This is a genomic window from Actinosynnema sp. NPDC020468 (assembly GCF_040642015.1).
Lineage (GTDB): Bacteria > Actinomycetota > Actinomycetes > Mycobacteriales > Pseudonocardiaceae > Actinosynnema.
In genome coordinates this window covers 57672-115342 of sequence record NZ_JBFAEO010000020.1, presented here as the reverse complement: position 1 = coordinate 115342, position 57671 = coordinate 57672, and the positions used below count along the sequence as shown (strand labels likewise).

The window sequence follows — 57671 nt, the reverse complement described above, 5'->3', positions numbered from 1 at the left end:
ACGGACGTCCGTGCCCGGCGGATCCCGGTGGACTACGCCTCGCACTCGGCGCACGTGGAGCGGATCCGGGACGACGTGCTGACCGCGCTGGCCCCGATCGCGCCGCGGACGCCCGACGTGCCGTTCTACTCCACTGTGGACGGACGGTGGGCGGACGTGCCGGTGGACGCCGAGTACTGGTACCGGAACCTGCGGCAACCCGTGCGGTGGGAGGAGGCGACCCGCGCGCTGGTCGCGTCGGGGCACCGGTTCTTCGTGGAGCTGAGCGCGCACCCGGTGCTCGCCGCGGCGATCCGGGAGACGGAGCCGGACGCGGTCGTCGTGGGCTCGACGCGCCGCGACGACGGCGGGCTGGACCGGTTCGTCCGGTCGCTCGGCGAGGCGCACGCGGCGGGTGTGCCGGTGGACCTCTCGCCGCTGTTCCCGGCCGGCCGGCGGACGACCCTGCCCACCTACCCGTTCCAGCGCCGGCGGTACTGGCTGGACGAGGTGCCCGAGAACACCCTGGACCACCCGCTGCTCACCGCGTGCGTGCCGACCGCGCGGGACGGTGGCGTGCTGATGACCGGGCGGCTGTCCGCGCGCACCCACCCGTGGCTGCTCGACCACGTGGTGCGGGACGCCGTCCTGCTGCCCGGCACGGCCTTCCTGGACGCGGTCACCCGGGCAGGCGACGAGGTCGGCTGCCCGGTGGTCGAGGAGTTGACGCTGGAGACGTCGCTGGTGCTGCCCGCCCGGGGCGCGATCGCGGTCCAGGTGGCGGTCGGCCCGGCCGACGACGCGGGTCGACGCCCGGTGGAGGTGCACGCGCGGCCCGAGGACGACCCGGTCGCCGGGTGGACCCGGCACGCGAGCGGAACCCTGTCGGCACAACGGGGATCGGCCGAGCCGCTCGGCGCCTGGCCGCCGGTCGGCGCGGAACCGGTGGACCTGTCCGAGGTCTACGAGCGGCTCGCCGAGCGGGGGTACCGGTACGGACCGGCGTTCCAGGGGTTGCGCGCGGTGCGGCGTCGGGGCGCGGAGGTGTTCGCCGAGGTCGAGGTCGGTGACGCCGGCCGGTTCGGGCTGCACCCGGCGCTGCTCGACGCGGCGCTGCACCCGCTGGTGTTCGACACCGAGCTGATGCCGTTCTCGTGGCGGGGTTTCCGGCTGCACGCGGTCGGCGCCACCAGCCTGCGGGTCCGGCTGACCTCGTTGCGGGACCACACCTTCTCGGTCGCGGTGTTCGACGGCGCCGGTGATCCGGTGGCGACGGCGGACGAACTGGCGCTGCGCCCCCTGGCCGACGCACCGACCCGGTCGCTGTACCGGGTCGACTGGACCGAGGTGCCCGTGTCACCCGCCGAGTCGACCGACGTGCTCGTGATCACCGGGACCGACCCGGCCACCGCGGTCAAGAACGCCTTGGCGCACCTGCGGGAGTGGCTCGCCGACGGGTCCGGCACGCTCGCCGTCCGCACCACGTCGATGGTCGACAACCCGGCGGCCGCCGCGGTCTGGGGCCTGGTGCGGACCGCCCAGACCGAGCACCCGGGCCGGTTCGTGCTGGTCGACGCGGAGCCGACGACGCCGGACGCGCTGGTCGCGGCGGCGGTCGGAACCGGGGAGCCCCAGCTGGTGGTGCACGGGGACCGCGTGCACGTGCCGAGGCTGGCCGAGGTCACCGAGCTGGGCGACCCGGTGTTCGGGCCGGCCGACGTCGTGCTGGTCACCGGTGCCACCGGCACGCTCGGGAGCCTGGTCGCCCGCCACCTCGTGACGGCGCACGGTGTCCGCCGCCTGGTGCTGGTCGGCAGGCGCGGACCGGCGGCGCCCGGCGCGGCGGCACTCGTGGCGGACCTGACCGGGCTCGGCGCGGAGGTGGTGCTGCGGGCGTGCGACGTGGCGGACCGGGCCGCGGTGGCGGCGCTGCTGGCCGACCACCCGGTGACCGCGGTCGTGCACGCGGCCGGGGTGCTCCGGGACGCCACGGTGGCGGCGTTGACGCCGGAGGACGTGGACGCGGTGTTCGCGCCGAAGGTCGACGCGGCGCGCGTGCTGCACGAGTTGACCGGCGACCTGACCGCGTTCGTGCTGTTCTCGTCGGTGGCGGGCGTGCTGGGCACACCCGGGCAGGCCGACTACGCGGCGGCCAACGCGGCGCTCGACGCGCTGGCCGAGCGGCGCCGCCGGGCCGGGCTGCCCGCCGTGTCGCTGGCCTGGGGTTGGTGGCAGGACGCGAGCGGCCTGACCGGGCACCTCGGCGACACCGACCGGACGCGGTTGGCGCGCGGCGGGCTGCGGCCGATGTCGACCCGGGAGGCGTTGGCGCTGTTCGACGCCGGGGTGCGCGCGCCGCACGCGGTCGTGGTGCCGGCCGCGTTCACCGGCGCGAACCCGTTGGCCCGCAAGGTGACACGGCGGTCGGCGCGGGAGAACACGACCCTGGCCGGGCGGTTGACCGGGTTGTCCGCCGCCGCGCAGGAGGTGGTGCTGCTGGACGTGGTCCGGACGAGCGCGGCCGCGGTGCTCGGGCACGGTGCCGACGATCGGGTCGGCGCGCGGAAGTCGTTCAAGGACCTGGGTTTCGACTCGCTCACCGCGCTGGAGCTGCGCAACCGGCTGGCCGCGGCGACCGGGTTGCGGCTGCCCGCGACGTTGGTGTTCGACCACCCGAGCCCCGAAGCCCTGGCCGCTCACCTGCGTGATCGGGTGCACGGCCAGGACGGACCGGCGCCGACCGCCCTCACCGGGACCACCGACGAGCCGATCGCGATCGTGGCCATGGGCTGCCGGTTCCCGGGCGGTGTCACCTCGCCGGAGGACCTGTGGCGGCTGGTGGTCGACGGGGTCGACGCCACCGGCGGGTTCCCGACCGACCGGGGCTGGGACCTGGACGCGCTCTACCACCCCGACCCGGACCACCTCGGCACCTCGACCACCCGCCGTGGCGGCTTCCTGCACGACGCGGGCGACTTCGACCCGGACTTCTTCGGCCTGTCGCCGCGCGAGGCGCCGGCCATCGACCCCCAGCACCGGCTCCTGCTGGAAACCGCGTGGGAGGCGTTCGAACGCGCCGGGATCGACCCGAAGGCGTTGCGCGGCAGCGACACCGGCGTGTTCGCGGGCGTCATGTACGGGGACTACGGCTCCCGGCTCCGGCCCGCACCGGACGGGTTCGAGGGGCACCTGGCGGTCGGCACGACGGCGAGCGTGGCTTCGGGCCGGATCGCCTACACGTTCGGCCTGGAAGGTCCGGCGGTCACCGTCGACACCGCGTGCTCGTCGTCGCTGGTCGCCCTGCACCTGGCCGCACAGGCCCTGCGCGCCGGTGAGTGCTCGCTCGCGCTCGCGGGCGGTGTCACGGTCATGGCGACACCGACGATGTTCGTGGAGTTCTCCCGCCGGCGTGGCCTGTCGCCGGACGGTCGGTGCCGGTCGTTCGGCGCGGACGCGGACGGCGCGGCGTGGTCCGAGGGCGCGGGTCTGCTGCTCCTGGAACGTCTGTCCGACGCCCGGAGGCACGGCCACCCGGTGCTCGCGGTGGTGCGCGGCAGCGCGGTCAACCAGGACGGCGCCTCCCACGGCCTGACCGCGCCCAACGGGCCGTCCCAGCAACGCGTGATCACCCGGGCGTTGGCCGCGGCCGGACTGTCCACACAGGACGTCGACGTGGTCGAGGCCCACGGCACCGGAACCACCCTCGGCGACCCCATCGAGGCGCACGCGCTGTTGGCCACCTACGGCCGGGACCGCACCGAACCCCTCTACCTCGGGTCGATCAAGTCCAACCTCGGCCACACCCAAGCCGCCGCCGGCGTCGCCGGAATCATCAAAACCGTGCAGGCACTGCGACACGGCGTCCTGCCCCGCACCCTGCACGCCGACCCGCCCACCCCGCACGTGGACTGGTCGACGGGCGCGGTCGAACTGCTCACGCAGGCACGGCCCTGGCCCGCCACCGGCCGACCCCGCCGAGCCGGGGTGTCGTCGTTCGGGATCAGCGGCACCAACGCACACGTGGTCCTCGAGGGCGTCGAACCGGTTCCCGTCGAGCCGACGCCACCGTGCACGCCGCCGCCGTGGGTGCTGTCGGCGCACTCCCCGACCGCGTTGCGAGCCTGGGCGGGCGTGCTGCACGACCACCTCACGCCGGACCTCTCCCCCGTCGACGTCGCCCGCGCGCTGACCGCCCGGGCCTCCCTGGAGCACCGGGCCGCGATCGTCGGTCCGGACTTCCGGTCCGGCCTCGCGGCGCTGCGCGACGGGCGCCCCGCGCCGAACCTGTTCTCCGGCAAGGGGTCCACCGGCGGGCTCGGCTACCTGTTCCCCGGCCAGGGCGGTCAGCGGGTGGGCATGGGCGAGGAGTTGGCGGCGGCGCACCCCCGGTTCGCCGACGCGCTCGACGCGGTGTGCGCGGAGCTGGACCGGCACGTGGACCGGCCGGTGCGGGACGTGCTGCGGACCGGGCCGCTCGACCACACCGGGTACGCCCAGCCCGCGCTGTTCGCGCTCGGGGTGGCGCTGTACCGGTGGCTCGACCACCCGCCGGACTTCCTGGCCGGGCACTCGGTCGGCGAGCTGACCGCCGCGCACGTCGCGGGGGTGCTGTCGCTCGCGGACGCCGCGACCCTGGTCGCCGCGCGCGGACGGTTGATGCGGGCGCTGCCCGAGGGCGGCGTGATGGTGGCGGTGCGGGCGACCGAGGACGAGGTGCGACCGTTGCTGGCCGGGTTGGACCGGGTCGGGATCGCGGCGGTGAACGGGCCGACGTCGGTGGTGCTGTCCGGTGACGAGGACGCGGTGTCCGGTGTCGCGCTGCACTTCGAGGCCCTGGGGCGGCGCACGCGCCGGCTGCGGGTCGACCGCGCGTTCCACTCGCCGCGCGTGGATCCCGTGCTGGCCGAGTTCCGCGCGGTCGCCGAGTCCCTGACCTACGCGCCGCCGTCGGTGCCGATCGTGTCGACGCTCACCGGCGCCGTGGCGACCGCCGAGCAGCTGTGCTCGCCGGAGCACTGGGTCCGGCACGCGCGGGAGTCGGTGCGGTTCCTGGACGCGGTGCGGGTGCTCGCGGCCGAAGGCGTGACGACGGTCGCCGAACTCGGCCCGGACGCGGTGCTGACCGCGCTGACCGAGGACTGCGTGTCCGGCGTGGTGGCGGTGCCGCTGCTGCGCGCGGACCGACCCGAACCGGAATCGGCCGCGGCCGCCGTGGCGCGGCTGCGGGTGGCGGGCGCGCCGGTGGTCGCCGAGCTGCCGCCCGGTCCGCCGCTCGAGCTGCCCACCTACCCGTTCCAGCGCCGGCGGTACTGGCTGGACGCGTCGACCGGGCCGGGTCACCCGCTGCTGGGCGAGGTGGTGCCGGTGGCGGGCGAGGACCGGTTCCTGTTCCACGGTCGGCTGGGCGGGCAGCCGTGGACGGCGGACCACACCGTGCTGGGCGAGGTGCTGCTGCCGGGGGCGGCACTCGTGGAGGCGGTGCTGCACGCGGGCCGGCAGGTGGGCGCCGACCTGCTGGTCGAGCTGACCCTGGAGGCGCCGCTGGTGGTGCGCGGCGACCTGCGGATCCAGGTGGCGGTCGACGCGGCCGACGAGCACGGGCGGCGGGCGGTGCGGGTGCACTCCGGCGCGGACGAGTGGACCCGGCACGCCACGGGTGTGCTCGCACCCGACTGCGGCCGACCGGACGGGTTCCCCTGGCGCGAGGGCGACCCGATCGACGTGGCCGACGCCTACGACGTGCTGGCGGACCGGGGTGTGGCCTACGGGCCGGCGTTCCGCGGGCTGCGGTCGGCGTTCCGGGTCGGCGACGAGCTGTTCGCCGAGGTCGCGCTGCCCGGCACCGGTTTCCCGGTGCACCCGGCGTTGGTGGACAGCGCGTTGCACGTGCTCGCGCTGACCACCGACGCCGGCGCGCTGCCGTTCTCCTGGTCCGGCGTGCGGCTGGCCGGGTCGGCGGACGCGCTGCGGGTGCGGATCACCCCGGTGGGCCCGGACTCGGTGCGGGTGCTCGCGACCGACCGGGCCGGTGTGCCGGTGCTGTCCGTGGACGAGCTGGTGATCCGGCCGGCGGGCGCGCCGCTGTTCCGGGTCGAGTGGGTCGACCTGCCCGCACCCGTGCCGCGCCCGTGCACCGTGGTGGAGCCGGTCGCGGGCGACGACCCGACCGCCGTGCACGCCGCCACCGCCGAGGTGCTGGCCCGGCTCCGCGCCGCGGGTCCCGACGACCGGGTCGCGGTACTGGCCACGGGGTTGTCCGGCGCGGCCGTGGCGGGTCTGGTGCGCGGCGCGCAGGCCGAGCGACCGGGTCGGTTCGTGGTGGTGGAGGCCGACGACCCGGCGGTGGCGGCCGCCGCGTCCGGCACCGGCGAACCGCACATCCGAGTCCACAATGGACGTTTTACCGCGCCGCGACTGGTGCGCACCACCACGTCCGGTGACCGCGCGCTCGACCCGGACGGCATGGTGCTGATCACCGGCGCGACCGGGGCCCTCGGTGCGCTCGTCGCCCGGCACCTCGTCGCGCGGCACGGGGTTCGGCACCTGGTGCTGGTGAGCCGGTCCGGCCCGGACGCCGACCGCGCGGGCGAGCTGCTGGCCCTGCCGGCGGAGGTGACGCTGGTCGCGGCCGACGTCGCCGACCCGACCCGGCTGGCCGAGCTGATCGCGGCGGTCCGCCGACCGCTGACCGCCGTGGTGCACGCGGCGGGCGTGCTGGACGACGGTGTGGTGACCGAGCTGACCGACGCGCGGCTGCACCGCGTGCTGCGGCCGAAGGTGGACGGGGCGTGGCACCTGCACCGGTTGACCGCCGACCTCGACCTGAGCCACTTCGTGCTGTTCTCCTCGGTGGCGGGCGTGCTGGGCACACCCGGGCAGGCCAACTACGCGGCGGCCAACGCCTACCTGGACGCGCTCGCCGAGCACCGGCACGCGCTCGGCCTGCCCGCGACCTCGCTCGCGTGGGGCCGGTGGGAGCACGGCCTGGCCGCCGGGATGAGCACCGGGGACCGCGACCGCCTGACCCGCGCCGGCGTGCTGCCGATCGACACCGCGACCGCGTTGCGCTGGTTCGACGCGGCGCTGGCCGACGACCGCCCGACCCTCGTGCCGGCGCGCCTCGACCCGGCGGCGCTGGACGACCGGCCGCTGGTCGACCGGATCCGCCGCCGTTCCCGGCCCGCGCCACCCCGTCGACCCGCGACGCCGACCGACGTGCCGGCGCTGGTCCGCGCCGAGGTGGCGGCCGTGCTGGCGCGCCACGACGACCTCGACCCCGAACGCGGCTTCCTGGACCTGGGTTTCGACTCGCTGACCGCCGTGGAACTGCGCAACCGGCTGGCGGCGGCGACCGGGTTGACCCTGCCGACGACGGTGACGTTCGACCACCCGACCCCCGCCGCCCTGGCGGCCCACCTGGCCGGACTGCTGGCTCCCGACCGGGCACCGACGCTGACCGACCTGGAGGCCGCGCTTCCCGCGGGCGAGGACGACCGACGCCGGCTCGCCGCACGGCTCGCGGAGTTGCTGGACCGGTTGCGGGACCACGACTCCACCGACGCGCTCGGGTCGACCGACGACGAGATCTTCGACTTCATCGACAACGAGCTGGGCATCGGATGAGCGCACCGGGCCGCACCGCGCGAAGAGGGTTGACATGGTGAACGAGGACAAGCTCCGGGACTACCTCAGACGCGTCACCACCGACCTGCACCGGACCCGCCTGCGACTGCGGGAGGTCGAGTCGCGGTCCACCGAGCCGATCGCGGTCGTGGGCATGGCGTGCCGGTTCCCGGGCGGGGTGCGGTCGCCCGACGACCTGTGGCGGCTGGTGTCCGACGGCGTGGACGCGATCTCCGGGTTCCCGACCGACCGGGGGTGGGACCTCGACGGCCTGTACGACCCGGATCCCGAGGCGGTGGGCCGCAGTTACGCGCGGGAAGGCGGTTTCCTCGCCGACGCGGCCGGGTTCGACCCGGAGTTCTTCGGCATCAGCCCGCGCGAGGCGCTCACGGTCGACCCGCAGCAGCGGCTGCTGCTGGAAACCGCCTGGGAGGCGGTGGAAAGCGCCGGCATCGACCCGATCTCGTTGCGGCACAGCCGAACCGGCGTGTTCGCGGGCGTCATGTACGGCGACTACGGCGCGCGCCTGCAACCCGACCCGCCCGAGGGTACCGAGGGTCACGTGGGCACCGGCAGCGCGGGCAGCGTCGCCTCCGGCCGCGTCGCCTACACGTTCGGCTTCGAGGGACCGGCCGTCACCGTCGACACCGCGTGCTCGTCCTCCCTGGTGGCACTGCACCTGGCCGCCCAGTCGCTGCGCACCGGCGAGTCCTCGCTCGCGCTCGCGGGCGGTGTCACGGTGCTCGCCACGCCGACCCTCTTCGTGGAGTTCTCGCGGCAGCGCGGCCTGGCGCCCGACGGCCGCTGCAAGGCGTTCTCCGACCACGCCGACGGCACCGGCTGGAGCGAGGGCGTCGGCCTGCTGCTGCTGGAAAAGCTCTCCGACGCCCACCGCAACGACCACCCCGTGCTCGCGGTCCTGAAGGGCAGCGCCGTCAACCAGGACGGCGCCAGCAGCCGACTGTCCGCGCCCAACGGGTCCGCCCAGCAGCGGGTGATCCGGGCCGCGCTCGCGAACGCCGGACTGTCCACTTCGGACGTCGACGTGGTCGAGGCGCACGGCACGGGAACGTCCCTCGGCGACCCGATCGAGGCGCACGCGCTGTTGGCCACCTACGGCCGGGACCGCACCGAGCCGCTGTGGTTGGGGTCGGTCAAGTCCAACCTCGGCCACACCCAGGCCGCGGCGGGGGTGGCGGGCGTGATCAAGGTCGTGCAGGCGCTGCGCCACGGCGTGCTGCCGCGCACCCTGCACGCCGCCGAGCCGTCGTCGCGCGTCGACTGGTCGGCGGGCGCGGTGTCCCTGCTGACCGAGCCCCGACCGTGGCCGACCGTCGACCGACCGCGCCGGGCCGCCGTGTCCTCGTTCGGGATCAGCGGCACCAACGCCCACGTGGTCCTCGAGGAGGCCCCCGAGCCCGACGAGGTTCCCGACCACCCGGTGCTGCTGACCACCGACGCGGTGCCGGTGCCGCTGTCGGCGAAGTCCGCCGCCGCCCTGCGCGCCCAGGCGGCCCTCCTCCTCGACCACACCACCGACACCACCGACCTGCCCGGCCTCGCCCGCACCCTGGCCGCCCGCAGCCGGTTCGCGCACCGCGCGGTGATCGTGGCCGACTCCGGCGCGGACCTCGCCGACGCGCTGGCCGCGGTGCGCGACGACCTCCCGCACCCCCTGGTGGTGCGCGGTGTGGCGACGACGCCGGGTCGTGTGGCGTTCGTGTTCCCCGGTCAGGGTTCCCAGTGGAACGGCATGGCCCGTGACCTCCTGACCACCTCGTCGGTGTTCCGGGAGCACATCGAGGCCTGTGACGCGGAGCTGGACTGGTCGTTGGTCGACGCCCTGACCTCGGGTGACGACCTGACCCGGGTGGATCTGGTGCAGCCGGCGCTCTTCGCGGTCATGACCGGACTGGCCGTACTCTGGACCGCCGCCGGAGTCACCCCCGACGCCGTGATCGGCCACTCCCAAGGCGAAATCGCCGCCGCGTACACCGCCGGAGCCCTCTCCCTCACCGACGCGATCAAGGTCGTGACCCGCCGCGCCCAGGCCATCACCACGCTCACCGGCCACGCCGGCATGCTGTCCCTGCCGCTGAACGCCGACGACACCCGCCGGGTGATCGACGGTCACGCCGATGTGCACGTGGCCGCCCTCAACGGTCCCCGGAACACGGTCGTCGCGGGAGGCCTCGACTCGTTGCGGACGCTGCGCGACGCCACCGAGCACGCCCGGCTGATCCCGGTCGACTACGCCTCGCACACCCCGCACGTCGAGCCGCTGGCCGAGCTGATCCCGTCGCTGCTGGCCGGGATCACCCCGCGCCCCGCGCGCATCCCGTTCCACTCCACCGTCACCGGCGGCCCGCTCGACACCACCGCGCTCGACCCCCGCTACTGGTACGACAACCTGCGCAACCCGGTCCTGTTCCACCCGACCGTCGCCGCGATGGTCCACAGTGGACACAAGACGTTCCTCGAAATCAGCCCACACCCCGTACTCGACACCACCCTGCACACCCTCCGCCGCGACCACGGCACCCCACACCAGTTCCTCACCGCCCTGGCCCACGCCCACGTCCACGGCCTGGACGTCGACTGGAGCACGGTCGTCCCGCCGGCCGCGCGGGTGCCGGTGCCCACCTACCCGTTCCAGCGCCGGCGGTACTGGCTCGACGGGCGGCGGGGCGCGGAACACCCGCTGGTCGACGCGGCGATCGCGTTGGCGGACGACGAGGGCGTGCTGCTGACCGGTCGACTGTCCCGGCACACCCACCCGTGGCTCGCCGACCACGTGGTGCGCGGCGCGATCCTGGTGCCCGGCACCGCGTTCCTGGACCTGGCCGTACACGCGGGCGACCACGTGGGCTGCGGCCGGGTGGACGAACTGGTCCTGGAATCGCCGCTCGCGGTGCCGGAGCACGGGTCGGTCCGGCTCCAGGTCGCCGTCGGCGCGCCGGAGGACGGTCGCCGGCCGATCACCGTCCACGCCCGTGCCGCCGACGACGAGCCGTGGACCCGACACGCCTCGGGCACCGTCTCCCCCACCGACGACGAGGAACCGGAGCCCCTGACCGAGTGGCCGCCGGCGGGCGCGACACCGGTCGACGTCGACGGCCTCTACGACCGGCTGTCCGCCGCCGGGGTGGACTACGGTCCGGTGTTCCGCGGTGTGCGGCGGGTGTGGCGGGCCGACGGCGCGGTGTTCGCCGAGGTCGAGGTCACCGAGGACACGGACGTCACGCGGTTCGGTCTGCACCCGGCGCTCGCGGACGCCGCGCTGCACCCGCTCGCGGTGGACGCGTCGACGGCGCGGATGCCGTTCGCCTGGACCGACGTGCGGCTGCACGCGACCGGCGCGACGAGCCTGCGGGCGCGGATCACCCCGACCGGCGACGGTTCCGCGGCGGTGGCGCTGTTCGACCGGCGCGGTGAGCCGGTGGCCGGGTTCGGCGAGGTGGTGTCCCGAGAGCCGACCACCGCGACACCGACCACCGCGCGGCGCGAGCGGACCCGGACCCGGCGGCGCGCGGTGCGGTCGGACGCGGTCGGGTTGGCCGAGCGGTGGGCGGCGTTGCCCGAGCCGGACCGGGTGGCCGCCGCGCTGGAGTTGGTGCGGGCGCAGGCGGCGGCGGTGCTCGGGCACACCGGCGCGGTGGACGGCACGCGGGCGTTCAAGGACCTGGGTGTCGACTCGATCCTGGCGGTCGAGCTGCGGAACCGGCTCGGCGCGGCGACCGGCTTGCGGCTGCCCGCGACGCTGGTGTTCGACCACCCCGCGCCCGAGGCGCTGGCCCGGCACCTGGCCGCCGAGGTCACCGGCCGGCGGACCGGGGTGGTCGCGCGGACCACGCGCCGAGCGGTCGGGGATACGGTCGTGATCGTGGGCATGGCGTGCCGGTACCCGGGTGGGGTGCGGTCGCCGGAAGACCTGTGGCGGCTGGTCTCCGACGGGGTCGACGCGGTGTCGGCGTTCCCGACCGACCGGGGCTGGGACCTGACCTCGTTGCACCACCCCGATCCGGACCGCGCGGGCACCGCGTCGACCCGGCACGGCGGGTTCCTCGCCGACGCGGACCGGTTCGATCCCGAGTTCTTCGGCCTGTCACCGCGCGAGGCGCGGGCCACCGATCCGCAACACCGACTGCTGCTGGAAACCGCGTGGGAGGCGGTCGAGCGGGCGGGCATCGACCCGAGGTCGTTGCGCGGCAGCCGGACCGGGGTGTTCGCCGGGTTGATCTACACCGACTACGGCGCGCGCGCGACACCGGCGCCCGCCGACCTGGAGGGTTACCTGGGCAACGGCAGCGCGGGCAGCGTCGCGTCCGGTCGCGTCTCCTACACCCTCGGGCTGGAGGGACCCGCGATCACCGTCGACACCGCGTGCTCGTCGTCGCTCGTCGCGCTGCACCTGGCGATCCGGTCGCTGCGCGACGACGAGTGCGACCTGGCCCTGGTCGGCGGCGCCACCGTGATGGCCACGCCGATGACGTTCGTGGAGTTCTCCCGGCAACGCGGGCTCGCGCCCGACGGCCGGTGCAAGGCGTTCGCCGGCGCGGCCGACGGCACGGGGTTCGCCGAGGGCGCGGGACTGCTGGTCGTGGAACGGCTGTCCGACGCGCGCCGCAACGGACACCCCGTGCTGGCCGTGGTCCGGGGCAGCGCGGTGAACCAGGACGGCGCGTCCAACGGTTTGACCGCGCCCAGCGGACCGGCTCAGCAGCGGGTGATCCGGGACGCGCTCGCGAACGCCGGACTGTCCACTTCGGACGTCGACGCCGTGGAGGCCCACGGCACCGGAACGACGCTCGGCGACCCGATCGAAGCCCAGGCCCTGCTCGCCACCTACGGCCAGGACCGCGACCGGCCGCTGTGGTTGGGTTCGCTCAAGTCCAACCTCGGGCACACCCAGGCGGCCGCCGGTGTCGGCGGGATCATCAAGGTGGTGCAGGCACTCCACCACGACGTGCTGCCGCGCACCCTGCACGTGGACGAGCCGACGCCGCACGTGGACTGGTCGACGGGCGCGGTGTCCCTGCTGACCGAGCCGCAGCCGTGGCCGCGCGCCGACCGTCCACGCCGAGCGGGCGTGTCGTCGTTCGGGATCAGCGGCACCAACGCCCACGTGATCCTCGAGGAACCACCGCCCGCAACCCCCGCGCCCGAACCCGGCCCGTTCCCGTGGCTGCTCTCCGCCCGCACCGAACCGGCCCTCCGCGACCAGGCCCGAGCCCTGCTCGCCCACCTGACCACCCACTCCGACACCACCCACGTCGCCACGACCTTGGCCGCCCGCACCCGTTTCGACCACCGCGCCGGCATCAGCGGCGACCACCGTGCGGCGTTGGAAGCACTGGCGTCCGGTACTCCACACCCGTCCTTGATCACCGGCGTGGCCACACCGGGCAAAACCGCGTTCCTGTTCACCGGCCAAGGCAGCCAATACCCCGGCATGGGCCAAGACCTGTACAACGCGTTCCCCGTCTACGCCCAGGCCTACGACGAAGTCATGTCCCACCTGGAAACCCCGATCGACGAAAACGCACTCGACCAAACCCTGCACACCCAACCCGCGCTATTCGCCCACGAAGTCGCCCTGTATTACCTGATCACCCACCACGGCGTGACGCCCGATTTCCTGGCCGGACACTCCATCGGCGAACTCGCCGCCGCCCACGTGGCCGGAGTCCTCGACCTGGCCGGCGCCGCGACACTGGTCTCCGCCCGCGCCCGACTCATGCACACCGCCCGAGCCGACGGAGCCATGATCGCCCTCCAAGCCCAGGAATCCGAGCTGGAGTTGCCTTCCACGGTGTCCCTCGCCGCGGTCAACAGCGCGGACAACCTGGTCCTCTCCGGCGACCACGACGACGTCCACCGCGTCGCCGAACGATTTCGCGCCCAAGGCCGCAAGACGACCGTGCTCAAAGTCAGCCACGCCTTCCACTCCCACCACATGGACTGCGCGCTGACCGAATTCCGGGCTGTGGCGGCACGACTCACCTACCACCCACCGCGAATCCCGGTGATCTCGAACGTCACCGGCAGGATCGCCGACCGACTCGACTCCCCCGACTACTGGACCGAACACCTCCGCAGCACGGTCCGCTTCCACGACACGATCACCACCCTCACCCACGCCGGCGTCACGACGTTCCTCGAAATCGGACCCGACAGCACCCTCAGCGCACTCACCGACGGAATCCCCACCCAACGCCGGAACCGACCCCAGGTCGCCACCTTCCTCGCCGCGCTCGCCGCCGTCCACGTGCGCGGTGGCCGGGTGGACAGCCCGGTCCGCGGCCTCGCGCCGTTGCCCACCTACCCGTTCCAGCGCGAGCGCTACTGGTTCGCCCCGACGTCGGCGGACGTGACGGCGGCCGGGCTCGGGCGCGCGGACCACCCGTTGCTGGGCGCGGAGGTCGAGCCGGCCGACGGGGACGGGCTTGTGCTGACCGGGCGGTGGTCGCTCGCGACGCACCCGTGGTTGGCGGATCACGCGATCGCGGGCTCGGTGCTGCTGCCCGGGGCGGCGTTCGTGGAGTTGGCGCTGCACGCGGCGGACCGGGTCGGGTGCGGTGCCATCGAGGACCTGACGCTCCAGGAACCGTTGGTGGTGACGGAGAACGTCCAGGTGCAGGTGGTCGTCGGCGGGCCGGACGGCGTGGGTCGACGCGCGGTGGCCGTGCACGCGCGGTCCGCGGCCGAGCCGTGGACGTGCCACGCCACCGGTGTGCTCGCGCCGGCCGCCGCCGAGCGCCGGGAACCCGTGCGGTGGCCGCCGGACGGCGCCGAGGTGCTGCCGGTCGAGGACCTGTACGAGCGGTTGGCGGACCACGGGTACCGCTACGGCCCGGCGTTCCGGGGTGTGCGGTCGGCGTGGCGGGCGGGCGACGACCTGGTCGCCGAGGTCGCTCTGCCCGACGGCGCGGACCCGACCGGGTTCGGCGTGCACCCGGCGTTGCTGGACGCGGTGCTGCACCTGCTGGTCCGGGACGCGGGCGACGAGGTCCGGCTGCCGTTCTCGTGGTCCGGTGTGCGCCTGCACGCCACCGGAGCGACGGTCGTCCGCGCGCGGCTGTCCCCCGCCGGCCCGGACGCGGTGGCCGTGCACGTGGTCGATGGCGCGGGCGCGCCGGTGCTGACCGCGGAGTCGTTGGTGTCACGGGTGGTTCCGGTCGCCCGACCGACCCGTTCGCTCTACCACGTGACGTGGCCCGAGGTCCCGCTGCCCGACGCCGCCGAGGCGGTCGAGGTGTGCCGGCTGACGGCGGAGGGCGAGGTCGTGGCGGCCACCCACCAGGCGGTCCTGGCCGCGTTGACCAGGGCACAGGGCCGACCGGACGACGCCTCTCGGCTGGCGGTGGTCACCTCGGGCGCGGTGGGCGAGGACGCGAACCCGGCGCTCGCGGCCGCCTGGGGCTTGCTGCGGTCGGCGCAGGCCGAGCACCCCGGGCGGTTCGTGCTCGTGGACACCGACGGGTCGCCGGCGTCGGATTCCGCGCTGGCTCGAGCCTGTGCCGGGGCCGAGCCCCAGCTGGCGCTCCGCCGGGGCCGGGCCCACGCGCCCAGGCTCGCGCCGGCGCCGACCGTCGACCGCGCGCCCCTCGACCTCGGCCGCACGGTGCTGATCACCGGCGGCACCGGCGCACTCGGTCGGATCTTCGCCCGCCACCTCGTGACCCGGCACGGCGTCGACCGCCTGGTGCTGGTGAACCGACGCGGTCGGGGCGCGCCGGACCTGGTCGCCGAGCTGACCGGGCTGGGCGCGGACGTCACGGTGACCGCGTGCGACCTCGCCGACCGGGACGCGACCGCCGAGCTGGTCCGGTCGGTGCCCGGCTTGACCGGCGTCGTGCACGCGGCCGGTGTCGTCGACGACGGCGTGCTGGCCTCGTTGACCCCGGAACGGGTCGCGGAGGTGTTGCGCCCCAAGGTGGACGGGGCCTGGCACCTGCACGAGGCGGCCGGTGCCGACGTCGCGTTCGTGCTGTTCTCCTCGATCGCCGCCGCGGTCGGCGCGCCCGGTCAGGGCAACTACGCCGCGGCGAACGCGTTCCTGGAGGCCCTGGCGGCCCGTCGCCCGCGCACCACGGCGCTGTCCTGGGGCCTGTGGGCGGTCGACGGCGGTCTGGGCGCCGCGCTCGACCCGACCGACGTGGCCCGGATGCGCCGCGGTGGTATCGCGCCGATACCACCCGAGCTGGGCGTGGAGCTGTTCGACGCGGCCCTGGCGTCGGGGCGGTCCGTCGTGGCCCCGGTCGCGGTCGACCTCGCCGCGCTGCGTGCCCAGGACGAGGTTCCGGCCGTGTTGCGCGGTCTGGCACCGACCACCCGGCACGCGGTCGACGGCTCGGTCGCGGGCACCGTCGCCGGACTGTCCGAAGTGGATGCACGGGCATTCGTGCTGACCCTGGTACGCGGTCGGGTCGCGACCGTGTTGGGGCACGGCGGCGCCGACCGGGTCGACGTGGACCGGGCGTTCCAGGAGATCGGCTTCGACTCGCTGACCGCCGTGGAACTGCGCAACCGGCTCACCGCCGACACCGGTCTCCGACTGCCCGCGACGCTGGTCTTCGACCACCCGACACCGGCCGCGCTCGCCCGCCACCTGCACGCGGAACTCGTCGGCGCGCGGAAAGCGGTCGCCACGACCACGACCGCGGCGTCCGACGAGCCGATCGCGATCATCGCCCTGGCCTGCCGCTACCCGGGCGGCGTGCGCACGCCCGAGGACCTGTGGACGTTGGTCGCCGACGGGGCCGAGGCCATCGGCGGGTTCCCGACCGACCGCGGCTGGGACATCGCGCGGCTGTACCACCCGGACCCGGACCACGTCGGCACCTCCTACGCCCGCGAGGGCGGCTTCCTCGCCGACGCGGCGGCGTTCGACGCGGACTTCTTCGGCATCAGCCCGCGCGAGGCGCCGGCCATCGACCCCCAGCAGCGGCTGCTGCTGGAAACCACCTGGGAGGCCTTCGAACGGGCCGGCATCGACCCGGCCGACGTGCGCGGCAGTCGCACGGGCGTGTTCACCGGCGTGATGTACAACGACTACGGAGCCCGCCTGCTCCAGCACGCCCCGCCGGGGTTCGAGGGCTTCCTCAGCACCGGCAGCGCGGGCAGCGTCGCGTCCGGCCGGGTCGCCTACACCTTCGGATTCGAGGGACCGGCCGTCACCATCGACACCGCGTGCTCCTCCTCCCTGGTCGCGCTGCACCTCGCCGCCCAGGCGTTGCGCGGCGGCGAGTGCACGCTCGCCCTGGCCGGCGGCGTCACGGTGATGGCCACACCCAGCACGTTCATCGAGTTCTCCCGCCAACGCGGTCTCGCCCCCGACGGCCGCTGCAAGGCGTTCGCGGCCGCGGCCGACGGCACCGGTTGGGGCGAGGGTGTCGGCCTGCTGCTCCTGGAACGCCTGTCCGACGCCCGACGCCACCGCCACCCCGTGCTGGCACTGGTGCGGGGCAGCGCGGTCAACCAGGACGGCGCGTCCAACGGCCTCACCGCACCCCACGGCCCTTCCCAACAACGCGTCATCCACACCGCGCTCACCAACGCGGGACTGTCCACATCGGACATCGACGCCGTCGAAGCCCACGGCACCGGAACCACCCTCGGCGACCCCATCGAAGCCCAAGCCCTCCTCGCCACCTACGGCCAGGACCGCGCCGAACCTCTTTACCTCGGGTCGATCAAGTCCAACCTCGGCCACACCCAGGCCGCCGCCGGCGTCGCGGGCGTCATCAAGATCGTGCAGGCACTGCACTACGACGTGCTGCCCCGCACCCTGCACGTGGACGAACCGACCCCGCACGTCGACTGGTCCGCCGGCTCCGTCGCGCTGCTCACCGAAGCCCGACCCTGGAAGCGCAACGGCCGCCCCCGCCGCGCCGGGGTGTCGTCGTTCGGCATCAGCGGCACCAACGCCCACGTGATCATCGAGGAACCACCGACCGCGGCACCGGTCCCGCCGACCCACCCGCTGCCGTGGCTGCTCTCGGCCACCACGGCACCGGCACTGCGCGCCTACGCCCGCACCCTGCTGAACCACCTCACCGCCCACCCGACCGACGCCGACCACGTCGCCGGCACCCTGACCACCCGGTCCCGCTTCGACCACCGGGCCGGCATCAGCGGCGACCACCTGGCCGCCCTCGCCGCGCTCGCCGACGGTCTCCCGCACCCGAACCTCACCACGGGCACGCCCCGTCCCGGCAGGACCGCGTTCCTGTTCACCGGCCAGGGCAGCCAGTACCCGGGCATGGGCCGCGAGCTGTACGAGCGCTTCCCCGTGTACGCCCAGGCCTACGACGAAGTCCTGTCCCACCTGGACATCCCGATCGATGAACACTCGCTCGACCAAACCCTGCACACCCAACCCGCGCTGTTCGCCCACGAGGTCGCCCTCTACCGACTTGTCACCCACCACGGCGTGACGCCCGATTTCCTGGCCGGGCACTCGATCGGCGAACTCACCGCCGCTCACGTGGCCGGAGTCCTCGACCTGGCCGACGCCACGACCCTCGTCTCCACCCGCGCCCGACTCATGCACGCCGCCCAACCAGGCGGAGCGATGATCGCCCTCCAAGCCCAGGAACACGAACTACCCGACACAGTGGACATCGCCGCCGTCAACAGCCCCGACAACCTCGTCATCTCCGGCGACCACGACACCGTCCACCGCGTCGCCGAACGATTCCGCGCACAAGGCCGCAAAACGACCGTGCTCCAGGTAAGCCACGCCTTCCACTCCCACCACATGGACGACGTCCTCGCCGAATTCCGGGCCATCGCGGCCGGTCTCACCTACCACGAGCCGACGATTCCGGTGATCTCGAACGTCACCGGCCGGCGCGCCGACCGACTCGGCTCACCCGACTACTGGACCGAACACCTCCGCAGCACGGTCCGCTTCCACGACACGATCACCACCCTCACCGACGCCGGCGTCACGACGCTCCTCGAAATCGGACCCGACAGCACCCTCAGCACACTCACCGGCGGAATCCCCACCCAACGCCGGAACCGACCTCAGGTCGACACCTTCCTCGCCGCGCTCGCCGCCGCGCACGTGGCCGGAGCACGGGTGGCGGCGGACGAGCCGACCCTGGTGCCGCTACCCACCTACGCGTTCCAGCACCGGACCTACTGGCTCGACCCGCCGCCCGCCGGTGACCACCCGCTCGTCGGCACCACCGTCGACCTCGCGGACGGTGGCGTGGTGGCCACGGGCGCGTTGTCGGTGCGCACCCACCCGTGGCTGGCCGAGCACGTCGTGCTGGACACCGTGCTGTTGCCCGGCACCGCGTTCGTGGAGCTGGCGCTGCACGCGGCACGTCAGGTCGGCTGCGACGAGGTGGCCGACCTGGTGCTGCGGTCGCCGATCGCGTTCGGGGACGGCGAGGTCGTGCGGGTTCAGGTCGCCCTCGGGCCGCCGGACGACCAGGGTGCCCGAGCGGTCGCGGTTCACGCCCGCCCGGACGACCGGACGACGTGGACCACGCACGCGACCGGCACGGTGACCGTCGCGAACGGTGGTTCCGACACCCTGGAGATCTGGCCACCGCCGGGCGCGACCGAGCTGGACACCACCGACCTGTACGACCGGTTCCTGGACGCCGGTGTCGCCTACGGCGCGCTGTTCCGCGGGGTTCGGGCCGCCTGGTCGGTCGGCGACGACCGGTACGCCGAGGTGGCGCTCCCGGCCGAGGTCGCCGACGGCGGTTTCGGCGTGCACCCGGCGTTGTGGGACGCGGCGTTGCACGCCTTGGCCCTGCCGTCGTCGGACCGGGTGCGGCTGCCGTTCGCGTGGACCGGCGTCCGGCTGCACGCGACCGGGGCGACCGCGGCGCGGGTCCGGCTGCGCGCGCTCGGCGACGACGCGTTCGCGCTGCTGGTCACCGACCCGACCGGCATGCCGGTGCTGTCGGTCGACTCGCTGGTGTCCCGGCCGGTCGACGCGGACCGGGTGCGCGTCACCCGCCGCCACGACTCGATGTTCCGACTGGACTGGACGCCGGCGCCGACGGGCGTCACGGCGGTTCCGGACCACGTGGTGCACCACGTCACCGGCGATCCGCACGCCGCCGCCGAGGGCGCCCTGCGGCGGATCCAGGAGTTCCTCGCCGAGGACACCGCCGCCCGGTTGGTCGTGGTGACCGACGGCTTGGCGGGCTCGACCGCCGTCGGCCTCGCCCGCAGCGCCCAGTCCGAGCACCCGGACCGGATCGTGCTGGTGGAAACGGCGGATCCGAGCACCGTGCCGGCGGCGCTGACCACCGGCGAACCGCACGTCAGAGTCCACAGTGGACGCTTCCTCGCGCCGATGCTGGCCCGGGCCGCCGCGCCCGAGCACCGGCCGCTCGACACCTCCGGCACGATCCTGGTGACCGGCGCGACCGGCGCGCTGGGTCGACTCGTCGTCCGCCACCTGGTGGAAACCCATGGCGCGCAACACCTCCTGCTGACCAGCCGCACCGGACCGGACGCGCCGGCCGCGGCCGAACTGCTGGCCCTTCCCGCCGAGGTGACCCTGGTCGCGGCCGACCTCACCGACCGCGACCAGGTCGGGGCACTGGTCACCTCCTGGGCGCCGACCGCGGTGATCCACACCGCCGGCGTGCTGGACGACGGCACGGTCACCGCGCTCACCCCGGACCGCCTGCACCCCGTGCTCGCGCCGAAGGTCGACGCGGCGTGGCACCTCCACGAGGCGACCGCGGGCCACGACCTGACCCACTTCGTGCTGTTCTCGTCGGCGGCCGGTGTCACGGGTTCGCCGGGTCAGGCGAACTACGCCGCGGCCAACACGTACCTCGACGCCCTCGCCGAACACCGCCGGCGCCAAGGCCTGCCCGCGACCTCGCTCGCCTGGGGCCTGTGGGCGCAGGACCGGGGCATGGCCGCCGCGCCCGACCGGAACCGGTTGGCGCGCAACGGGATCGTGCCGCTCGACCCCGACGAGGGCCTGGCGCTGTTCGACGCGGCGCTGGGCCTGGCCGAGCCGGTGCTGGTGCCGGCCCGGCTCGACCTGGCCGCACTGCGGTCGGCTCCCGTGCTGCCGCACCTGGTGCGGTCGCTGGTGCGGACCCCGACCCGACGCGCGGCCACCGGGTCGGGCCGGGTCGGGCCGGACGAGGTGGTGGACGTGGTGCGGGCCGAGATCGCGGCCGTGCTGGGGCACGAGGTGGGCGCGGTGCCGGCCGACCGGGCACTGCGCGAACTGGGGTTCGACTCGTTGACCGCGGTGGAGTTGCGCAACCGGCTCGCCGCGGCCACCGGGTTGGCGTTGCGGGCGACGCTCGTGTTCGACCACCCGACACCCGCCGCGCTGGCGGCCCACCTCCGGGCCGGTCTCGCGCCGCTGGAGGACGACAGGCGCGACGCCGAGACGCGCCGGGCGCTGGCCCGGATCCCGGTGGCCAGGTTGCGGGAGGCCGGACTGCTGGACCTGGTGCTGAGCCTGGCCGACGCGCCCGCGCCGGACACCGTCGACGTGATCGACGAGATGAGCGCGGAAAGCCTGATCCGCCTCGCGCTGGAGGACTCCGCGGACGCCGGGAGGCTGGGATGACCTCGACCGACCGGGTGGTGGAGGCGCTTCGGGCGTCGCTGAAGGAAAACGAGCGGCTCCGGCTGCGGCACCGCGAGCCGATCGCGATCGTGGCGATGGGCTGCCGGTACCCGGGCGGGGTGCGGTCGCCGGAGGACCTGTGGCGGCTGGTCGCCGACGGCACGGACGCCATCGGCGGGTTCCCGACCGACCGAGGCTGGGACCTCGACGGGTTGTACGACCCGAACCCGGACCGGCCGGGGCGCAGTTACGCGCGGGTCGGCGGTTTCCTCCACGACGCCGACCACTTCGACCCGGAGTTCTTCGGCATCAGCCCACGCGAGGCGCTCGCGATAGACCCGCAGCAGCGGCTGCTCCTGGAAACCTCCTGGGAGGTGTTCGAACGCGCCGGCCTCGACCCGACCACCCTGCGCGGCAGCCGAACCGGCGTGTTCGCGGGCGTGATGTACGACGACTACGGCGGGCGGCTCGTGCACACGCCCGAAGGGCTCGAAGGTCACATCGGCACCGGCAGCGCGGGCAGCGTCGCGTCCGGCCGCGTCGCCTACACCTTCGGTCTGGAAGGCCCGGCGATCACCGTCGACACCGCGTGCTCGTCGTCGTTGGTCGCGGTGCACCTGGCCGCACAGGCCCTGCGCAACGGCGAGTGCGCGCTCGCGTTGGCGGGCGGTGTCACGGTGCTCGCCACACCCGGGCTGTTCGTGGAGTTCTCGCGGCAGCGCGGCCTGGCACCCGACGGCCGCTGCAAGGCGTTCTCCGACCACGCCGACGGCACCGGCTGGAGCGAGGGCGTCGGCCTGCTGCTGCTGGAAAAGCTCTCCGACGCCCACCGCAACGGCCACCCCGTGCTCGCGGTCCTGAAGGGCAGCGCGGTCAACCAGGACGGCGCGTCGAACGGCCTCACCGCGCCGAACGGATCGGCCCAGCAACGCGTGATCCGGGCCGCGCTGGCCGCCGCGCGGCTCACCGCCGACCAGGTCACCGCCGTGGAGGCGCACGGCACCGGCACCGCGCTCGGCGACCCGATCGAGGCACAGGCCCTGCTGGACACCTACGGCCGCAACCGGAGCGAGCCGCTGTGGTTGGGCTCGCTGAAGTCGAACATCGGGCACACCCAGGCCGCGGCCGGTGTCGGCGGGATCATCAAGACGGTCCTGGCCCTGCACCACGAGGTGTTGCCGCGCACCCTGCACGTGGAGAAGCCCTCGACCCGCGTCGACTGGTCGTCCGGCGCGGTGGTCCTGCTCGCCGAACCGCGACCGTGGCCGCGCGCCGACCAACCCCGCCGGGCGGCCGTGTCGTCCTTCGGGATCAGCGGCACCAACGCCCACGTGATCCTCGAAGAAGCCCCACCGCACGAGGTCGAGTCGGTCGCTCGGGACGTGGTCGTGACCACCGACGCGGTGCCGGTGCTGCTGTCGGCGAAGTCGCCGGAAGCGTTGCGCGCCCAGGCTTCCCGGCTGCTCGACCACGTGTCGCCCGACACCGACCCGCGCCGGCTCGCGTCCGCGCTGGCCACCACCCGCACCCACTTCACCCACCGCGCGGCGATCGTGGCGGCGGACCACGGCGAGTTGGTCGCCGCGCTGGCCGCGGTGCGCGACGACCGCCCCCACCCCGGCCTGGTCGAGGGCGTGGCGGGCACACCGGGCAAAACCGTGTTCGTGTTCCCCGGTCAGGGTTCCCAGTGGGCCGGCATGGCCCGCGACCTCCTCACCACCTCACCCCTGTTCCGGGAGCACGTCGAGGCGTGCGACGCCGAACTGGACTGGCCGCTGCTCGACACCCTCGCCTCGGGCGACGACCTCACCCGCGTGGACCTCCTGCAACCGGCGCTGTTCGCGATCATGACCGGACTCGCCACGCTCTGGATCGCCGCCGGCATCACGCCCGACGCCGTGATCGGCCACTCCCAAGGCGAAATCGCCGCCGCGTACACCGCCGGAGCCCTCTCCCTCACCGACGCGATCAAGGTCGTATCCCGTCGAGCGCAAGCCATCACCAACCTCACCGGCCGCACCGGCATGCTGTCCCTGCCGCTGAACGCCGAGGACGCGGCGGCCGTGATCGACGGCGTGCCGGACGTCCACCTCGCCGCGGTCAACGGACCGCGCAACACCGTCGTCGCCGGTGACCTCGACGTGCTCCGGCAGCTCCGCGACCGCACCGAGCACGCCCGCCTGATCCCGGTCGACTACGCCTCGCACACCCCGCACGTCGAGCCACTGGCCGAGCTGATCCCCCGTCGCCTCCAGGGCATCACCCCGCGCCGCGCGGACATCCCGTTCCACTCCACCGTCACCGGCGGCCCCCTCGACACCACCGCGCTCGACCCCCGCTACTGGTACGACAACCTGCGCAACCCCGTCCAGTACCACCCCACCATCACCAAACTGGTCCACAGTGGACACACGACGTTCCTCGAAATCAGCCCACACCCCGTACTCGACACCACCCTGCACACCCTCCGCCGCGACCACGGCACCCCACGCCAATTCCTCACCGCCCTCGCCCACGCCCACGTCCACGGCCTGGTGATCGACTGGCCCGCCGTCCTCCCCGCCGCCGCGCCGATGGCGCTGCCCACCTACCCCTTCCAGCGTCGGAAGTACTGGCTGGACGCGGGTTCCGGGGGTGACGTGCGGTCCGCCGGGCTGAACGCGGTGGACCACCCGGTGCTGGGCGCGGCGGTGGAATTGCCCGGTGGCGGCCTGGTGTCGACCGGGCGGATCGCGGCGCGCACCCACCCGTGGCTCGCCGAGCACACGCTGTTCGGCGCCACCGTCCTCCCCGGCACGGTCTTCGCCGACCTCGCGCTACACGTGGGTGACCTGGTGGGCCGACCACGGGTTGACGACCTGGTGCTGGCGGAGCCGCTGGTCGTCGGCGACCAGGCGTGGCTCCAGGTCGTGGTGGAACCGGAGCGGGACGACACGCGCGCGTTCGTCATCCGGTCCCGGTCGTCCGACGACGGCCCGTGGACCACGCATGCCACCGGATCGCTCGCACCCGCCGTTCCGCCGCGATCGGAGGAGTTCGCCGGACCGTGGCCTCCCCGAGACGCGGTCCGACTGCCCGTGGACGACCTCTACGACCGGGTGGCCGCGACCGGAGTCGGCTACGGGCCGCTGTTCCAGGGCCTGCGGGCGGCGTGGCGGTCGGGTGCCGACGTCTGCGCGGAGGTCGCCCTCCCGGGCGAGGCGGGCGGTTTCGGGGTGCACCCCGCGCTGCTGGACTCCGCGCTGCACGCCCTCGCGTTGGTCGCCGCCGACGACGGGTCGGTGCGGTTGCCGTTCTCGTGGAGCGGGCTCGACCTGCACTCGGTCGGCGCGACGAGCCTGCGGGTGCGGTTGACGCCCACCGGTACCGACTCGGCGTCGGTGCGGATGGCCGACCCGACCGGCGCGCCGGTGGCGTCCGTCGACTCCGTGGTGATCCGGGCGGTGCCCGCCGACCGGGTGACCCGGCCCGTCGCCCACCACGACTCGCTGTTCCGGGTGGAGTGGCACGAGGTTCCCACCGGTGGACCCGACCGGGGCGCGGTCGTGCTGGACGTCGGCGCGCTCGAGGTGCCGGACGACGTGCCGGGAGCCGTGCACGCGACCGTGCGCGCGGTGCTGGCGGAGGTTCAGGGGTGGTCGGCGGACGCCCGGCTGATCGTGGTCACCCGCCGCGCGGTGGCGACCACCCCGGACGAGCCGGTCGAGGACCTGGCCGGCGCCGCCGTGTGGGGACTGGTGCGCACCGCGCAGTCCGAGGAGCCCGGCCGATTCACGCTGGTGGACCTGGACGAGGGCGGCGAGGTGCCCGTGACCGACGAACCTCGGGTCGCGGTCCGCGCCGGCCGGGTGGTCGCGCCGAGGTTGACGCGCGTGCCAGCCGTTCCGGACCGCGGGCCGGCCGCGCCGACCGGCACGGTGTTGATCACCGGGGCCACCGGCAACCTGGGTGGGCTGGTGGCACGGCACCTGGTCGACCGGGGCGCGCGGCGGTTGCTGCTCACGAGCAGGCGCGGCCCGGACGCGCCCGGTGCCGCCGCACTGGTGGCCGGGTTGACCGGGTCGGGAGCGGAGGTCGAGCTGGTCGCGTGCGACACGGCCGATCGGGCGGCGGTCGCGGAACTGGTGGCCGGGCGCGACGTGGGCGTCGTCGTGCACGCGGCGGGGGTGCTGGACGACGGCACGATCGCGACGCTCACCCCGGACCGGCTGGACGCCGTGCTGCGGCCCAAGGTCGACGCGGCCTGGCACCTGCACGAGCTGGTGCCCGACGCGGACCTGGTGCTGTTCTCGTCGGTCGCCACCACGATCGGCAGTCCCGGTCAGGCCAACTACGCGGCGGCCAACGCGTTCCTGGACGGGTTGGCCCACCACCGCCGGTCCCGCGGCGGGTCCGCGACCTCGCTCGCCTGGGGGCTGTGGGACGGCACGGCGCTGGAGGCGGCGGACCTGGCGCGCTGGAGCCGTTCCGGCATCACGCCGCTGAGCCCGGAGCAGGGGGTGGCGCTGTTCGACGCGGCCCGCGCGGTCGACGCGGCCGTGGTGGTGCCGACCAGGCTCGACCTCGCCGCGCTGCGCCGCGGTCCGGTGCCGCCGCTGTTCCGCGAGTTGGTGTCCGGTCGTCGCACGGGCGACCGGGGTGGTCCGACGTGGGCGGCGCGGCTCGCCGGGTTGACCGACGACGAGCAGGACGCGCTCGTGCTGGACCTGGTGCGGACGCACGCGGCGACCGTCCTGGGACGCGTCGACCCGGTGCCGGCCGACCGGCCGTTCCAGGAGATGGGTTTCGACTCGCTGCTGGCCGTGGAGTTGCGCAACCGGCTCGCCGCGACCACCGGGGTGCGACTGCCGGCGACGCTGGTGTTCGACCACCCGACGCCGGCCGCGATCACCGCCCACCTGCGGGCCGCGGTCACCCCGGAAACACCGTCGCTGAAGGACGAGGTGGACCGGGTGGCGCGGTTGCTGGCGGCCGCGACCCCGGCCGAGCGCACGGCGGCCGCCGAGCGGTTGCGGTCCGTGCTGCGGACCGGTGAGCGGGCGGCGGACCTGGAGTCGATCACCGACGACGAGCTGTTCGAGGCCTTGGACGACGAACTCGGGATCGCCTGAACCGCCCGGGAGGGGTGAGCACGCCGATGGAGAAGGAAGAGAAGCTCCGCGACTACCTCAAGCGGGCGACCGCCGACCTGCGCCAGGTCCGACAGCGCCTGCACGACGTCGAGGCCAGGGCGCACGAGCCGATCGCCGTCGTGGGCATGGCGTGCCGGTACCCGGGCGGCGTGCGGACGCCGGCGGACCTGTGGCGGGTGGTGGCCGACGGGGTGGACGCGATCTCCGGCTTCCCCACCGACCGGGGCTGGGACCTCGACGCGCTGTTCGACCCGAACCCGGACGTCGAGGGCCGCAGCTACGCCGACCAGGGTGGTTTCCTGCGGGACGCGGGCGCGTTCGACCCCGAGTTCTTCGGCCTGTCACCCCGCGAGGCGCTGGCCACCGACCCCCAGCAGCGGCTCCTGCTGGAAACCGCCTGGGAGGCCGTGGAAAGCGCCGGCATCGACCCGCACTCGTTGCGCGGCAGCCGAACCGGGGTGTTCGCCGGCGTGATCGCGCAGGACTACGTGCCGCGGCCCAACGAGGCACCCGAGGGTCTCGAGGGCTACTTCATGACCGGCGGCACGACCAGCGTCGCCTCCGGCCGCGTCTCCTACACGTTCGGGTTCACCGGACCGGCCATCACCCTGGACACCGGCTGCTCGTCGTCGCTGGTCGCGCTGCACCTGGCCGCACAGGCGCTGCGGCGCGGCGAGTGCTCGCTCGCGCTGGCGGGCGGTGCCACGGTGATCGCCTCCCCCGGCGTGTTCCTGGCGTTCTCCCGCCAACGCGGTCTGGCGCCCGACGGCCGCTGCAAGGCGTTCGCGGGCGCGGCCGACGGCACCGCCTTCGCCGAGGGCGCGGGTCTGCTCCTGCTGGAACGCCTGTCCGACGCGCTCCGCCACGACCACCCGGTGCTCGCGGTGCTGCGGGGCAGCGCGGTCAACCAGGACGGCGCGTCCAACGGCCTCACCGCACCTCACGGCCCTTCCCAACAACGTGTCATCCACGCCGCGCTCACCGACGCCGGACTGTCCACATCGGACATCGACGCCGTCGAGGCCCACGGCACCGGAACGACCCTGGGCGATCCCATCGAAGCCCAGGCCTTGCTCGCCACCTACGGCCGGGACCGCGACCGGCCGCTGTGGTTGGGCGCGATCAAGTCCAACATCGGCCACACCCAGGCCGCGGCGGGTGTGGCCGGGGTGATCAAGATGGTGCAGGCGCTGCACCACGACGTGTTGCCCCGCACCCTGCACGTGGACGAACCGACGCCGCGCGTCGACTGGTCCACCGGTTCCGTCGCGCTGCTCACCGAACCCCGGCCGTGGCACCGGGGCGAACGCCCCCGCCGGGCGGGCGTGTCGTCGTTCGGGATCAGCGGCACCAACGCCCACGTGATCATCGAGGAACCACCACCACCCGCCGAACGCCCGCACCCCACTCCCCTGCCGTGGCTGCTCTCCGCCCGCACCGAACCGGCCCTCCGCGACCAGGCCCGAGCCCTGCTCACCCACACCGACGCCGCCCAAACCCTGGCCTCTCGCGCCCGTTTCGACCATCGGGCCGGCATCAGCGGCGACCACCACGCAGCCTTGGAAGCCCTGGCCTCCGGCACTCCACACCCGTCTTTGGTCACCGGTCTGGCGAAACCGGGCAAAACCGCGTTCCTCTTCACCGGCCAAGGCAGCCAATACCCCGGCATGGGGCAGGACTTGTACGCCGCGTTTCCCGTCTACGCCCAGGCCTACGACGAAGTCCTGTCGCACCTGGAATTCCCGATCGAGGAGAACTCGCTCGACCAAACCCTGCACACCCAACCCGCCTTGTTCGCCCACGAAATCGCGCTCTACCACCTGATCACCCACCACGGCGTTACGCCCGACTACCTCGCCGGGCACTCGATCGGCGAACTGACCGCAGCCCATCTCGCCAAAGTCCTCAACTTGGCCGATGCGGCAACACTCGTGTCAGCACGCGCCCGACTCATGCAAGCCGCCCGGCCGGGCGGAGCCATGATCGCCATCCAAGCCCAGGAACACGAACTACCCGACGACGTCGACATCGCCGCCATCAACAGCCCGGACAGTCTGGTGATCTCCGGCGACCACGACGAAGTCCACCCCGTGGCCGAGCGATTCCGCGAGTTGGGCCGGAAGACGAGCGTGCTGAACGTCAGCCACGCTTTCCACTCCCACCACATGGACGAGGTCCTCGCCGAGTTCCGGACGATCGCGGCCGGTCTCACTTATCACGAGCCCAGGATCCCCGTCGTCTCCAACATCACCGGCCGACTAGCCGACCGGCTCACTTCACCCGACTACTGGGCCGAACACCTCCGCGCCACCGTCCGGTTCCACGACACGATCACCACCCTCACCAATGCCGGCGTCACGAGGTTCCTCGAAATCGGCCCGGACGGAACGCTCAGCGGCCTCGTCGGCGGCATCGCCACCCAACGGCGGAACCGGCCGCAGGTCGAGACGTTCACCGCCGCCCTCGCTGCCGCGCACGTCCAGGGCGCGCACGTCACCAGTCCGACGCGCGGCGTCGCCACGTTGCCCACCTACCCGTTCCAGCGGCGGAACTACTGGTTGGACACGTCGGCGCACCGCGGTCTGCTGGGCGAGCCGGTGCGAGTGGCGGACGGTGACGGGGTCCTGCTGGCCGGGCGGCTGTCGACGCGCACCCACCCGTGGTTGGCCGATCACTCGGTCCTCGGGTCAGTGCTGTTCCCGGGCACCGGAGTCGTGGACCTCGTGGTGCGTGCCGGTGTCGCGGTCGGCTGCGGTCGGATCGAGGAGTTGACGCTGGAGGCACCGCTCGTGCTGCCGGACCGGGGCGGCGTGGACGTGCAGGTGTCGGTGGACGCCGGTCGGGCGGTCAGCGTGCACTCGGGTTCGGGCGACCGCTGGGTTCGGCACGCGACCGGCGTGCTGTCCGATCACCCCAGGCAGTCCACTGTGGACACCATGCCGCCGGCCGACGCCACGGTGGTGGACCTGACCGACCTCTACCCGGCACTCGCGGACGCGGGACTCGCCTACGGCCCGGCGTTTCGCGGGTTGCGGGCGGTGTGGCGGCACGGCGCGGACACCTACGCCGAGGTCCGACTGCCGGAAGGCGTTGGCGCGCAAGGATTCGGGCTCCACCCGGCGTTGCTCGACGCCGCGCTGCACGCGCTCGCCGCCACCGCGGTCCTGGACGGCGACGACCAGGTGCGGCTGCCGTTCGCCTGGACCGGTGTCACCCTGCACGCCACCGGGGCCACCGAACTCCGGGTGCGGCTGTCGCCGACGGCGTCCGGTCTCGCCCTGGCCGCGACCGACCCGGCGGGCAACCCGGTGGTGTCGGTGGACACGCTGGCCGTGCGCCCGGTGTCGGCCGCGCGACTGGCGCGGTCCCGCACGGCCGACTCGTTGTTCCGGCTGTCGTGGCGGCCCGTGCCGCGGCCCGCCGAACCGGTGCCGACCCCCGTGGTGCTCGACCACCGCGACGGCACCCTGGACCTGCACGCCGCCACGACCGGCCTGTTGACCGCGTTGCGCGACGCGCTCGCCGGACCGGACGACGTCGTGGTGCTCACGGCGGACGCGGTCGCGGCGCGGGACGGCGATCAGGTCACCGACCTGGTCGGGGCCGCGCTGTGGGGGTTGGTACGCGGGGCACAGGCCGAGCACCCGGGCCGGATCACGGTGCTGGACCTGGACGTCCCGGACGAGCACGCGATCGGGCTCGCGGTCGCCACCGGCGAATCCCAGGTCGCGCTGCGCGCCGGAACCCTCTACGCGCCCAGGCTCGTGCCCGCCGACCGGGGTTTGCCCACGCCCGACGGCGGGTGGCGGCTCGGCGTCACGGCCACCGGCACGCTCGACCACCTCGCGCTCCTGCCGCACGACCACCGCTCGCCCGACGTCGGGCAGGTGCGGATCGCGCTCCGCGCGGCGGGCGTGAACTTCCGCGACGTGATGATCGCGCTCGGCCTCTATCCGGATCCGGACGCGCGGATCGGCGCCGAGGGCGCGGGCGTGGTGCTCGAGGTCGGGCCGGGTGTCACCGGGTTCGCGCCGGGCGACCGGGTGATGGGGTTGCTGGCGGACGGGGTCGGGCCGGTCACGGTGACCGACCACCGGCTGCTGGCCCGGATCCCGGCCGGCTGGTCGTTCGCGCAGGGCGCGGCGACGCCGATCGCCTTTCTCACCGCCTACTACGGGCTGGTGGACCTGGCCGGGGTGCGGGCGGGCGAGTCGGTGCTGGTGCACGCGGCGGCCGGCGGCGTGGGCATGGCGGCCGTGCAGCTGGCACGGCACCTGGGCGCGGTCGTGCACGGCACGGCGAGTCCGGCGAAGTGGGACGCCGTGCGCCGGCTGGGAGTGCCGGACGAGCGGCTCGCCTCGTCGCGAACCCTGGAGTTCGAAGCCAGGTTCGGGCGGGTCGACGTGGTGCTGAACTCGTTGGCCCGCGAGTTCGTGGACGCGTCGCTGCGGCTGCTGCCCGACGGCGGCCGGTTCGTGGAGATGGGCAAAACCGACCTCCGCGATCCGGCCGACCACCCCCGGCTCCACTACCGGGCGTTCGACGTGCTCGACGCCGGACCGGAGCGGATCCGGGAGGTGCTGGCCGACCTGGTCGGGCTGTTCGAGTCCGGCGCCCTGGAGCCGCTCCCGGTGACCGCGTGGGACGTGCGGCGCGCACCCGAGGCGTTCCGGTTCCTCGCTCAGGCCCGGCACGTCGGCAAGCTGGTGCTGACCGTGCCGGCGGCGTGGGCGGGTCGGGTGCTGGTGACCGGCGCGACCGGTGGGCTCGGCGCGCTCGTGGCCCGGCACCTGGTGGCCGCGCACGGTGTCACCGACCTGGTGCTGGTGGGCCGGCGCGGCCCGGACGCGCCCGGTGCCCGCGAGTTGGCCGCGGAGCTGATCGCGGCCGGGGCGCGGGTCGTGCTGGAGGCGTGCGACGTGGCGGACCGGGACGCGGTGGCCGCGCTGCTCGCCGCGCACCCCGTGACGGCGGTCGTGCACGCGGCGGGGGTGGTCGAGGACGCCACGCTCGACGCGCTCACGCCGGCCGGGTTGGCGGCGGTGCTCGGGCCGAAGGCCGACGGCGCGCGGCACCTGCACGAGCTGGCGGGCGACCTGACCGCGTTCGTGCTGTTCTCCTCGGTCGCCGGCACGCTCGGCGGTCCGGGCCAGGCCAACTACGCGGCGGCCAACGCCTACCTGGACGCGCTCGCCGAGCACCGCCGGCGGCGGGGACTGCCCGCGACGTCGTTGGCGTGGGGCCTGTGGGAACCCGTCGGCGGGATGACCGCGGCGCTGAAAGCGGCCGACCTGGCGCGGCTGGCCCGGGGTGGCCTGGTCCCGCTGTCCGCCGAGCACGGCTTGGCGCTGTTCGACGCGGCGTTCGACGCGGACACGGCGGTCGTGGTGCCGGCGGGGGTGAACCGGGCCGCACTGCCGTCGACCCCGGTGCTGAGCGCGCTGGTCCGGCCGGAGGTCGCGCGCACCACCGCGGTCGACTCGTTGCCCGCGCTGGTGCGGTCGGCCGTCGCGCTGGTGCTCGGGCACCCGGACGGCGACGCGATCGAGCCGGACCGGTCGTTCCGCGACCTCGGGTTCGACTCGCTGACCGCCGTGGAACTGCGGAACAGGCTCGACGCGGCCACCGGGTTGCGGCTGCCCGCGACGCTCGTGTTCGACCACCCCACGCCCGCCGCGCTCCTCGCCCACCTGCGGTCCGAGCTGTCCGGGACCGCGGCCGAAACCCCCGACGAGCCGGTGCGGGCCTCGTCGGACGAGCCGATCGCGATCGTCGCGGCGAGCTGCCGGTTCCCCGGCGGGGTGCGGACGCCGGAGGACCTGTGGCGGCTGCTCGCGGACGGGGTGGACGCCATCGCGGAGTTCCCGGTCGAGCGCGGCTGGGACGTCGAGGCGCTCTACGACCCCGATCCCGACCGCCCGGGCCGCACCTCCACCCGGCACGGCGGTTTCGTGCGCGACGCGGACCACTTCGACCCGGCGTTCTTCGGCATGTCCCGGCGCGAGGCGCTGGCCACCGACCCCCAGCAACGGCTCCTGCTGGAAACCGCGTGGGAGGCGTTCGAACGCGCCGGGCTCGACCCGGCGTCGGTGCGCGGCAGTCGGACCGGCGTGTTCGCCGGGGTGATCCCGCAGGACTACGCGGCCCGGTTGACCCGGGTGCCGGCGGGCGTCGAGGGCTATCTGGCGACCGGCAGCACGCCGAGCGTCGCGTCCGGGCGCATCGCCTACACCTTCGGGCTCGAAGGACCGGCGATCACCGTGGACACCGCGTGCTCGTCGTCGTTGGTGGCCCTGCACCTCGCGGCACAGGCGTTGCGGCACGGCGAGTGCGCGCTCGCGCTCGCGGGCGGTTCGACGGTCATGTCCACTCCCGGCGTGTTCACCGAGTTCTCCCGGCAGCGCGGCGTGGCGCCGGACGGTCGGTGCAAGGCGTTCGCGGGCGCGGCCGACGGCACCGGCTGGGGCGAGGGCGTCGGGTTGCTGCTGCTGGAGAAGCTGTCCGACGCGCGCCGGCACGGCCACCCGGTGCTGGCCCTGGTGCGGGGCAGCGCGGTCAACCAGGACGGCGCGTCCAACGGCCTGTCCGCACCGAACGGCCCCGCCCAGCAGCGGGTGGTCCGGGCCGCGCTCGCGACCGCCGGACTGTCCACTTCGGACGTCGACGCGGTCGAGGCGCACGGCACCGGAACGAGGCTGGGCGACCCCATCGAGGCCCAGGCCCTCCTCGCCACCTACGGCCAGGACCGCGCCGAACCGCTCTACCTCGGGTCGATCAAGTCCAACCTCGGCCACACCCAGGCCGCCGCCGGCGTCGCCGGGGTGATCAAGATGGTGCTGGCGCTGACGAACGGCGTGCTGCCGCGCACCCTGCACGTGGACGAGCCGACCCCGCACGTCGATTGGACTTCCGGCTCCGTCGCGCTGCTCACCGAAGCCCGACCCTGGAAGCGCCACGGCCGGCCCCGACGCGCCGGGGTGTCGTCGTTCGGGATCAGCGGCACCAACGCCCACGTGATCCTCGAAGAGGCACCCGAGCCCGTGGCGGCGACACCGCGACCGACGATGGTGACCACCGACGCCGTTCCCGTGCTGCTGTCGGCGAGAACACCGGCGGCGCTGCGCGAGCAGGCCGGCCGACTCCTCGACCACACCGACGACCTCCGCTCCCTCGCCCACACCCTCGCCCGCCGCGCGCACTTCCCGCACCGCGCGGCGATCGTGGTGGACAACCGGGAGGACCTGGTCGACGCCTTGACCGCGGTGCGCGACGGCCGGCCCCACCCGTCGCTGATCGAGGGGGTCGCCGACCACACCGGCCGCACCGCGTTCGTGTTCCCCGGTCAGGGCTCGCAGTGGACCGGGATGGCCCGGGAACTCCTGACCACCTCGGCGTTGTTCCGCGAGCACGTCGAAGCCTGCGACGCCGAACTGGACTGGTCGTTGCCGGAAGCGTTGCGTGGCGAGCTCGACCGGGTCGACCGGGTGCAGCCCGCCCTGTTCGCCGTGATGACCGGACTCGCCAAGCTCTGGATCGCCGCCGGCGTCACACCCGACGCGGTGATCGGGCACTCCCAGGGCGAAATCGCCGCCGCCTACACCGCCGGAGCCTTGGACCTGGCCGACGCGATGACCGTGGTGTCCCGGCGGGCGCGGGCTCTCGGCGAACTCACCGGCGCCACCGGGATGCTCTCCCTTCCGCTCGGCGCCGACGAGGCCCGCGCGTTCATCGCCGGGCACGACGACGTGCACGTGGCGGCGGTGAACGGGCCGACCTCGACCGTGGTCGCGGGTGACGTCGACGCGTTGCGCCGGCTGCGCGAGACCACCGCGAACGCCCGGCTGATCCCGGTGGACTACGCCTCGCACACCCCGCACGTCGAACCACTGGCCGAACGGATTCCGGCGCTGCTCCACGGCATCACGCCCCGACCGAGCCGAATCCCGTTCCACTCCACCGTCACCGGCGGCCCGTTCGACACCACCGGCCTCGGCCCCCGCTACTGGTACGAGAACCTGCGCAACCCCGTGCTCTTCCACCCCACCGTCGCCGCATTGCTCCACAGTGGACATACGACGTTCGTGGAGGTCAGCCCGCACCCGGTGCTCACGACGGCGATCGGCGACCTGGCCACCGCGTTCGGCACGCTGCGCCGCGACCACGGCGGACCGAGCCGACTGCTGACCGCGTTCGCCACCGCCCACGTCCGCGGACTCACCCTCGACTGGTCCGCGATCATCCCGCGCGCCGACCACATTCCGCTGCCCACCTACCCGTTCCAGCGCGAGAGGTTCTGGCTGGAGGCGACCCCCGGCGCGGACGTGGCGGCGGCCGGGTTGACCGACCCCGACCACCCGGTGCTCGGCGCGGCGGTCGACCCGGCCGACCGGGACGAGCTGGTGCTCACCGGTCGGGTGTCGACGCGCACCCACCCGTGGCTCGCCGACCACGCCGCCCTCGGCGCGGTCCTGTTCCCCGGCACGGCGTTCCTGGAGCTCGCGCTGCACGCGGGCGACCGGGTCGGCACCCCGCACGTCGAGGAACTGACCCTGGAAACACCGTTGGTGCTGACGGAAACCCCGGTGCGGGTGCAGGTGGTGGTCGGCCCGGACGAGGGCGGACGGCGGTCGATCGCGGTGCACTCGGCGACCGACGGGCCGTGGACCCGGCACGCCACCGGCGTCCTGACCGCCCACGACGAGCCGGCCGAGGTGTTCGACTGGCCGGCGGACGCGGAACCGGTGCCACTGCGGGAACTCCACGACCGGTTCGCCGCGCTCGGCCTGGACTACGGGCCGGCGTTCCAGGGGGTGCGGGGCGTGTGGCGGCGGGGTGAGGAGCTGTTCGCCGAGGTGACCCTGCCCGAGGACCTCGACGCGACGGGGTTCGGCGTGCACCCGGCGTTGCTCGACGCGGCCCTGCACCCGTTGGCGCTGCTGGGTGACGAGCTGCGGCTGCCGTTCGGGTGGACCGGCGTCCGGCTGCGCGCCACCGGCGCGACCACCCTGCGCGTGCGGCTCGCCGGCGGAGGGATCACCGCCGTCGACCCGGCCGGAGCCGCCGTGCTCTCGGTGGCCTCGCTGGTGGTGCGGCCGGTGTCGGCGGGGCAGCTCGCCGTCGACGTGCACCGGCTCGAGTGGGTCGACGTGCCGGTGCCCGCGCGGGAACCCGTGCCGGTGCGGGTGTTCCGGCCCGAGCCGCCGGAGGGCGACGTGCCGGCCGCCGCGCACGCCGTGGCCGCGCACACCCTCGCGCACCTGCGGGAGTTCCTCGCCGAACCGACCGACGTGCCGCTGGCGGTGGTCGAGCCGCCGGGGTTGGCCGGGTCCACCGTGGTCGGCCTGGTGCGCAGCGCCCAGACCGAGCACCCCGGGCGGGTCGTGCTGGTCGACCACCCGGACGCGGTGCAGCCCGCGCTCGCTGCCGGCGAACCCCACGTGCGTCTTCACGAGGGCCGCCTGCGCGCGCCGAGGCTGGCCGTCGCGCCCCGGCCGGGCCACCGGCCGCTCGACCCGACCGGGACGGTGCTGATCACCGGCGCCTCGGGCACGGTGGCCGCCGCCGTGGCCCGGCACCTGGTGGAACGCCACGACGCGCCACGACTTCTGCTGGTCAGCCGAAGCGGAGCCGACCCGCACGGGCTGGCCGGGTTGCCCGCCGACGTCCGGATCGCGCCGTGCGACGTGGCCGACCGGGCGCAGGTCGACGCGGTGCTGCGGGGCGAGCGGCTGACCGCCGTGGTGCACGCGGCCGGGGTGCTGGACGACGCGACCGTGGCGAACCTGACCGGGGAGCGGTTGCACCGCGTGCTGCGGCCCAAGGTGGACGGCGCGTGGCACCTGCACGAGGCCACCCTCGACCACGACCTGACCCACTTCGTGCTGTTCTCCTCGGCCGCCGGCACGTTCGGCGGACCCGGTCAGGCGAACTACGCGGCGGCGAACACGTTCCTGGACGCGCTGGCCGAGCACCGCCACCGGCGGCACCTGCCCGCGACCTCGCTCGCGTGGGGCCTGTGGGCGCGGCGCAGTGGCTTGACCGGCGGGCTCGGCGCGGACGACCTGGCCCGGTTGGCGCGCGGCGGCCTCGGCGCGTGGTCGACCGAGCAGGGGTTGGCGCTGGTCGACGCGGCGCTGGGCAGCGCGGAACCGACGCTGGTCCCGGTGCGGCTGGACCGCGCGGCGCTCGCGAAGGTCGACCCGCTGCCCGCCGTGCTGCGGGGTCTGGTCCGCGCGCGCAAGCCGGTCGCCTCGGTGCCGCGGCCGGCCGGGTTGCCGCCCGCCGAGCAGGAGGCCGCGCTGCTGGAGCTGGTCCGGGCGCTGGCCGCGACCGTGCTCGCGCACCCCGACCCGGCGGCGATCGACGCGAGCCGGCCGTTCGCCGACCTCGGGTTCGACTCGCTGACCGCGGTGGAACTGCGCAACCGGCTCGGCACGGCGACGGGCGTGCGACTCGCGGCGACCGCCGTGTTCGACCACCCCACACCGGGCGCGCTCGCCGCCCACCTGCGGGAGCGGCTCGACCCGACCCCGATCGACGGCGCGCGACGGGCGTTGGCCCAGTTGGAACACGCGCTGGTCGACGCGTCGGACCACGACCAGGCCGCCGTCGCGACCCGGTTGCGCGTCCTGCTCCGGTCGCTGGACCGGGACGTGACGCCCGACGGTCTGGACACCGCGTCCGCCGACGACCTCATCGACTTCATCGACCACGAACTCGGGATCTCCTGAGCCGACGAGGAGCGCACGCCCATGGTCAGCGAGGACAAGCTCGTCGAGTACCTCAGGAAGGTCACCGCCGACCTCGCCCGCACCCGACGGCAGCTGCGGGACGCGGAGGACGCACGGCACGAGCCGATCGCGATCGTCGGCATGGCGTGCCGGTACCCGGGTGGCGTGCGGACGCCCGACGACCTGTGGCGGCTGGTGGCGGCCGGGGCGGACGCGATCTCGGAGTTCCCGACCGACCGGGGCTGGCCCGACGTGCACGACCCGAACCCCGACCGCTCCGGCACCACCTACGTGCGGCACGGCGGTTTCCTGCCCGACGCGGACCGGTTCGACCCGGCGTTCTTCGGCATGTCGCCGCGCGAGGCGCTGGCCACCGACCCCCAGCAGCGGCTGCTGCTGGAAACCTCCTGGGAGGCCGTCGAGAGCGCCGGCATCGACCCGCACTCGTTGCGCGGCAGCCGAACCGGGGTGTTCGCCGGTGTCATGTACGGGGACTACGGCACGCACCTGGGCGACCGGCTGGGCGGCGTGCTCGACCAGGTCGAGGGCTACCTGGGCTTCGGCTCGGCGGGCAGCGTCGCCTCCGGCCGCGTGTCCTACACGTTCGGGCTGGAGGGACCCGCGATCACCGTCGACACCGCGTGCTCGTCGTCGTTGGTCGCCCTGCACCTGGCGATCCGGTCGCTGCGGTCGGGCGAGTCCGCGCTGGCGCTGGCGGGCGGGGTCGCGGTGCTGACCGGACCGGGCGTGTTCATCGAGTTCTCCCGGCAGCGCGGGCTCGCGCCCGACGGCCGGTGCAAGTCGTTCGCCGGGGCGGCCGACGGAGCCGCCTGGAGCGAGGGCGCCGGGGTGCTGCTGCTGGAGAGGCTGTCCGACGCCCGGCGGCACGGCCACCCGGTGCTCGCGGTCGTGCGGGGCAGCGCGGTCAACCAGGACGGCGCGTCCAACGGCCTGTCCGCGCCGCACGGCCCGTCCCAGGAACGCGTGATCCGGGCCGCGCTGGCCGACTCCCGACTGTCCACCGCGGACGTCGACGCGGTCGAGGGCCACGGCACCGGGACGACGTTGGGCGACCCCGTCGAGGCCCAAGCCCTGATCGCCACCTACGGGCGGGAACGCGGACCGGTGTGGCTCGGCTCGCTCAAGTCCAACCTGGGCCACGCCCAGGCCGCGGCAGGTGTCGCGGGCGTGATCAAGGTCGTGCAGGCGCTGCGCCACGACCTGCTCCCCCGCACGATCCACGTGGACGAGCCGGCGCCGCACGTCGACTGGTCGGCGGGCTCCGTCACGCTGCTCACCGCGAACCGCCCGTGGCCGCCGGGCGACCGACCCCGCCGCGCGGGTGTGTCGTCGTTCGGGATCAGCGGCACCAACGCCCACGTGATCATCGAGGAGGCACCGGCCGCGCCACCACCCTCGACCGAACCCCTGCCCTGGCTGCTGTCCGCCCGCACCAGCGCCGCCCTGCGCGACCAGGCCCGCGCCCTGCTCGCCCACCTGACCGCCCACCCCGCCGCGCCGGACGAGGTCGCCGCGACCCTCGTCCACCGCGCCCGCTTCGACCACCGCGCCGCGATCACCGCCGACCACCTGCGCGCCCTCGAAGCCCTTGCCTCCGCCACCTCCCACCCGTCCCTGGTCACCGGTCTCGCCGAACCGGGCAGAACCGCGTTCCTGTTCACCGGCCAGGGCAGCCAGTACCCGGGCATGGGCCGCGAGCTGTACGAGGCCTTCCCCGTGTACGCCCAGGCCTACGACGACGTGGTGGCCCACCTGGAGGTCCCGATCGACGCCGACGCGCTCGACCGGACACTGCACGCCCAACCCGCGCTGTTCGCCCACGAGGTCGCGCTGTACCGCCTGGCCGTGCACCACGGCCTGACACCCGACTACCTGGCCGGGCACTCGATCGGCGAACTCACCGCCGCCCACCTCGCCGGAGTCCTCGACCTGGCCGACGCCACGACCCTCGTCTCCGCCCGCGCCCGACTCATGCACACCGCCCGCGCAGACGGAGCCATGATCGCCCTGCAAGCCCAGGAACACGAACTACCCGACGCGGTGGACATCGCCGCCGTCAACAGCCCCGACAACCTCGTCATCTCCGGCGACCACGACACCGTCCACCGCGTCGCCGAACGATTCCGCGAGCTGGGCCGCAGAACGACCGTGCTCCAGGTCGGCCACGCCTTCCACTCCCACCACATGGACGACGTCCTCGCCGAGTTCCGAGCCGTGGCCGCCACGCTCACCTATCGCGAGCCCCGGATCCCCGTCGTCTCGACCGTCACCGGCACGATCGCCGACCGGCTCACCTCACCCGACCACTGGGCCGAACACCTCCGCGCCACCGTCCGGTTCCACGACACGATCACCACCCTCACCGACGTCGGCGTCACGACGTTCCTCGAGATCGGACCCGACGGCACGCTGAGCGGGATCGTCGGTGGAACGCCCATGCAGCAACGAAAACGACCGCAGGTCGACGCCTATCTGGCCGCGCTCGCCGTCGCGCACACACGCGGCGCACACGTCACCGGCACCGCTCGGGCGCACCTGCCGCTGCCGACCTACCCGTTCCAGCGGCAGTCCTACTGGCTCACCGCGCCTCCGCCCGAGCCGCCGTCCGAACTGGCCGACCTGGACCTGGACGACCACGAGCAGGAGGCGCTGCGCGAGGTGCTGCCCCTGCTCGCCGAACGACGGCGGCGCCGCGACTGGTGGTACCGACCGACGTGGACGCGCGTCACCCCCACCCGGGTCGGCTCGCCGACCGGCACCTGGCTGCTCGTGGGCGACGGCACGACCGACGCCGCACGCGTCCTGGCCGACACGAGGAGGTGGACACCGGGCGACCCGGTGCACCGGGGAGCCGCCGGGATCATCACCACGACCGTTCTGCCGGACCGAGTCGACCTGCCGGTATGGCTGCTCACCACCACGGGTGTGGTGGCCGGCGGCACGGTGCCCGACCACGACCAGGCCCGGCGGTGGGACGAGGGCGGTGCGCGCGGGTACCGGCTGGTGGACCTGCCCGCCGACACCGACGACGCGACCCGCGCCGTGCTCGCCGAGGTGCTGGCCGGCCGGTACGAGGACGACCGGGTGGCGATCCGCGGCACCGGCGTGTTCGCACGCCGGCTCGACCGCGTCCCCGAGCCCGAGCCGGTGTGGCGGCCGGCCGGGCGGGTGCTGCTGACCGACGCGGACTCGGTGTGGGGCAAGGAGATCGCGACCTGGTTGACGCGGCGGGGCGCGGAGGTGGTGCCGGCGGCGGACCGCGCGGGAGTGCCTCCGGACGTCGACGCCGTGGTGCACCTCGCCGACGACCCCGAGGTGCTGCGGCGGCTGGCCGAGGAGGCGGGCGACCTGGCGGCGTTCCAGGTGTGCGCGCCGCTGGACGCGGTGTTCGGGGCGCACGCGGTGTTCGACGCGGTCGTGGCCGGCCGGCGGGCGCGCGGGCTGCGGGCCTCGGTGATCGCGTGGGGTCCGCGGGACGGCGAGCGCGCGGTGCCCCGGCGGTCGGCGTTGGCCGCGTTGCGGCACGAGGGTCCGCTGGTGCTGGCCGACGTGGACTGGGAGCGGCACGTGGTGCGGCACGGGCGTTCCACGCTGGTCGGCCGGATCCCGGAGGCGGCCCGGGTGCTCGCGCCTACCGCCGGCGACACCGGGCACACCTGGTTGCGCGAGCGGCTGGCCGGCGTCGACCCGGCCGAGCGGCACGCGGTGCTGGTCGACGTGCTCCGCGGTCAGGCGGCGGCCGTGCTGGGGCACGTCTCGGCGGACGCCGTCGAGCCGGGCGCGAACCTCCTCGACCTGGGCTTCTCCTCGTTCGCCGCGCTCGACCTGAGCAACCGGCTCAAGGCCGCGTTCGGGCTGGACCTGCCGCCGGTGGCGCTGTTCGACCACCCCACGCCGGACGCGCTGGCCGCCCACCTGGGCACGATCCTGGCCGCGGGCTGACCCCGTGCGCCGACCGACCGACGAGAGGACATCGCATGGGTCACGTGGTCGTGGTGGGCGCGGGTGTCACCGGCCTCGCGCTCGCCGTCGAGCTGGGACTGTCCGGAGTGGACGCCACGGTGGTCGACCGGGGTGACCGGGCCGGTCGCGCGCCGGGCCTCGCGATCAACGCGGGCGCCGTCGAGCTGCTCGACCAGCGCGGTCTGCTGGACGAGGTGCGCGCGGGCGCGGTGGAACTGCCGAGCGCGCACTTCGCGTTGCTGCCGCTGGACCTCGACGCGGTGCCCGGCCCGCGCGAGAACACCCTGCTGGTCGGGCAAACCCGGCTGGAGGAGGTGCTGGCCCGGCACGCGGTCGCACGGGGAGCCCGGCTGCGGCGGGGCGCCGACGTGGTCGGGGTGATCCAGGACGCCGAGGGCGCGCGGGTGCGGTTCGCCGACGGCACGCAACTGGCCGCGGACTACGTGGTGGGCGCGGACGGCCGGTCGAGCACCGTGCGGTCCGCGGCGGGCATCGACTTCCCGGGCGTGGACGCGCCGTTCCACGGTCTCGTCGGCGACGTCGAGGTGGACCCGACCCGGCTGACCCCGGACCTGATCGGCGTCCGGTACACCGAGTCGGGCGGCCACTACACGGCCGCGCCGCTCGCGCCCGGCCTGCTGCGGCTGGTGACCGCCGAGTTCGGCCGGCCCGCGCCCACCGGCGAGGTGACCACCGCCGAACTGGTGGCCGCCGCGCGTCGGCTGGTGCGGGCCGAACTGCCGGTGACCGGGGTGCGGTGGGCGGAGCGCTACGCCCACTCGACCCGCAACGCGGCGGAGTACCGGCGGGGTCGGGTCTTCCTGGCGGGCGACGCGGCGCACGTGTTCTTCCCGCTCAACGGTCAGGGCATCGAAACCGGACTGCACGACGCGGTGAACCTGGGCTGGAAGCTGGCCGCCGTGCTCGCCGGCCGCGAGGACGCGCTGCTCGACACCTACCACGCGGAACGGCACCCGGTCGGCGCGTGGGCCGGCACGACCGCGCTGGCACAGGTCCAGCTGTCCCGGCCGGCGGCCGAGGTGGCGGCGGTGCGCGAGGTGCTCGGCAGGCTGATCGCGCTGCGCGGGGTGAGCCGGTTCCTCCTCGACGCGGTGACCGGCCGCGGTGTCCGCTACCCGGTCGGCGGTCCCGGACACCCGAGCCTGGGCGCCCGGCTGCCGACCGCGGCGGTGACCACCTCCCGGGGTGCCACGACCGTCACCGCGCTGCTGCGGTCCGGGCGCGGGGTGCTGCTCGACCTCTCGGCCGGCGCGCTCGACCTCACCGCGGCCGGCTGGGAGGACCGGGTGGACGTGGTGACCGCCGAGCCCTCGCCGGACCTGCCCGGCACGGCGTTCCTGCTGCGGCCGGACGGTCACGTGGCGTGGGCGACCGACGGCGGGACCGAGGGCGCGCGCGAGGCGTTGACGAGGTGGTTCGGCGCGCCGACCGGGTGAGCGGGATCAGGACCTCGAGCGGCGCAGACCGTCGCAGACCACGGCCACCATGCGGCCCACCACGGCGGTGTCCTTGGCCGAGCGCTCCGCGGCCAGGCAGGTGCCCACCAGGAGGCCGCGCAGTTCCGCCGCGCCCACGTCGTCGCGGACCACGCCCGCCTCCTGCGCGCGCACCAGCAGCACGGCCAACGCGCGGTGCAGGTCGCCGGTCGCGGTCGCGATGGCCGCCTCGACGTCGATGTTCACCCCGGTCAGGGCGTCGGTCAGGGCGCGGTTGGTGGCGCCGTCCTCCACCATCCGGGTGCAGAACGCGAAGAACGTGCCGCCCGGGTCGTCGGAGTCGACCAGCGACCTGGCCTCCGCGACCAGCTTCTCCACGTCGCTGAGCAGGATCGCCTCGAACAGCGACTCCTTGGTGGGGAAGTGCCGGTAGACGGTGCCCGCGCCGACGCCCGCCCGGCGGGCGATCTCGTCGATGGGCACGGCGAGGCCCTCGGTCGCGAAGGTGTCCCGGGCGACCTCCAGGAGGCGGGCGCGGTTGCGCCGGGCGTCCACCCGCAGCGGCCTGGTCCGTTCCGCCGGGTCGGGGGAACCGGTCGTCGTCACCCGCACACCTCCTCGCGGACGCACTCACCGAACCCGGCGATCCTACACGCACGGCACCACTTCGATCACCGTGCGTAGCGGGCGGTCAGGTGCGGAGCACGAGGATGTCCTGGAGCCGGTCCTCCAGCGCCCGGCTCGGCTCGAGGCCCAGTTCCTCGCGGAGCGTGGTGCGCACGGAGTGGTAGACCCGCAAGGCCTCGGCACGCCGGCCCGACCGGTCGAGCGCGGTCATCAACTGCTCGTAGAAGGTCTCGTTCAGCGGGTGCTCGTCCACCATCTGGTAGAGCAGCGGCGTCAACTCCTGGTGGCGGCCGATCGCGAGGCTCGACCCCGCCATCACCTCGACGCACTCGAGCCGCAACTCCTCCAGCCACGCGGCGAACCCGCGCATGATCGGGCCGTCGCACAGGTCCGGCGACAGGCTGCCGCGCCAGAGGCCGAGTGCCCGCTGCAACGCGCAGACGGCGTCCTCGTGGCGTTGCGCGCGGGCGTGCGCGCGGCCTTGATCGACCAACCGGAGGAAATCGCCCAGGTCCGTTTCGTCGGCACCCACATCGAGGAAGTAACCGGGCGAACGGGTGACGATCGCGCTGTTCCCGGAAGTGGCCCGGCCGAGAAACTTTCGCAACTGCGAGATGTAGACGTGCAACGCCGCGGTGGCCCGTCGCGGCGGTTTCTCCGGCCACAGTTCCGCGATCAACTGCTCTATCGAGACCACTCTGCTGGATCTGATCAGCAGCACGGCCAGGAGTGTTTCCATCTTCCGCGCGCCGAGCGTGTAGACGCCCTTGTCGTCCACCACGCGGAGTAACCCCAGGATCTCGTACCTCAACTATCGGCCCCCCATAGCCAGTGAAGTAACCGCAGGACCCCCGTCGGCGGCATTGAACAAGAGAATCGCGCCGAGGACGGCAGGGGCGCGTGATGCACGCGGATCCGGCGACGCTGCCGAGGTGGAACTGTTCTACCGAAGCGAACCGGGACCGTCAACCCGGTTCGACCCCGTTTCCGACCACCGGTCGCAAATTCGACTGACAGTCGACTCCCCGTGGCGAAAGTTACTAGCAGGCCCACCGACGGTCAACCACGGGACTAGAATCAAGATCGATGTCGACCGACCGTCCACCTGGTGGGCGCACGTCCACCGGGAGGCCCGTTTGCCCGCAGAGGACAGCGGCTCGATCCTGGCCGCCAGGCTGGACACGTTGTTCCGCACCAGCAGGCCGGGCGACCGGCGCTGGACCAACGACGAGGTCGCCGAGGAGATCAAGCGGGACAATCCCGGTCTCCGGGTCAGCGGCACGTACCTCTCCGCGTTGCGCACCGGAAAACGGGTTCGCCCGTCGCCGGAACTCCAGGTCGCGCTGGCCCGATTTTTCGGGGTGTCCCCCGCGTACTTCATCGACCCTGATTACGCCGATCGAGTGGACAGCCAACTCGCCGTACTCGACGAGTTCCGACAAGCCGGTGTCCGGGCCGTCGCCTTGCGTAGTATCGGATTGCCGCCGGAGAGCCTGGAGATGATCACGGCGGTGCTCGACCAGATCCGCGAGCAGCGGGGGCTGCCTCCGGTCCGGGAGTGACGCGATTTCGGGGGGAGAGACGTCGTGGGACCTGTTTCCTGGCTCGAAGCCGTTCGACGCGGAATCCGATCCCGGCGGTTCGCGCGGGCCTGCGAGGCCCGACTGTCCGGACTGCCCGTGCCGCCCGCGCACGACGTCGTCTCGCTGTGCCACGAGGTGGGCCGGCAGCGCGGCCGGCCGATCCACCTGGTGGCGCTCGCACTCGGCGCGGACCACCCGTGCGGGATGTGGGTCGCGACCGACTTCGCCGATTTCATCGTGCACGAGTCGGACACCAGCAAACCGCACCGCGACCACATCATCGCGCACGAACTCGCGCACATCCTGTGCGAGCACACGGGCACACCGCAGGCGTTGTTCCCCGACCTCGATCCCGCCCTCGTCGGCGCCGCGCTGCACCGCGCCGGCTACTCGCACGACGACGAGCGCGAGGCCGAGGTGGTGGCCGGGCTGATCCTGCGCCTGCTGAGCGACGTGGCGCTCCGGGCCAGGCGCGCGGAGCCCACCGCCGTCGTCGCCCGCATCAGCAACTCGCTCGCCTAGCGGTGGTCGGGTAGTGGTGGTCGAGAGCGCCACGTTCGCGTGCTGCGCCCTGGTGGCGTGGCTCGCGTTCGGGGTCAAGGTCTTCGAGCTGCGCGGCAAGCGGGCCGACCCGGCGCTGTGCGCGCTCGTGCCGGCGCTGGGGTTGTGCGGGTTCGCGTTCGCCGCCGCGGCGCTGGCCGCCGACGGGCGGGTCGACCGGTGGCTCGGGGCGGGCGTCGTCGCGCTGGTGTCGCACCTGCTCATGCTGTGCTGGGTGCTGGGGTTGCTGGCCGTGCTGGCGCACTGGACGCTGCCCGGCGCGGCGGCGCGGAGCACGTGCCGGGTGCTCGCGGTGGTGGGGCTGACCGTGGTGGGCACGCAGACGGCGCTGTTCGCGGCGGGCGGCTTCCGGTCCCGGTTCTACCTGGTGGACGGGCCGTCCAGGGTGGTGGACCTGGTGTACCTCGCGCCGTGCCTGACGGTGGTCGAGCTGGCGTGGCTGGTGGCGGTGGTGCAGTGCGGGCGCTACGCGCGGGCGGCGCGCGGGCGGCACCTGGTGGTGGGGTTGCGGATCGCCGCGATCGGCGCGGGGGTGCTGCTGCCGCACGGGCCGGTGCGCGCGGGCGTGCTGCTGGCCGCGGACCGGGCCCGGTCGGCGTGGGAGGTCGGGCTCGCCCTGTGGCAGGGCGTCGGGATGTCGTTGCTGCTGCTGGGCATCACCGTGCCGGCGCTGTGCGTGCGGGTGACCGCGTCCCGGGGTTGGCTGCGCGACGTCCGCGACTACCGCGCCCTGTTCCCGCTGTGGCGCGACATCTGCACGGCGCTGCCGTCGATCGCGCTGCACCCGCCGGTCGCGCCGGCCGTGGAACGCCTGGTGCTGCGCGACCTGCGGCACCGGCTGTACCGCCGGGTGATCGAGATCCGCGACGGCTGGCTGGTGCTGCGCTCGCACGTCGACCCGCACACCGCCCACGAGGTCGCCGCCTCGCTGAGCACCACCGGCCTGACCGGCCCGGACCTCCAGGCCGCGGTGGAGGCCGCCCACTTCCACTCGGCCCTGGTGGCCTACACCGACCACCGCCCACCCGCCGCGCCCGAACCCGTCCGCCTGCGCACGGGTGAGGACCTGGACGGCGAGATCACCTGGCTGGTCCGCGTGGCCCGCGCCTACACCGACCGCGTCGGCACGACCTCCCGGTAAACCCGAGGCAGGTCAAGGACCTCCGGCACGACCGCGCGGATCCACCACCCAACCGAACACCGCACCACGCCCGCACCGCAGCACGACCGCATGGGGCCGCAGGCCCGGCCCGACACCGCACCGCGCCCACACCGCGGCGCGACCGCGCGGATCCACTACCCCGACCCCACGCCGCACCACGCCTCCACCGCGGCCTGACCGCGAGGGTCCACCGGCCCCGGCCCGACACCGCGCCACGGCCGCACCGCGGCGCGTCCGCGTGGGCGAGTGGCGGCTTTAGAACGGCTTCGTCGGCGGGTTCTACCGTCGCCCCCATGTCCGCTGAACCGGCCGCCGGGCGGTGGCGGGTGGTCGTGCTCGGGTTGGTCGTGGTGCTGCTCGACGGGTTCGACACCACCGCTCTCGGCGTGAGCCTGCCCGCCCTGGCGCACGACTGGGACCTGCCCGGGTCTGCCTTCACCGGCGCGCTCGTCGCGGGCAACCTCGGCATCCTGGGCGCCTACCTCGCCGCCGGCCGCGTCGCCGCGCGGTTCGGGCGGCGCGCGGTGGTGGTTGGCGGCACGGCGGTGTTCGCGCTCGGGTCCGCGGCCACCGCGCTCGTCTCCGACGTGGGCGCGCTGTCCGTCGTCCGGCTGGTCACCGGGCTCGGGCTGGGTGTGGTGGTGCCGGCGGCGATCTCGCTCGCCGCCGACAGCGCGCCCGCCCGGCGGCGCGAGACCGCGGGGGTCGTGGTGAGCCTCGGGTTGTCCGCCGGGCCGACGGTCGCGGGCCTCGCCGCCGGACCGCTGATCGCCGAGTACGACTGGCCCGCGCTGTTCCGGCTGGGCGCGGTGGTGCCCTTGGTGCTGCTTCCCGTGCTGTGGTGGGGTTTGCCGGTCGCCCCGGTCGCCCGTCGGGTCGACGCGGGCGTCCGGCGGCTGGTCGAACCGGGGCGCCCGACCGCCGTGCTGTGGGTGACGGCGGCACTGGTGTTCGCGACCCAGGGCGTGCTCGCGTCGTGGACACCGACCCTGCTCGCCGACGGCTACGGGTTCGACGCGGCGGAGGCGCCCCTGGGGGTGGCGGCGCTCGGGTTCGGCGGCCTGCTGGGCGGCGCGGTGTTCGCGGTGCTGACCACGCGGGCGCGGGTGGTCGACGTGGCCGTCGGCGCGGCGGCCGCGGCGTGCCTGCTGATCGCGACGGTGTCGTGGGCGGTGCTGGGCGCGTCGGCGGTGCTCGTGCTGCTGGGCGCGGTGGGGTTCGTGCTCATCGCGGTGGTCGGCACGCCACCGACCGCGGCGCTGTCGCTGTACCCGCCGGACGCGCGCACGGCGGCGGTCGGGTGGACCATCGCGTGCGGCCGCGTGGGCGCGGTCCTCGGTCCGCCGGCGGCGGGTTCGGCACTGGCGCTCGGCGGCACCGCGCGTCAGGTCGTGCTGCTGACCGCGCTGCCGCCGTTGGTCGCCGTGGTGCTGTTCGCCGTGCTGCGTCGACGGATCGCCCGCCCGGAGGCCGCCGCGTCGTGAGCCGTGCCGCCGGCCTTTCCCGCGGACCCGGCCACCGACCGGCGGAACCGCCCTCAGCGCAGCGGCGTGCCGAGCAGCGCGGGCAGGTCGGCGATCGAGTCGATCTCGGCGTGCGCCCGGCCGGTCAGGCCCTCCTCGCGCTGGGCGGCGAACTTGCCCGTGCGCACCTGCACCGTGGCCGCGCCCGCGGCCAGGCCGCCCGCCACGTCTGTGGTGGCGTCGTCGCCCACCACGACGCAGTCGGACACGGCCAGGCCGAGCGATCGGGCCGCCAGCGCGAAGAAGTCCGTGGACGGCTTGCCCAACACCTTCGCCGACACCCCCGCCGCGTACTCCAGGCCCGCGACGACCGCGCCCGTGTCGACGTGGTCGCCGTCGTCGCGCCGGAAGTACCGGCCACGCTGGAGCGCCACGAGTTCCGCCCCCGCGCGCAGCGCCCGGAACGCCGCGTCCAGCGCCGGGTAGTCCAGCGTGTCCCGGCAGTCGCCGACCAGCACGTGCGTCACCGGACCGCGCGCGGGCAGGTGCGCGAACTCCTCGCGCAACGCCGTCGACACCAGGGTGTGCACCGACGCGCCCTCGAGCCCGGCGAAGAGTTGGCGCGCCGCCGACACCGGGGTGAACAGCTCGGCCACCCGCACCTCGAGCCCGTAGCCCGCCACCTCCTCGGCGACCGCCGCGGGCGACCGGGAGTCGATGTTGGTCAGGAAGCGCAGCCCGCAGCCCAACTCCCGCAGCGCCCGCACGGCGTCGGTGGCGCCGGGCAGCGGGGCTCCCTTCGCGAACAGGGTGCCTTCCAGGTCCAGCAGCACAGCGGGCATCGGTCGGCTCCTCCGGTGGTCAGGTCAGCGCGCGGAAGTGCGTGGTCAGCACGGTTCCCCGGTAGAGGTGGAACGCGAGCCCCACGGGCGCGTCGAAGCTCGTCTCCTGCCCCTCGTGCTCCCACGGCAGCAGGATCGTCGACGCCACCCCCGGCGCGACCCGCACCGGGACGGACGCGAACGTCGACGCGGCCGCCGTGTGCGCGTGCCCGCACAATATCCCGGCCACCCTCGGGTGCCGCCGCACGACCTCCGCGAGGCCCTCCGGCTCGCGCAGCCGCAGGCGGTCCAGTTCCGGGATGCCCAGGGGTGTCGGGGGGTGGTGCAGCGCGATGAACGCGGGCCCCGCCCCGTCCGCGAGCCGGTCGTCCAGCCATGCCAGTGTTTCCGGCGCCAACGCACCGCCGGCCTCGCCGGGCACGACCGAGTCGCACAGCAGCACCGACGCCCCGGCCACCTCGTGCGCCTGGTTCGCGGGACCCGACCCGTCCAGCCCGAGCAGCGCGGAGCGGAAGGCGCCGCGCTCGTCGTGGTTGCCGGGGCAGAACAACACGGGCACGTCCAGCGGCGCCAACACCCGCGACAGCGTCGCGTACTCCTCCGGCCTGCCCCGCTCGGTCAGGTCGCCGGTGACCAGCACCGCGTCGACCCGCCCGGGTGAGCCCACCAGGTGCGCGACCACGCGCGCGGCGCGCTCCTCGGTGCGCGCGCCGCCGTCGACGTGCAGGTCGCTGAGATGTGCGAAGGTGATCACAGCCACTCCATCAGGCGATCTCGTAGAAGCTGTCGCCGTCCAGCCACCGCGTCGTGGCGTAGTCGCGCCAGAGCAGGGCCGACGAGGGGTTCAGCAGGTGGACGAGCATCGGGTAGGTGAAGTCGCTCCTGGTGACCGAGACGGTGCCGCCGGGCTTCACCTTCACCAGCGCCGCGTGGAAGCTCTCCAGAGCCTCGACCTGCGCGAGCTTCGGGTACGACACCAGCGTCCCGGCCCTCGGCGACACCATGTTCACGCAGATCGCGTGCCGCAGGATCACGTAGTCCGCCACGCGGCGCGCCGTGAACCTCTCCGGGTCGGTGTAGGCGTCGACCGTCCACTCCAGCTGGCTCTCGCCGATCGCCTCGCCGACCAGCACGGGCAGGTCGGCACCGCAGATCCTCGACGCCGTCTCGATCAGCCGCGGACCGGCGGGAGTCAGCTTCAACTCGGTGTGCGCGGGCCCGTTGCGCACACCGAGCGCGTCCAGCACGGACGTCGCGTAGTCCACGAGGAGGTCCTGCTCCGGGCCGCGCCGCTCCAACAGGTGCGAGCCGCCGAGCAGGTCCCGCACGCCGTTGACGTTGAGGTGCCGGGTCGAGTGGATGTCGGTGACGTGGTGCACGCCGTCCAGGCTCACCGTGTTGACGTAGTACTCGACGCCCTCCAGGTACTCCTGCGCGAGCACCGCGTCGTTGCGCAGGTCCAGCGCGCTGTCGGTGTCGACCAGCGCGTCGAACGCGGCCAGCACGGCGGCCTCGTCGTCGCAGAAGTGGATTCCGTCGTTGCCCGCGCTCTTGACCGGCTTCACGACGACCCGACGCGCGCCCGACTCCGCGAACCAGGCGCGCAGGTCCTCGCGGTCCCGGGTGAGGATCTGCGCCGCCACCGGCACTCCCGCCGCGCGCACCGTCTCGGCCATCAGGAACTTGTCGCGGCGGGCCTCGGTCAGCTCCGTGCCGTTGGTGCGCAGGTCGAGCGCCTCGCTGAGCCGGTCGGCCAACTCCACGCCGCTCTCGATGCCGGCGATGACCGCGACCGGGTCGAACTCCTTGAGGGCGGCGGCGGTGAGGGCCGGATCGCCGGTGTGCACGACCTCGTCGCCGAAGTCCGACGCGACGAACGTCGGCGCGTACACGGCGGGGATGCTCGGCGCCGTGCGCACGTGCACGCACCTGAACCCCTTGGCGCGGAAGAGCGGCGCGAAGTATCGGGCCGTGGAGTACGCGTCGACGATCGCGACGACCCGGTCGGTGCTCATGTCGTGATTCCTCTTTCCGCGTGCGGTGACTGCTCGACGGGCGCGTCCGTGCCGTCGAACGGGGAGAACTTGCGCGCGACCGCCACTTCCAGCCAGGACCCCGCGACGAGCGAGGTGATCACCGCCGTCAGCACGAGCGTGGTGAAGAACCGGCCGTTGACGATGCCCGCGTCGTGGGCGACGCCCGCGAGGACGATGCCGGGGCCGCCGCGCGCGTTCAGCGCGACCGCCAGGTTCAGCGACGGCAGCGGCGGTGTGCCGGACAGCCTGCCGCCCAGGTACACGCTGCCGGCTTTCGCCAGGCAGGCGAACAGGATGAACGCCGAGGTGAACAGCACGTCCAGGTCGTGCAGCAGGTCGAGCCTGAGGCCGATGGCCGCGAAGTAGACGGGCGTGAAGAACGCCATCGAGAACCCCTGGACCACCTCGACGCGCCCGGTCTCGCCGTCGGCCGCGCCCCGACCGGCGACGAGTCCCACGACGAACGCCCCGAACAGCGGGACGACGCCGAGGAACACGCACAGGGCCGACACCGCGAGCACCAGCACGATGCTGCGCGCCGGCACCGCGGACCGCCCGCCCGGACCGGTGGACCGGGAGGGCAGCCTGCGGGCGAGGAGCCCGGCCACGCCGAGGAAGACCACGGGCACGAGGGCGTGGTAGACGAGCGTCGCCGCGGGAGAGGTGATGCCGAGCAACGAGATCAGGCCGAACCCGCCGGTCTTCTCCTTGTGCACGAGCCCGAGCGACATCGCGATCACCACGTTGAGGACGACGTCCTCCAGGACGGCGACGGCGAGCACGATCCGCGCGAACGACGTGCGCAGGATGCCGAGGTCGAGCATGATCCGCGAGATCACCGGGATGCTGGCGATGGAGATGGCGACCGCGATCACCAGGACGAGCGACAGGCGCCCGTTCGCCGGACCGATCATCAGCGCCGGGTCGACGGCGACCGCGAACCCGAGACCCAGCGCGAACGGGATCACCATGCCGACCGCCGCGACCGCGGTCACGACCTTGGCGTTGCCCCACACCATCACCGACCGCATCTGCGTGCCGGTGAGGAACATCAGCAGCAGCAGGCCGAGCTGGTAGACCAGCGCCAGTCCGGACGACACCGGCCCGGACCTGGGGAACAGCCACTCGCTCGCGGCGGGCGCGACCTGGCCGAGCACGGTCGGCCCGAGCAGCAGACCGCCGAGGATCTCGCCGATCACGACGGGTTGCCGGAACCGGCCGAACACCCTGCCCACCAGGTGCGCGGCGACCAGGAGCAGGACGAGCGCCGCGAGCAGCCGGAACAGGTCGGTGTCGGTCATCGGGCGGTCACCGCCCGTTCCGCGTCGAGGCTCAGCCTCGACGGCACCGCCGACCGCGAGCCGGTGTACCTGCCCGCGTAGCCGATCGTGTCGCCCTGCATGGCCCAGAACGCGAGCTTGCCGATGATCATGCCGGGGTAGACCCGCACCGGCGCCGCGACCGCGATCTCCAGCGTCCACGGGAAGAGCGCGCCGCTGTGGCCCAGCGGCGCGGAGAACTGGATCCACACCCCGAGCGTCGAGACGGACCGGCACGCGTACAGCGTGGCCGCGTAGTGCGCGCTGCCCATCGTCTCCATCGTGCCGCCGAGGTAGAAGCGGCCGGGCAGCAGGACCATCCCGTCGTCGTCCATCATGGTCGTGGTCGACGCGATCGGGGTCCGCGAGTCGATCACGTCGTCGTCGTAGGAGATGATCTCGCGGGAGAGCCGGAACCCGTAGCTGTTGGGCTCCAGGCGCTCCGGGTCGTAGTCGTCGATGTGGATGCGGTTCGCGAGTACCTCGCGGTGGATGTCCTTGCCGGTGAGGATCACAGCCACCCCCGCACGAACTCGCGGACGGCGTCGCGGTGCTCGGCGAGCGAAGCGCTGTTGTCCACCACGGCGTCCGGGTGGATCAGGTCGAGGGCCTCGGTCGAGCGGTCGGCGCGGGACGCGTCACCGCGCAGCGCCAGCCGCTTCTCCCGCACCTCCGCCGCCGCGGTCACCCGCAGCACCCGGAAACCGTTGTCGCGCAACGCCACCGCGTCCACGTACGGGTCCCGCAGGTCGTCGTTGAGCACCACGTCGGCGGTCGTCCGCGCCAGCCTGGCGAGGAAGTCGTCGGCCAGCGACCGGGGGTTGACGCGGCGCAGCGCGTCGGCCAGCGCCTCCATCAGCACCTGGTCCTGCACGCCGGCGGCGAGCGCCACGCCCGACACCCGGTACACGCTCGCCTGGAGGTCGTAGAGCGGTTTAGCGAGCTTGACCGTGGCACAGGTCAAGCCCAGTTCGGCGACGAACTCCCCGATCAGGGCCGCCGTCGTGGACTTGCCGCAGCCCGCCAACCCGATGATGGACAAGCGCATGCCAAGCCTCCTAACGGGTCGACGGTTCGGCGAGCACGGCGTCCAAGTCGACGTCCAGGGTGCCGCGCAGCCGGATCATGGGCAGGTCGTCCAGGTGCCCGCGCAGCCGCGCCAGCGAGGCGTAGAACGCCGTGTAGTCCGGAACGAGGTGGGACTGCCAGGTGAAGAACGTGGTGTCGACCTGGCGGTCCACGATCTTGTTGAGCTGCGCCCACCGCTCGTTGTCGTCGGTGACGCGCCACACGCGCAACGGCTCGCCCGGCCGGACCTCCGGCAGCAGCAGCGCCGCCAGCGGTCTCGGCGTGGCCGAGAACTCCGTGCCCAGCCACGATTCGAAGAGGTCCGGGTCCATCAGCAGCTTCTCGCCCGGAGCCCGCTCGGCCACACCCGCGTCCACCGACTCCCGCACCAGCTCCGTCAGCCTCGGGTCGGCCAGGATCGTGCCGACGCCGACGTACGGGTAGTCGCGCCACGGGTGCGCCAGCACCACCCCGTCCACGACCTCCACGAACAGCTTGTCGCCGGTGAAGTACGTCCACCGAGGACCGCGCAGCGCCGACAACAGGGTCGTGGTCTTGCCCGCGCCCTTCGGGCCCGCGATCACCACGGCCCGCTCGTCGTCGCGCACCCCGGAGGCGTGCAGCACGACCGTGCCGCGCTGCTCCTCGTTGCGGATCACCAGGTCCCGCACGAAGTCCAGCACCTGCACCGTCGAGCCCGCGGTGACGGCGAGCTCGAAGCCGTTGTCCTTCACCGCGTCGCGCGGCGCGTCGAGCAGCGTCGTCCGGTTGACGTACCGCCTTCGCCCGCCCTCCTCGACCACGTGCGCGTCGAAGTTGAACTCGGCGGCGTTGCTGCGCCGGATCACCGACTGCCCGGTGGCCCACACCGCCGGATCGACGTCGTGGTCCGGGTCGTAGGCGCGCACCGCGATCCGGAACGTCGGCACGCCCGTCGCCTCGTCCGACATCACGTGCCGGAAGAACCGGCGGACGGGCGCGAACGCGGGCTCGGCGTCGGACTCCACGTCGAACCGCACGGTGGTGCCGAGGAAGTTCAGGTACTCGGTCACGCGTCGCCCTCCCGGCTCGCCGCGGCCACGGCGCGCACCAACGCGTCCGCGTGCGCCTGGAACGACTGCGCCCAGATCGGGTCGAGCAGCGGCGCGAGCCCGTCCACGCCCAGGTGGAACTCGACGTCCAGGCCCAGCACGCCGTCGGCGACGCTCCACGTGCCGCCCAGTTCGGCCAGGTCGCCGCTCACCTGGTCGAACCTCATCCGCCCGCCCGCGACGGGGTGGTTGCGCTGCACCCAGTCGACCCGGCTGCCGTTGAGCAGCACGCTCCACCGCTCGTCGCCCTCCGGTGTCGCCGACACCGCCAGCACGTGCCCGGCGTGCTCGGCGACCGACCGCACCGCCGCCCACACCCGTTGTTCCGGCACCCCGTCGAGCGGCGTCCGCGCCACGACGGTGTTCCGCACCAGTGCACCCATTCCCGTCCCCCCTCAGGCGTCTTTCATGAACTGCGTCAGCAGGCCCACGTCCAGCCCCGCCGACCGGGCCAGTTCCGCCCACTGCCGCAGGGTCACCAGCATGTCCCGCTGCCCCTGCGCCACCAGCCGGTCCGGCAGCTCGCCGGGGAAGCCGGCCAGCAGCCGCTCCCACAGCGTGAAGATGTCGTCCACCCGGCAGCTGCCGCCGCCGAACTCCTCGGCCAGGCCGAAGATGTCGGCCAACTCCTCGCCGGTGGCGTCGGCCAACCCGCTCAACCCGTGCTCGAGGCCCAGGGCGAGGCAGTGCGCGTCGGCGGCGGGTACCCGGCCCGCGAGCCGGTTGTCGATGTCCACGACCTGTTCCAGCATCCGCAGCTTCGCGGCCTGCTGCATCTGCGGCTGCGCCACGCCTCCCTCCAGGTCCTCCACGTAGGCGCGGCACTCGGCCAACATCAACCACGCCACCTGGAGCCACGTCCGCACCGCGTCCGGGGTCGCCGTGCCGTGGCCGGCGCGGACGCCGGGGTACACGGGCACCCTGCTCGCGATCGTCGTCCCGGTCATGCCGCACTCCGATCCCGGTACTCGACGGTGGTCGTGGCGACGCCCGCGCGCACCGCGCGCAACGCCGAGGTGGCGGAGTTCGGGTCGACGCCGGGCAGCGCGGCCAACGCGACCGGGGCCTCGTCCACCCGCGAGGTCACCAGCACGCCCGCGTCGCCGTCCGCCAACAACTCCGCGCCGGGCAGGAAACCCCGGTAGGACGCGGACGCGCCGAGCGCGGTCCGCACGGTCACGTCCTGCGTCACGCCGGTCGCCGCGGCCACCGCCGCCACGAGGGCCGTGTAGTCCTCCGCCAACCGGACCGACGACCCGGCCGTCAGCGCCGCCGACAGCGACACCCGCAACCGTTCCACGGCCTCGCCCGCGGCGCGGTAGGCGTCGTCGTGCCACGCGCCCGACCGCACGAGCCTGGCCCAGCGCAGCAGGTACCACTTCCGGGTGGTGTAGACGTCCCCGTGCAGCGACAGCACCGAGTCCATCAGGTGCAGCAGGACGTTGTAGGCGTAACCGACCCGACCGCGCGACTCGCCCGCCGCCTCGGCCAGGCACAGGTGCGCCACCTGCTCGACGGCCGCGTGCAGCGCGGCCCGCGACCACACCAGCGCCAGCGCGGGCAGGCTCGCCAGGTACGGAACGCGCCCGTCGAGGGTGATGCCGTTGACGATGCGCTCGGTCTGCTTGCGCCGGGGCTCGAACCTCCTGTCCCACGAGCGGAACCCGTCCACCAGGTCGCCGGGCGGCAGGGTGGCGAGCGCCGTCAGTTCGTCGAGGTTGCGCTTGAGCTCGCCGCGCGCGAACGAGACGACCTCCAGGTGGTGCCCCCGGTCGAAGATCTTGGTGGCGATCCGCGGACCGTCGATCGCGCTCTCCTGGACGCGGATGAAGTCGAAGTCGCTGGTCTCGTTGGCCAGCCCGTGCACCGGCGAACTGGTCAGCAGCAACTCGCCGTCGCCGACGCGGCCGAGCAGGAAGTCCTGGAGCGAGCCCGTTTCCAGGCCGCGCCGGGACACGAAGTCCGTCACCGACCGGCGCCGGGTGTCGACCAGGTCCCGGAGTGGGACGGTCAGCAGTCGGGCCAGTGCGTCGTCGCTGTCCATCACGCTGTCTCTCACGCTGTCGCTCCGTGGAATGAGGTCGTGGTCGGCAGTACGGCGGGCACGTCGCCGCGCCCGAGTTGGCACCGCGCGAGCCGGGCCGCGAGGGTGTTGTCCACCACGCCGAGGTCGACGCCCGAGGGGATGCCCGGGCCCGCCGCGGCGAAGGTGGCGTGCAGCCGGTCGCTGCCGGTGTTCACCACGTGCGAGCCGGTCTTCACCATCGGGCGCACGGCGGGGCCGCCGTCGCGGGCCGCCGAGGGTTGGTAGTCGTCCCCGAGGACGAGGTAGACGACGTCGGCGGGCTCGGTGGTCGGCCGGGCGTCCTCGCCCAGGAACCCGGTCACCACCGCGGGCCCCAGGTCGAGCAGCGCGGTCATGGCCCGCCGCATGGTGTCGGCGCGCCGCCAGGCCGGGACCACGCCCGGGTTCACCCGCAGCGACCCGTTGTTGGCCGGGTGGTAGACCACGGCCGAGGCGAGCGGGTCGGCGGCGGCCAGCCCGGCCGCGATCAACACCTCGTTGACGCATACCAGGTGCGTGCTGCCGACCATGCCGTGATCGGCGCTGAGCAGCACCGTGTCGTCCGCGCCCGCGCGGGCCAGCGCGTGGCCGAGCACGGCGTCGGCGCTGCGGTAGCACCGGCGCAGCAGCGCCCGCACCCGCTCGGCGATGTCCGGCCGGTGGGTGGCGGCCCGCCGGTCGCACCACCCGAGCAGCTCGTGCCCGACGTCGTCGGTCCACGGCAGGTACACCACGACCAGGTCGGCGTCGTGGCCCTCGACGACCAGCTCCGCCGCCGCCGTGAACGACTCCACCACGCGGTCCACCGACTCCAGGAACGCCCGTTCGGCCGAGCCGTCGCCGCCCTCCGCCAGCCGGCGCCCGAACAGTCCCGCGCGGTACAGCGGGCCGACGCCCTCACCGGCGAACACCGGGGTGTCGGCGAGCGCGGCGGCCAGCGCGCTGTTCGAGCCGGCCGTGCGGACCGTCCAGGTGCCGGTGCGCACCAGCACCCGGCCGTTCGGGGTGTCGACGTGCCGCACCCAGAAACCCCTCGACCGCGTGAACCGGACCGGGGTCCAGCCGGTGGTCGTCGGGTGCACGGCTCCGCCCGCGCGCAGCAGCGCACCGTCCGCCGTTCCCTCCACGCGCACCGGCAGGGTCGCGACCGGCCACTCCCGGACCTCGCCCGGCGCGATCGCCAGCGTGTCGTTCCCGGCCAGCCTGCCGCTGTAGGCCTCGATCGCGACCTCGACGTCCGGGCCGACCCGACCGTCCGCGTCGAACACCCACGGTGCGTGCACGAACGCGCCGCGCACCCCGGCCTCCCGCCACACCGGGGAGCGGGCGGGGTAGGCGGGCGCGAAGCCGGAGAGGTGCTCGGTGAGCCCGGT

The 57671-nt window shown here is 74.2% G+C and carries 23 protein-coding genes (2 of these 23 cut by a window edge); 10 read left to right on the top strand and 13 right to left on the bottom strand.

Annotation, left to right across the window (positions count from 1 at the left end; genetic code table 11):
• The 6 genes in view from AB0G50_RS16645 to AB0G50_RS16620 are tightly spaced (at most 35 nt apart) and all read left to right on the top strand, a layout consistent with a single transcriptional unit that may run on beyond the window.
• Nucleotides 1-7602 carry the 3' portion of an SDR family NAD(P)-dependent oxidoreductase gene (locus AB0G50_RS16645; protein ID WP_360108531.1) on the top strand. Its footprint begins 9699 nt before the window's first position, so only the last 7602 of its 17301 coding nucleotides appear in the window; the start codon falls outside the window, past its left edge; it ends in the stop codon at nucleotides 7600-7602.
• Between the two features lie 34 nt (nucleotides 7603-7636).
• Nucleotides 7637-21178, top strand: a complete 13542-nt coding sequence (locus tag AB0G50_RS16640; protein WP_360108528.1) for an SDR family NAD(P)-dependent oxidoreductase — start codon at nucleotides 7637-7639, stop codon at nucleotides 21176-21178.
• The gene (locus AB0G50_RS16635) at nucleotides 21175-26289 is read left to right on the top strand and encodes a type I polyketide synthase (RefSeq protein WP_360108525.1); all 5115 of its coding nucleotides are present in this window, start codon (nucleotides 21175-21177) and stop codon (nucleotides 26287-26289) included. Before AB0G50_RS16640 ends, AB0G50_RS16635 begins: the two co-directional genes overlap by 4 nt.
• Before the next feature lie 26 nt (nucleotides 26290-26315).
• The gene (locus tag AB0G50_RS16630) at nucleotides 26316-37040 is read left to right on the top strand and encodes an SDR family NAD(P)-dependent oxidoreductase (protein WP_360108522.1); all 10725 of its coding nucleotides are present in this window, start codon (nucleotides 26316-26318) and stop codon (nucleotides 37038-37040) included.
• Between the two features lie 21 nt (nucleotides 37041-37061).
• Nucleotides 37062-41003, top strand: a complete 3942-nt coding sequence (locus AB0G50_RS16625) for a beta-ketoacyl synthase N-terminal-like domain-containing protein (RefSeq protein WP_360108519.1) — start codon at nucleotides 37062-37064, stop codon at nucleotides 41001-41003.
• 35 nt (nucleotides 41004-41038) lie between these two features.
• Nucleotides 41039-42481 (top strand): FAD-dependent monooxygenase, encoded by a 1443-nt coding sequence (locus tag AB0G50_RS16620; RefSeq protein WP_360108517.1) that lies wholly within the window; start codon nucleotides 41039-41041, stop codon nucleotides 42479-42481.
• 6 nt (nucleotides 42482-42487) lie between these two features.
• Here AB0G50_RS16620 and AB0G50_RS16615 read toward each other — a convergent pair whose 3' ends face one another.
• Nucleotides 42488-43087: a helix-turn-helix domain-containing protein gene (locus AB0G50_RS16615; protein ID WP_360108514.1), complete on the bottom strand. Its 600-nt coding sequence runs from the start codon at nucleotides 43085-43087 to the stop codon at nucleotides 42488-42490.
• 85 nt (nucleotides 43088-43172) lie between these two features.
• Nucleotides 43173-43919, bottom strand: coding sequence for an AfsR/SARP family transcriptional regulator (locus AB0G50_RS16610; protein WP_360108511.1), 747 nt, complete (start codon nucleotides 43917-43919; stop codon nucleotides 43173-43175).
• Nucleotides 43920-44244: 325 nt separating this feature from the next.
• On the opposite strand from AB0G50_RS16610, the gene AB0G50_RS16605 reads away from it, so the two are divergent.
• The 4 genes from AB0G50_RS16605 to AB0G50_RS16590 all read left to right on the top strand — a co-directional run bounded on the left by AB0G50_RS16605 (nucleotide 44245) and on the right by AB0G50_RS16590 (nucleotide 47898).
• Nucleotides 44245-44670, top strand: a complete 426-nt coding sequence (locus AB0G50_RS16605) for a helix-turn-helix transcriptional regulator (protein WP_360108508.1) — start codon at nucleotides 44245-44247, stop codon at nucleotides 44668-44670.
• Nucleotides 44671-44694: 24 nt separating this feature from the next.
• Nucleotides 44695-45213, top strand: coding sequence for a hypothetical protein (locus tag AB0G50_RS16600; RefSeq protein WP_360108505.1), 519 nt, complete (start codon nucleotides 44695-44697; stop codon nucleotides 45211-45213).
• Nucleotides 45214-45226: 13 nt separating this feature from the next.
• Nucleotides 45227-46393, top strand: a complete 1167-nt coding sequence (locus AB0G50_RS16595; RefSeq protein ID WP_360108502.1) for an MAB_1171c family putative transporter — start codon at nucleotides 45227-45229, stop codon at nucleotides 46391-46393.
• 314 nt (nucleotides 46394-46707) lie between these two features.
• Complete coding sequence (locus AB0G50_RS16590; protein ID WP_360108499.1) at nucleotides 46708-47898, top strand: MFS transporter; 1191 nt, start codon at nucleotides 46708-46710, stop codon at nucleotides 47896-47898.
• Nucleotides 47899-47951: 53 nt separating this feature from the next.
• Here AB0G50_RS16590 and AB0G50_RS16585 read toward each other — a convergent pair whose 3' ends face one another.
• The 11 genes in view from AB0G50_RS16585 to AB0G50_RS16535 are tightly spaced (at most 19 nt apart) and all read right to left on the bottom strand, a layout consistent with a single transcriptional unit that may run on beyond the window.
• Entirely contained in the window at nucleotides 47952-48719 is a 768-nt protein-coding gene (locus AB0G50_RS16585) for an HAD hydrolase-like protein (RefSeq protein WP_360108496.1), read from the bottom strand.
• A 19-nt stretch (nucleotides 48720-48738) separates the two neighbouring features.
• Nucleotides 48739-49473, bottom strand: coding sequence for a phosphodiesterase (locus tag AB0G50_RS16580; RefSeq protein WP_360108493.1), 735 nt, complete (start codon nucleotides 49471-49473; stop codon nucleotides 48739-48741).
• 10 nt (nucleotides 49474-49483) lie between these two features.
• Nucleotides 49484-50734, bottom strand: a complete 1251-nt coding sequence (locus AB0G50_RS16575) for an ATP-grasp domain-containing protein (protein WP_360108490.1) — start codon at nucleotides 50732-50734, stop codon at nucleotides 49484-49486.
• Nucleotides 50731-52056 carry a cation:proton antiporter gene (locus AB0G50_RS16570; RefSeq protein ID WP_360108487.1) on the bottom strand — a complete coding sequence of 442 codons (1326 nt, stop codon included), beginning with the start codon at nucleotides 52054-52056 and terminating at the stop codon, nucleotides 50731-50733. Before AB0G50_RS16570 ends, AB0G50_RS16575 begins: the two co-directional genes overlap by 4 nt.
• Nucleotides 52053-52595, bottom strand: a complete 543-nt coding sequence (locus AB0G50_RS16565) for a deoxycytidine triphosphate deaminase (RefSeq protein WP_360108484.1) — start codon at nucleotides 52593-52595, stop codon at nucleotides 52053-52055. Before AB0G50_RS16565 ends, AB0G50_RS16570 begins: the two co-directional genes overlap by 4 nt.
• Nucleotides 52586-53122: a hypothetical protein gene (locus tag AB0G50_RS16560; protein ID WP_360108481.1), complete on the bottom strand. Its 537-nt coding sequence runs from the start codon at nucleotides 53120-53122 to the stop codon at nucleotides 52586-52588. Before AB0G50_RS16560 ends, AB0G50_RS16565 begins: the two co-directional genes overlap by 10 nt.
• A 10-nt stretch (nucleotides 53123-53132) precedes the next feature.
• Nucleotides 53133-54194, bottom strand: a complete 1062-nt coding sequence (locus AB0G50_RS16555) for a hypothetical protein (RefSeq protein WP_360108478.1) — start codon at nucleotides 54192-54194, stop codon at nucleotides 53133-53135.
• Nucleotides 54191-54616: an SRPBCC family protein gene (locus tag AB0G50_RS16550; RefSeq protein ID WP_360108475.1), complete on the bottom strand. Its 426-nt coding sequence runs from the start codon at nucleotides 54614-54616 to the stop codon at nucleotides 54191-54193. Before AB0G50_RS16550 ends, AB0G50_RS16555 begins: the two co-directional genes overlap by 4 nt.
• A gap of 12 nt (nucleotides 54617-54628) precedes the next feature.
• Nucleotides 54629-55180 (bottom strand): DUF6031 family protein, encoded by a 552-nt coding sequence (locus tag AB0G50_RS16545; protein WP_360108472.1) that lies wholly within the window; start codon nucleotides 55178-55180, stop codon nucleotides 54629-54631.
• Nucleotides 55177-56292: a DUF6001 family protein gene (locus AB0G50_RS16540; RefSeq protein WP_360108469.1), complete on the bottom strand. Its 1116-nt coding sequence runs from the start codon at nucleotides 56290-56292 to the stop codon at nucleotides 55177-55179. The genes AB0G50_RS16545 and AB0G50_RS16540 overlap by 4 nt, the downstream gene beginning before the upstream one ends.
• On the bottom strand, nucleotides 56289-57671 hold the 3' portion of the coding sequence (locus AB0G50_RS16535) for an alkaline phosphatase family protein (RefSeq protein WP_360108466.1). The gene runs 219 nt beyond the window's last position; 1383 of the gene's 1602 nt are visible here — the last part of the coding sequence; its start codon lies beyond the right edge, outside the window — the gene reads right to left on this strand; its stop codon occupies nucleotides 56289-56291. Before AB0G50_RS16535 ends, AB0G50_RS16540 begins: the two co-directional genes overlap by 4 nt.

What these genes read in the sequence shown, in the direction of transcription:
- AB0G50_RS16620 (WP_360108517.1), top strand. Translation starts at nt 41,039, where the DNA reads ATGGGTCACGTGGTCGTGGTGGGCGCGGGTGTCACCGGCCTCGCGCTC.
- AB0G50_RS16550 (WP_360108475.1), bottom strand. Translation starts at nt 54,616, where the DNA reads ATGGGTGCACTGGTGCGGAACACCGTCGTGGCGCGGACGCCGCTCGAC.
- AB0G50_RS16570 (WP_360108487.1), bottom strand. Translation starts at nt 52,056, where the DNA reads ATGACCGACACCGACCTGTTCCGGCTGCTCGCGGCGCTCGTCCTGCTC.
- AB0G50_RS16585 (WP_360108496.1), bottom strand. Translation starts at nt 48,719, where the DNA reads ATGCCCGCTGTGCTGCTGGACCTGGAAGGCACCCTGTTCGCGAAGGGA.
- AB0G50_RS16560 (WP_360108481.1), bottom strand. Translation starts at nt 53,122, where the DNA reads ATGCGCTTGTCCATCATCGGGTTGGCGGGCTGCGGCAAGTCCACGACG.
- AB0G50_RS16545 (WP_360108472.1), bottom strand. Translation starts at nt 55,180, where the DNA reads ATGACCGGGACGACGATCGCGAGCAGGGTGCCCGTGTACCCCGGCGTC.
- AB0G50_RS16635 (WP_360108525.1), top strand. Translation starts at nt 21,175, where the DNA reads ATGACCTCGACCGACCGGGTGGTGGAGGCGCTTCGGGCGTCGCTGAAG.
- AB0G50_RS16590 (WP_360108499.1), top strand. Translation starts at nt 46,708, where the DNA reads ATGTCCGCTGAACCGGCCGCCGGGCGGTGGCGGGTGGTCGTGCTCGGG.
- AB0G50_RS16630 (WP_360108522.1), top strand. Translation starts at nt 26,316, where the DNA reads ATGGAGAAGGAAGAGAAGCTCCGCGACTACCTCAAGCGGGCGACCGCC.
- AB0G50_RS16625 (WP_360108519.1), top strand. Translation starts at nt 37,062, where the DNA reads ATGGTCAGCGAGGACAAGCTCGTCGAGTACCTCAGGAAGGTCACCGCC.
- AB0G50_RS16575 (WP_360108490.1), bottom strand. Translation starts at nt 50,734, where the DNA reads ATGAGCACCGACCGGGTCGTCGCGATCGTCGACGCGTACTCCACGGCC.
- AB0G50_RS16640 (WP_360108528.1), top strand. Translation starts at nt 7,637, where the DNA reads ATGGTGAACGAGGACAAGCTCCGGGACTACCTCAGACGCGTCACCACC.